The 57380-nt window shown below is 59.9% G+C and carries 52 protein-coding genes and 2 pseudogenes (1 of these 54 running past the window's edge); 20 read left to right on the top strand and 34 right to left on the bottom strand.

Features of this window, described 5'->3' with window-relative positions; translation table 11 throughout:
- The 11 genes from AABE10_RS33905 to AABE10_RS33855 form a co-directional block, all read right to left on the bottom strand.
- On the bottom strand, positions 1 to 82 hold the beginning of the coding sequence (locus tag AABE10_RS33905; protein WP_342937464.1) for an AAA family ATPase. It extends 1454 nt beyond the left edge of the window; 82 of the gene's 1536 nt are visible here — the first part of the coding sequence; it begins with the start codon at positions 80 to 82; its stop codon lies off the left edge, out of view.
- Positions 79 to 726, bottom strand: a complete 648-nt coding sequence (locus AABE10_RS33900) for an ABC-three component system middle component 1 (RefSeq protein ID WP_342937463.1) — start codon at positions 724 to 726, stop codon at positions 79 to 81. Before AABE10_RS33900 ends, AABE10_RS33905 begins: the two co-directional genes overlap by 4 nt.
- Positions 713 to 3136, bottom strand: a complete 2424-nt coding sequence (locus AABE10_RS33895; protein ID WP_342937462.1) for an ABC-three component system protein — start codon at positions 3134 to 3136, stop codon at positions 713 to 715. The genes AABE10_RS33900 and AABE10_RS33895 overlap by 14 nt, the downstream gene beginning before the upstream one ends.
- 949 nt (positions 3137 to 4085) lie before the next feature.
- Complete coding sequence (locus AABE10_RS33890) at positions 4086 to 4286, bottom strand: hypothetical protein (protein WP_342937461.1); 201 nt, start codon at positions 4284 to 4286, stop codon at positions 4086 to 4088.
- Between the two features lie 322 nt (positions 4287 to 4608).
- A complete protein-coding gene (locus AABE10_RS33885) occupies positions 4609 to 8070 on the bottom strand; it encodes an ATP-binding protein (protein WP_342937460.1) in 3462 nt (1153 codons plus the stop codon).
- A 3-nt stretch (positions 8071 to 8073) separates the two neighbouring features.
- The gene (locus AABE10_RS33880) at positions 8074 to 9330 is read right to left on the bottom strand and encodes a DNA repair exonuclease (RefSeq protein WP_342937459.1); all 1257 of its coding nucleotides are present in this window, start codon (positions 9328 to 9330) and stop codon (positions 8074 to 8076) included.
- A gap of 531 nt (positions 9331 to 9861) precedes the next feature.
- Complete coding sequence (locus AABE10_RS33875; protein WP_090872349.1) at positions 9862 to 10122, bottom strand: hypothetical protein; 261 nt, start codon at positions 10120 to 10122, stop codon at positions 9862 to 9864.
- A gap of 15 nt (positions 10123 to 10137) precedes the next feature.
- Positions 10138 to 10455, bottom strand: a complete 318-nt coding sequence (locus tag AABE10_RS33870; protein ID WP_090872347.1) for a hypothetical protein — start codon at positions 10453 to 10455, stop codon at positions 10138 to 10140.
- Positions 10456 to 11783: 1328 nt separating this feature from the next.
- Positions 11784 to 13718 carry a helix-hairpin-helix domain-containing protein gene (locus tag AABE10_RS33865; RefSeq protein ID WP_342937458.1) on the bottom strand — a complete coding sequence of 645 codons (1935 nt, stop codon included), beginning with the start codon at positions 13716 to 13718 and terminating at the stop codon, positions 11784 to 11786.
- A complete protein-coding gene (locus tag AABE10_RS33860; RefSeq protein WP_342937457.1) occupies positions 13718 to 14488 on the bottom strand; it encodes a PP2C family serine/threonine-protein phosphatase in 771 nt (256 codons plus the stop codon). The genes AABE10_RS33865 and AABE10_RS33860 overlap by 1 nt, the downstream gene beginning before the upstream one ends.
- On the bottom strand, positions 14485 to 15165 hold the full coding sequence (locus tag AABE10_RS33855; RefSeq protein ID WP_090872341.1) for a vWA domain-containing protein: 681 nt from the start codon (positions 15163 to 15165) through the stop codon (positions 14485 to 14487). The genes AABE10_RS33860 and AABE10_RS33855 overlap by 4 nt, the downstream gene beginning before the upstream one ends.
- A 473-nt stretch (positions 15166 to 15638) precedes the next feature.
- Between AABE10_RS33855 and AABE10_RS33850 the strand changes: the two genes are divergently transcribed.
- From AABE10_RS33850 to AABE10_RS33840, 3 genes are all read left to right on the top strand, one after another.
- Positions 15639 to 16202, top strand: a complete 564-nt coding sequence (locus tag AABE10_RS33850) for a hypothetical protein (protein WP_342937456.1) — start codon at positions 15639 to 15641, stop codon at positions 16200 to 16202.
- A gap of 391 nt (positions 16203 to 16593) precedes the next feature.
- Entirely contained in the window at positions 16594 to 17208 is a 615-nt protein-coding gene (locus AABE10_RS33845; protein WP_342937455.1) for a hypothetical protein, read from the top strand.
- 345 nt (positions 17209 to 17553) lie between these two features.
- Positions 17554 to 18627, top strand: coding sequence for an IS110 family transposase (locus tag AABE10_RS33840; protein ID WP_342937470.1), 1074 nt, complete (start codon positions 17554 to 17556; stop codon positions 18625 to 18627).
- Positions 18628 to 18995: 368 nt separating this feature from the next.
- Here AABE10_RS33840 and AABE10_RS33835 read toward each other — a convergent pair whose 3' ends face one another.
- Positions 18996 to 19190, bottom strand: coding sequence for a hypothetical protein (locus AABE10_RS33835; protein WP_342937454.1), 195 nt, complete (start codon positions 19188 to 19190; stop codon positions 18996 to 18998).
- A 45-nt stretch (positions 19191 to 19235) separates the two neighbouring features.
- Entirely contained in the window at positions 19236 to 19448 is a 213-nt protein-coding gene (locus tag AABE10_RS33830; protein ID WP_342937453.1) for a hypothetical protein, read from the bottom strand.
- 54 nt (positions 19449 to 19502) lie between these two features.
- Between AABE10_RS33830 and AABE10_RS33825 the strand changes: the two genes are divergently transcribed.
- Genes AABE10_RS33825 through AABE10_RS33810 form a run of 4 tightly spaced genes read left to right on the top strand, consistent with a single transcriptional unit; the run spans position 19503 to position 25118 of the window.
- Positions 19503 to 20996, top strand: a complete 1494-nt coding sequence (locus AABE10_RS33825) for a site-specific integrase (RefSeq protein ID WP_342937452.1) — start codon at positions 19503 to 19505, stop codon at positions 20994 to 20996.
- Complete coding sequence (locus AABE10_RS33820) at positions 20993 to 22873, top strand: integrase (RefSeq protein ID WP_342937451.1); 1881 nt, start codon at positions 20993 to 20995, stop codon at positions 22871 to 22873. Before AABE10_RS33825 ends, AABE10_RS33820 begins: the two co-directional genes overlap by 4 nt.
- Positions 22870 to 24759, top strand: coding sequence for an integrase (locus AABE10_RS33815; protein ID WP_342937450.1), 1890 nt, complete (start codon positions 22870 to 22872; stop codon positions 24757 to 24759). Before AABE10_RS33820 ends, AABE10_RS33815 begins: the two co-directional genes overlap by 4 nt.
- A complete protein-coding gene (locus tag AABE10_RS33810; protein WP_342937449.1) occupies positions 24756 to 25118 on the top strand; it encodes a hypothetical protein in 363 nt (120 codons plus the stop codon). Before AABE10_RS33815 ends, AABE10_RS33810 begins: the two co-directional genes overlap by 4 nt.
- Here AABE10_RS33810 and AABE10_RS33805 read toward each other — a convergent pair.
- Genes AABE10_RS33805 through AABE10_RS33795 form a run of 3 tightly spaced genes read right to left on the bottom strand, consistent with a single transcriptional unit; the run spans position 25115 to position 26529 of the window.
- Complete coding sequence (locus AABE10_RS33805) at positions 25115 to 25969, bottom strand: hypothetical protein (RefSeq protein ID WP_342937448.1); 855 nt, start codon at positions 25967 to 25969, stop codon at positions 25115 to 25117. The two genes, AABE10_RS33810 and AABE10_RS33805, sit on opposite strands and share 4 nt — an antisense overlap.
- Positions 25950 to 26096: a hypothetical protein gene (locus tag AABE10_RS33800; RefSeq protein ID WP_342937447.1), complete on the bottom strand. Its 147-nt coding sequence runs from the start codon at positions 26094 to 26096 to the stop codon at positions 25950 to 25952. The genes AABE10_RS33805 and AABE10_RS33800 overlap by 20 nt, the downstream gene beginning before the upstream one ends.
- 55 nt (positions 26097 to 26151) lie before the next feature.
- Complete coding sequence (locus AABE10_RS33795) at positions 26152 to 26529, bottom strand: hypothetical protein (protein ID WP_428983427.1); 378 nt, start codon at positions 26527 to 26529, stop codon at positions 26152 to 26154.
- A 332-nt stretch (positions 26530 to 26861) separates the two neighbouring features.
- Between AABE10_RS33795 and AABE10_RS33790 the strand changes: the two genes are divergently transcribed.
- The 4 genes from AABE10_RS33790 to AABE10_RS33775 all read left to right on the top strand — a co-directional run bounded on the left by AABE10_RS33790 (position 26862) and on the right by AABE10_RS33775 (position 28483).
- Positions 26862 to 27131 carry a DUF1488 family protein gene (locus AABE10_RS33790; RefSeq protein ID WP_342937469.1) on the top strand — a complete coding sequence of 90 codons (270 nt, stop codon included), beginning with the start codon at positions 26862 to 26864 and terminating at the stop codon, positions 27129 to 27131.
- Positions 27132 to 27548: 417 nt separating this feature from the next.
- The gene (locus AABE10_RS33785; protein WP_342937446.1) at positions 27549 to 27884 is read left to right on the top strand and encodes a toxin-antitoxin system TumE family protein; all 336 of its coding nucleotides are present in this window, start codon (positions 27549 to 27551) and stop codon (positions 27882 to 27884) included.
- Positions 27881 to 28225 carry a hypothetical protein gene (locus AABE10_RS33780; protein WP_342937445.1) on the top strand — a complete coding sequence of 115 codons (345 nt, stop codon included), beginning with the start codon at positions 27881 to 27883 and terminating at the stop codon, positions 28223 to 28225. The genes AABE10_RS33785 and AABE10_RS33780 overlap by 4 nt, the downstream gene beginning before the upstream one ends.
- 21 nt (positions 28226 to 28246) lie before the next feature.
- A complete protein-coding gene (locus AABE10_RS33775) occupies positions 28247 to 28483 on the top strand; it encodes a helix-turn-helix domain-containing protein (RefSeq protein ID WP_342937444.1) in 237 nt (78 codons plus the stop codon).
- A gap of 550 nt (positions 28484 to 29033) precedes the next feature.
- Here AABE10_RS33775 and AABE10_RS33770 read toward each other — a convergent pair.
- On the bottom strand, positions 29034 to 29312 hold the full coding sequence (locus AABE10_RS33770; RefSeq protein WP_342937443.1) for an HU family DNA-binding protein: 279 nt from the start codon (positions 29310 to 29312) through the stop codon (positions 29034 to 29036).
- Between the two features lie 787 nt (positions 29313 to 30099).
- Between AABE10_RS33770 and AABE10_RS33760 the strand changes: the two genes are divergently transcribed.
- Entirely contained in the window at positions 30100 to 30531 is a 432-nt protein-coding gene (locus AABE10_RS33760; protein WP_342937442.1) for a hypothetical protein, read from the top strand.
- 354 nt (positions 30532 to 30885) lie between these two features.
- Here the strand turns inward: AABE10_RS33760 and AABE10_RS33755 are convergent, their stop codons facing one another.
- The 5 genes and pseudogenes from AABE10_RS33755 to AABE10_RS33735 all read right to left on the bottom strand — a co-directional run.
- The gene (locus AABE10_RS33755) at positions 30886 to 31764 is read right to left on the bottom strand and encodes a hypothetical protein (RefSeq protein WP_342937441.1); all 879 of its coding nucleotides are present in this window, start codon (positions 31762 to 31764) and stop codon (positions 30886 to 30888) included.
- 165 nt (positions 31765 to 31929) lie between these two features.
- Entirely contained in the window at positions 31930 to 32562 is a 633-nt protein-coding gene (locus AABE10_RS33750; protein WP_342937440.1) for a response regulator transcription factor, read from the bottom strand.
- Positions 32559 to 34184 carry a hybrid sensor histidine kinase/response regulator gene (locus tag AABE10_RS33745; protein ID WP_342937439.1) on the bottom strand — a complete coding sequence of 542 codons (1626 nt, stop codon included), beginning with the start codon at positions 34182 to 34184 and terminating at the stop codon, positions 32559 to 32561. Before AABE10_RS33745 ends, AABE10_RS33750 begins: the two co-directional genes overlap by 4 nt.
- On the bottom strand, positions 34181 to 36337 hold the full coding sequence (locus AABE10_RS33740; RefSeq protein WP_342937438.1) for an ATP-binding protein: 2157 nt from the start codon (positions 36335 to 36337) through the stop codon (positions 34181 to 34183). The genes AABE10_RS33745 and AABE10_RS33740 overlap by 4 nt, the downstream gene beginning before the upstream one ends.
- 182 nt (positions 36338 to 36519) lie before the next feature.
- A pseudogene (locus tag AABE10_RS33735) lies at positions 36520 to 36716 on the bottom strand (hypothetical protein); the annotation flags it as partial.
- A gap of 313 nt (positions 36717 to 37029) precedes the next feature.
- On the opposite strand from AABE10_RS33735, the gene AABE10_RS33730 reads away from it, so the two are divergent.
- From AABE10_RS33730 to AABE10_RS33715, 4 genes are all read left to right on the top strand, one after another.
- The gene (locus tag AABE10_RS33730; protein ID WP_342937437.1) at positions 37030 to 37275 is read left to right on the top strand and encodes a hypothetical protein; all 246 of its coding nucleotides are present in this window, start codon (positions 37030 to 37032) and stop codon (positions 37273 to 37275) included.
- 26 nt (positions 37276 to 37301) lie between these two features.
- Entirely contained in the window at positions 37302 to 37511 is a 210-nt protein-coding gene (locus AABE10_RS33725; RefSeq protein WP_342937436.1) for a hypothetical protein, read from the top strand.
- 10 nt (positions 37512 to 37521) lie between these two features.
- The gene (locus tag AABE10_RS33720) at positions 37522 to 37800 is read left to right on the top strand and encodes a hypothetical protein (RefSeq protein ID WP_342937435.1); all 279 of its coding nucleotides are present in this window, start codon (positions 37522 to 37524) and stop codon (positions 37798 to 37800) included.
- Between the two features lie 119 nt (positions 37801 to 37919).
- Complete coding sequence (locus AABE10_RS33715) at positions 37920 to 38204, top strand: hypothetical protein (protein ID WP_342937434.1); 285 nt, start codon at positions 37920 to 37922, stop codon at positions 38202 to 38204.
- Between the two features lie 1080 nt (positions 38205 to 39284).
- Here the strand turns inward: AABE10_RS33715 and AABE10_RS33710 are convergent.
- Positions 39285 to 40610, bottom strand: a complete 1326-nt coding sequence (locus AABE10_RS33710; RefSeq protein ID WP_342937433.1) for an aspartate aminotransferase family protein — start codon at positions 40608 to 40610, stop codon at positions 39285 to 39287.
- A gap of 114 nt (positions 40611 to 40724) precedes the next feature.
- On the opposite strand from AABE10_RS33710, the gene AABE10_RS33705 reads away from it, so the two are divergent.
- Positions 40725 to 42137, top strand: a complete 1413-nt coding sequence (locus tag AABE10_RS33705) for a PLP-dependent aminotransferase family protein (protein ID WP_342937432.1) — start codon at positions 40725 to 40727, stop codon at positions 42135 to 42137.
- 51 nt (positions 42138 to 42188) lie between these two features.
- On the opposite strand, the gene AABE10_RS33700 is transcribed toward AABE10_RS33705, so the two are convergent.
- The 11 genes from AABE10_RS33700 to AABE10_RS33650 all read right to left on the bottom strand — a co-directional run bounded on the left by AABE10_RS33700 (position 42189) and on the right by AABE10_RS33650 (position 53233).
- Positions 42189 to 42890, bottom strand: a complete 702-nt coding sequence (locus AABE10_RS33700; RefSeq protein ID WP_342937431.1) for a GntR family transcriptional regulator — start codon at positions 42888 to 42890, stop codon at positions 42189 to 42191.
- A 72-nt stretch (positions 42891 to 42962) separates the two neighbouring features.
- Entirely contained in the window at positions 42963 to 43994 is a 1032-nt protein-coding gene (locus tag AABE10_RS33695; RefSeq protein ID WP_087733494.1) for a proline racemase family protein, read from the bottom strand.
- An 11-nt stretch (positions 43995 to 44005) separates the two neighbouring features.
- The gene (locus AABE10_RS33690; RefSeq protein WP_342937430.1) at positions 44006 to 45487 is read right to left on the bottom strand and encodes an aldehyde dehydrogenase family protein; all 1482 of its coding nucleotides are present in this window, start codon (positions 45485 to 45487) and stop codon (positions 44006 to 44008) included.
- A gap of 2 nt (positions 45488 to 45489) precedes the next feature.
- The gene (locus AABE10_RS33685; RefSeq protein WP_342937429.1) at positions 45490 to 46563 is read right to left on the bottom strand and encodes a proline racemase family protein; all 1074 of its coding nucleotides are present in this window, start codon (positions 46561 to 46563) and stop codon (positions 45490 to 45492) included.
- A 40-nt stretch (positions 46564 to 46603) separates the two neighbouring features.
- Positions 46604 to 47893, bottom strand: a complete 1290-nt coding sequence (locus AABE10_RS33680; RefSeq protein ID WP_342937428.1) for an NAD(P)/FAD-dependent oxidoreductase — start codon at positions 47891 to 47893, stop codon at positions 46604 to 46606.
- The gene (locus tag AABE10_RS33675; protein ID WP_342937427.1) at positions 47890 to 48906 is read right to left on the bottom strand and encodes a 4-hydroxyproline epimerase; all 1017 of its coding nucleotides are present in this window, start codon (positions 48904 to 48906) and stop codon (positions 47890 to 47892) included. Before AABE10_RS33675 ends, AABE10_RS33680 begins: the two co-directional genes overlap by 4 nt.
- A 55-nt stretch (positions 48907 to 48961) precedes the next feature.
- Positions 48962 to 49840: a 4-hydroxy-tetrahydrodipicolinate synthase gene (gene dapA / locus AABE10_RS33670; RefSeq protein ID WP_342937426.1), complete on the bottom strand. Its 879-nt coding sequence runs from the start codon at positions 49838 to 49840 to the stop codon at positions 48962 to 48964.
- A gap of 32 nt (positions 49841 to 49872) precedes the next feature.
- Positions 49873 to 50538 carry an amino acid ABC transporter permease gene (locus AABE10_RS33665; protein ID WP_342937425.1) on the bottom strand — a complete coding sequence of 222 codons (666 nt, stop codon included), beginning with the start codon at positions 50536 to 50538 and terminating at the stop codon, positions 49873 to 49875.
- Positions 50539 to 50548: 10 nt separating this feature from the next.
- The gene (locus AABE10_RS33660) at positions 50549 to 51217 is read right to left on the bottom strand and encodes an amino acid ABC transporter permease (protein WP_342937424.1); all 669 of its coding nucleotides are present in this window, start codon (positions 51215 to 51217) and stop codon (positions 50549 to 50551) included.
- Positions 51218 to 51225: 8 nt separating this feature from the next.
- Entirely contained in the window at positions 51226 to 52059 is an 834-nt protein-coding gene (locus AABE10_RS33655) for an amino acid ABC transporter ATP-binding protein (RefSeq protein ID WP_342937423.1), read from the bottom strand.
- Between the two features lie 343 nt (positions 52060 to 52402).
- Complete coding sequence (locus AABE10_RS33650) at positions 52403 to 53233, bottom strand: substrate-binding periplasmic protein (protein ID WP_342937422.1); 831 nt, start codon at positions 53231 to 53233, stop codon at positions 52403 to 52405.
- A 325-nt stretch (positions 53234 to 53558) separates the two neighbouring features.
- Here AABE10_RS33650 and AABE10_RS33645 point away from each other — a divergent pair, with 325 nt between their 5' ends.
- From AABE10_RS33645 to AABE10_RS33635, 3 genes and pseudogenes are all read left to right on the top strand, one after another.
- A complete protein-coding gene (locus tag AABE10_RS33645) occupies positions 53559 to 54851 on the top strand; it encodes a D-amino acid dehydrogenase (RefSeq protein WP_342937421.1) in 1293 nt (430 codons plus the stop codon).
- A 98-nt stretch (positions 54852 to 54949) separates the two neighbouring features.
- Positions 54950 to 56020, top strand: a complete 1071-nt coding sequence (gene alr / locus AABE10_RS33640) for an alanine racemase (RefSeq protein WP_342937420.1) — start codon at positions 54950 to 54952, stop codon at positions 56018 to 56020.
- Between the two features lie 183 nt (positions 56021 to 56203).
- A pseudogene (locus tag AABE10_RS33635) lies at positions 56204 to 57059 on the top strand (LysR substrate-binding domain-containing protein); the annotation flags it as partial.
- Between the last annotated feature and the right edge of the window lie 321 nt (positions 57060 to 57380).

The raw sequence follows: 57380 nt of genomic DNA, 5'->3' as shown, positions 1-57380 counted from the left end.
GTCCTGTGTGCAGATCCACAGCCAGTTTCTTGAACCCACGAAATTCTGAGAGCTCAATGCGGCTCAAATAGACTGGCATCATCCCCCCGTCTTCATAACTCCGATCAGACGTTCGACCATCGCGTCCGGGTCGTGGCTGTAATTGTCTGCAATGTCAACCCACGCCCGCGCCGCCGCGGCACTCAGGCCCTTTTCTTGGAGAACACGCTCAACGAGTTCCGCGTTGTCGTCAAGCGCTGCGTCCCGGCGTGCGCTGGCCAGGGCCCAAGGCTCTGACAGAAACGTCCGACCTCGAAAATCTTCGAACGACTTGTCAAGATCGTCGACATTCGGTAGCCAGACGAGTTTGCGGCAGACAGCTTCGTCCCGCTCTATGCGATCTATCTGCTTGCGCCAGTCCACTCCGGATGGAGGCTGAACTGCGACGAACAGTATGTGCGCATCGATAACCTCTTCGCTGCTCAAATATGAGCGAGCAATGATCATCTGGTTATGAACCGCACGTAGTTCGGAAAGCATAGTCTCATTGGGCCACAGATGTATCTCCGTCACGAGCACCGGAAACCGTCCAAGAGTTAGACCGAAAATGTGATCTGGAAGTCGAACATCGACATCTCCGTCACGTCCGCGAAAATGTCGCGACGTCAGCTTCGTGGCAACCCTCGCTTTCCAGTCAATCTCAGCAGCAACGTTGGTGAGGCGTTTGCGCATTTCATCGAGATGCATCTTGTTCCCTCAAGTTGATGTCTTGGCGCTCTCGCCAGTTGTCAAACTCACGCTTGACTGCCTCCTGCCACGCCCCAACGCCTGTATGCATCAGTTCACGCCATCGCCTTGCCGCCGTGATTACAACTGGCAGCTCGCGCGTGGGCCGATCCAATGTATTCGGGCGATCGCCGCCGTCTTTCACCGACCCTTTATTCAGGAACATGTCCTCTCTAGCTCCGGCAAGGATCAACGCATCAACATTCCACTTTTCTGCGTCCTCGACGTCGCTAACGGGAATTCCATTGATGAGTGTGCATCCAGAGCCAAGACACACAGCTTCGTTATCCACACCGAAACTCAAATTCCCAGGAGCACATTCGGCAGGCGCGAGACTTTCGCCTGAATGTGTCGCTAGCATCAGTACCAACGCAGCAATGAGGTCTGGAATACACGCTCTGTCTCCGTCCCAAGGATCCAGTCCCGCTGGCTCTACTTTGAACAGCAAGCGCAGAAAGCTGGCCTGAAGTTGCCTATCAGCCGTCAGGGCGGCCTTCCAGTTCCCCCAAGTCACGCCGATAGCGCCTGCAATTGATGGGTGAACGGCTCCGAGACCAGTACATACACCATCTTTGACCACCCCCTGCACGCCGGCATCCAACGCCTTCATTAGCGTAGCGTCAACCATAGCGGACAGCGATCCGGCCTCTGGCAGATCGAGCGCCGGATGCGGATTCAAAGTCTCCGTAATTCTCGAAATTGCGTCGAATCTACCCTGCCAGCCTTCAAAGAAACTCTCCAGAACGGCAACTTGTATTTGGCCCTGGCTCGCGCGAACAAGTCTCCGCAAGACAGTAAGGTATTTTTCGAGACTCTTGGGCGGGAGAGCGAAGACGAGTGTTACAGGCGTCGGCAACTTATCGATCTTCCTCGCCAAGTCGAGAAGATCGGTCGGCCCCTGCTGTATCGGCTTATGAAGAGCGGCGTCCCAGGATACTAATAGCTCTTTCTGCCACGCCTTCGCTTGAACCTGCCGGGCCGTCTTGGTTTGAATGTCAGTGCATGCGTCCGTGTATAACTTATCGAAGAATTCAAACGTCTCGACGGCCAACTGCGGCGGCTCGGCTAACGTTCCGTCATCTCTGATCAGTTCGGCATGGTGCTTACGGTAGTCATCGAAAAAAATTCCAAGCGGGCTGTAGCGCACCGCGGTGTTCGGTCCATGGCGAAGCACTACGTCGTCAACAGTAGCCGAAAACACGGCGGTGTCGGCTACAACTCCGCTCACGGTGAACTTAGCGTCGCTCTTTTGGACATCGCTGACGTTTCCGGCGCTGAGCGTGAAAATTCCGGGCAAAGTCCTCGCCGCCTCGAGAATTGCGTAGGCCATTACCTGATTAAGGCGTGATGCCTTGCCCTTCCCAAAGACAGTCTGAGCATTGAAAGTCACTTGACGATCGGTACGCAATCTTTTCGCGTAATATTCGATCACGCCCCAATCCTGCATTACCGGAAGCAGACTTGTCTTGAATTCTGGTTCCAAATCGCCGCCCGGTTGTTTAACTCGCGAATCGGCTTCAATGGCGGCCCTAGCAAGCCGGTCCTTCCCAAAATTCTTCAGAAAATCGGTAGTAAAAGCGAAGTGTTCAAAATCTTCAACGAGGCAAGCCATCATGTCTGTCAGGCCACCGTCACCGCTTCCGCTGATGAAATAACTCTTGTTAGTGAGTTCAACAGATACAGCACTCGGGCCAAGGTCCCGCCAGTAGTCTATCGATCGAGCACTGCCACAGATCTTCTCTTCGCCAAAACCCATTGCCACTATCACGACGTTATAGCTTTGGGAAATCTCGCCGGCGTCAGATTTAAGATGAAGTCTCCATTCGCCGTCCTCGCTACCAATCCTAGTGACGGCGTGACTGACCTTGACATTAACCTTCTCTGGTCGATGCGCCGTGAACTCTGTCACCAGCTGATCGCGAATTTTTCCCGCCTCGTCAGCCTTCCAAGCGAGAAAAGGCAATACTGCGTGGCTATTCAAAGACCCACACAATGGCCACTCGTATATGTGAGGATGAAGGAAGCGCGTCGATTTGCTCTGCAGATGAAACAAACCTGTCGTACTTTCGATCAGGTCGACTCGACAGCCGAGCAGTCCACATCCGAATGCGGCGGTTATACCAGCAGCACCTCCGCCCACAACAGCGACTCGCGGCGAATCGCTAAAGCGATCTTGGCTATACAATGCGTGCACAAGTCTAAGTGCACGCACTTGCTGGGAGAAAAAGGTGATCCGGCGGTCTAATGGACCCAGAAAGAACAAATCACGTGCGCTCGGCGATTCGCTCAAGGTCAGCCACTTGTTGTAATCGGCTGGCGAAATTGACATGAATTCAGCTATTAACTGGGCTGCCAAACTTTTCGCCGCCATCCCCGAACTGCACTGTACGGCTGAGTTGTGGCAACTACGTACCCGATTTCTTAAGGAAAACAGTGGTGCACAATTATCGCAGATAATGACCTTACGTTACGCACTTTTCTTGGTGGTCCCACAGAGACTTTATCGCGCGGGTGTCGCGCCTATCGTTCGTGACGATGCCCGTCTTTGCTCCTCGTTCAACTCGCGGCGAGCGGACAACTGAATTACTCGCTACGCATATCCCATCGCTAGCCGGGTGAACACAGATGGTCATCTCATTTATCCGAAACCGACCGACCTATGGATTAGGCTATCCCGCGTTGATCGGCCCCCCGTTAGCTTTGGCCGACAACTTGCCAGCGAGGAGACCGCGCGAATGGCCGTTCAAGCTTGCAACCGACCATAGCCCTTGCATTGGCTCGAACGGCGGCAGTGGGTCAGGTCGGGAGGACTCGTTCACCAATAAGGAAATCCGACGCTCGCCGACACCGGGTCGCGAATGTCGGCGAAGCAGTCCTAGAACGGCCACACGCTCCCGATCAGCCAACGTCGGCTTTAGGTCGACGACCTGCCCGTCGTCCCGCCGCTTTTGGTCGCGGAAATTTCCTATCGTGATCTGAACAGTGTGCGCGTTTGACGCGCGACGCAAGCCGTGAAGAGCCAAGGCACTCGCGCTCGCATAAAGCAGCGTTTTTGCGGGATTCTGAGTGGACAAGCGCCAGCTTGCCCACTCTCACGGCCCCGCCCACGGGCCGGCCGCGAATGCCTTGGCGACAAGGTGCTCGCGTTTGCATCAGGCAGCGTTGTTTGAGTGAGACCCAACGCAGCCACGCCCACCGACTACCGCGAACACCTTGACGAGGTAAGTCTGCGAACAATTATCGAATTCAGGACCGATCGCTCAATGCGTAAAACCCTGCCGAAGCAGGGTTCTGATACTTCACGCCGAGGCCGTGGATTATTATGCGGCCTTCTTGTGCGTCACATGGTGACTCACTTTATGAATGTGCTTCGTCGACTTGTGTGCGGGCGCCGGCGTCGTGGCGGTCGTGGCCGGAGCCGTAGCCGTGGCTGCTGGTGCGGTCGCCGCGGGTGCGGATGCCTGGGCGAACGCGACAGTAGCAAACAGGGATGTAATCAAGGCGGCAGCAAGCTTCTTCATTTGAAGTCTCCAGTGGTAAGGCGACGATTCATTGCGTCGTCCACTGCCATAACGCGTGGGGATTGGTTTCGTTGACGTCAGGTAAGAGGTTTTGTGAGCTTGTTCCGACACCACTGCACCTTCGACGTCATTGAATCTCCTTGCCTCTGACCGACCGCCGATACGACCACGCCAGCGGCGATCATGGCCGCGGATCGTCATGCTCATCGGTGCTGTACTTCAACGCGGGTTCCACCATGGGAAGTGGCGATGTCCACCCTGGACACGCAAAAGCGGCACTACTTGCCGGAATATTCGTTGCGTTGCTGGATGGCGAGAACCGCTAACCGAGATATCGCACGTTCGCCGAAGCGCCAAACACCTCGTTGATGATCTCGACCAGGTGATCGTGGTGACTGAGAAAGATCACCTGCATGCGCGTGGCCAGTCCCGCCAGCACGCGAAGCCCTGCCTTCGCACGCCTGTCGTCGAAATTGATGAACAGGTCATCGGCAACGAAAGGCAGCGCGGAACCACGCTCGCAATGCAGTTCGAGCGCGGCAAGACGTAACGCCAGATAGAGCTGGTCACGCGTCCCCTCACTCATGCCACTGATCTCCACGCGTTTGCCGCCCGCACGCACGGCGGCCAGTGCCAGCGGCTGGCTGTCGTAGTCGACCGAAAGACGTTCGAACGCACCGAGCGTCAGCTCCGAAAAGATTGCGCTCGCGCGTGCCAGCATGGGCCCCTGACGACGCTCCCGATACCGGTCGACGGCCCAGCGCAGCAACGTGGACGCCGTCTCGACCTTGATGAAGCGTTCGGCCGCTTCGGCCATGGTGGCGAGCGCCTCCTGGCGTTTTGCTTCTGCAATCGCGGCATTCGCGCCGCCCGAGATCGCCGCCAGTTGCTGACGCGCCTCGGCCACCCTGGTCGCCATCTCGGCACGTGCGTTGACCGAGTCCGTCAGCGCGACGCCCACGCTCAGCAGATCGGCCTGGACCGTCTCCAGATCGGTCGCGTCGACTTCCTCGGCGAGTTCTTCGATGCTCAGTCCGTCGCCATCGTTGACGAGACTCCTGTGCGCCTGCCCGATGGCCTCCGCCAGTTCGCGCTTGCGGTCCGAACGCGCGATCAGCGGACGCAGCAGGTCAGGCTTGTCGACGGCCGCAAGCGCATAGAGCGGACGCAGTTGCGCTGTCGCCTCATCCACCTCCGCACGGGCGAGGCGAACGCGCTCCGACACGTCCCCCAGTTCGTTCGTCAGGCGCTGGGATTCGGCCTGCACGGCCCGCGCCGACGACAGACGTCGCGAGAGTTCGATCGAAATGGTCTTCGCATCCGCTTCCGGCATTGACACGCCGAACTTGACCGCGAGCCTGCTGGCATCTGCGGAAAAGTCCGCCAGGGCGGCGCGCATCGGATCGATCTGCGCGTTGCGGATAGCTGCGATTTCATCGAGCTGTTCGCGAACCGTCCTGGCGATTCCGAGCGCAGCCTCGGTCGCGGCATCCGAATCCGCGACGGCAGACAGACCCGCTTTCGTCATGGCGGCGGCCCATTGATCCTTCCAGTGACCGTGGGCATCGTCGTGCACGTCCGCCTCTCGACGCAAGCTCGCAACTTCGGCCTGAGCCGCTTCGATCTGCCCGGCGAGCACGCGCCGCGTCGTCACCGCCTGCCCGCGTTCGCTCACGTAGCGCTCGGCCATCGTGCACAAGTCTTCGAGCTCGGCCGGCAACGGGCCGCTCAGCCCCGCCTGGACGAGACAACCGGCGAGCCGTGCCCGACACGATTGGACCTCCGCGCGCTCGCGTTCGAGTTCATCCGTGCTCTTTTCGAGCGCTGTGGCGGCCTGCAGCGCGCTTTCGCGGCGCGTGATCCATGAGGCGATATCGTCGAGCGCCATGCCGTCCAGCTCCTGTTCGGATACGACCGACGCCCAGACTGCGTTGAAGCGCGCGAGGGCCTCTTCTGCCTCGGCAACGCGCTGGCCATGGCGCAGGGCTGTTTGCTTCGTTTCGAGAACCCGCTGTTTCAGGTTCGACAGTTCCGTCGCTTCCGTGACCGAGCCGACCTGCCGGTCGGACAGATCGTCCACCACCGTCATTGCGGCTTCGAATTGCGGCGCGCCGTCCGCCACCGACACCGCGCCATCCCTGATCGCAGCCCATGCCGCGTCGCGGACCCCGCGCGCCTGCACAACGACCTCACCCGTCACGATCTGATGCGCCTGCTCGAACGAATCGTGTTCGGCAACGGCCAGACGTTCGCCCTCGCGTGCTTCATCGAGTCGGTCGCGTGCGCGCATGAGACGCGAGATGAGATCGTCGCGCTCGGCACGCAACGACGCGACACGTTCCGTCGATGGCAAGGTCATCGACTTCAGCTCCGGCAACGGACGGCTCCATTTGCCGAGCGCCGCAAGACTCGCATCCAGCGTGCGCTGTGCGTCGGTGGCGGCATCCGTCAACCGGCGCTGCGCGAGGTCGTTTTCCCTGTATCGTTGCCCGGAACGCAGTGCGGCCTGGACAACGTCGGGAACTTCCCCAGCGGGCAGGCTCTCCAGCTTGCGGCCAAGGTCGGCGATCTCTGCAAGCTTCTTTTCTAACGCCTGCTGTGCGCTGACGACCGACTGCTCAAGCTTGCCGCGGTCGCGCATCAGGCTCTCGACCGTATGCAACGCGAGCGCCGAGGGCACGCTATTACGCGCCGCCAGTTCGTCCCGGGGCCATTCGAGTTGCGCGCAGGCATCGGCGACCTGACGCACGAGCAACGACACCTGCTGCTCGAGGCGCGCGATGTCCGCTTCGTGATCACCGCATCGGTGACGCGTACTTTCCAGCGCCTCAATTTCGCTCTGGAACCCTAGCGCGGCCTGATCGATGTCCTTGTTGTCGAGCGTGCCTTGCAGTTCGCCCGCGCGCCGCAGATGCACTTCGAGCGCGCTGTCGGCTGCCGCCAGTTTTCTCAACGCGCCTTGCAGCGTGGCGTCGGCATCGTGCGGCAGATCGATCACCTCGCCCAGCGTGTGCAGCTCGGCGGTCTTCTCCCGCCACACGGCAAGATGGTGCGTGACGCGGCGAATGCGCTCCAGGCGGCTGCGTTTCAGTTCCAGCTCGCCATGCCGGCGCTCTGCGGATTGCTTGCCTTCCAGCGCGTCGTCGACCGTCTCCTGCGCAGCCCGCCAGGCGGACGTCCGGACCATTGCAGCTCTCAGTTCGGCGCTCGCGTCATCGAGTTGCTTCTGCCCGACGTAATAGGCGCGCTCGCCTGACTTGCGTTTGCTCCACAGGCGGTCGGCCTCTTGCGCGAGCCGTTCCCGCACGGGACCCAGACTCGAGATGCCTGCCGCCGACTGGAATAGCACCTGCCCCACGTCGCTGGACGCATCGAGAATGCTCTGCCCGCCTTTGATCAGCGACGTGTGATCGAGGCAGAACATCTGTTCGAAGAACGCCTTGTCGGCCTCTCCGAGAAACGGAAAGAGCGCGTCCCCCGCGAGCGGCTCGCCCGTCGGCGCGGACAGGGACGCCTTTCTCGCCTTCGACCGATGAAACGCCAGCGACTGATCCGAATGCTCGATCACCGCGCCCAGCCGCAGTTCGCTCTGAGGATGAATGAAATCCAGCGGCGAGCTGTGCGGCATGCCGAACAGCAGTTCGGTAATCGCCGTCTTGATCGTGGACTTGCCGGCTTCGTTGGGTCCGACGAGAAAGTGAAAATCGTGCGACGAGCGGGGAAACGCCACCGCTTCATCGGAGAACTTGCCGTAGCGGATCAGTTCGAGCTTGCCAATGCGCATGGTTCAGTTCGCCTTCGCCACCTGTTCAACCAGCCCGGCGCGCACTGCACGCACCAGTCCCGTCAGTTCGCCGTTGCGCACATCGAAGAGCGCCGGCACCATCTCCTGCAGTTCGTGAGGCGAATGCGTCGCCAGCCCGATCAGCCGCTCTTTCAGCATCGCGAGAAACTCCGGATCGGACTCGGCTTCGACGAGCAGGTTATGCAGATCTACGATGGCATCCGCGCGATCGAGCACGGCATTGCTATCGCCGAGCGGGCTCGTCTCGATGCGTACTTTCTCCAGCCACAGACGGTCGTGGCTGAGACCCGCGATCTGCGCAAGCACTTCGGCGCGCAATTGCGGCTCGAGTCCGAACAGGTCGCCATGCGCCGCAGTCATTCCCGTGACCGTCACGCGGACGGCATGCGGCACCGTCGCCGACGCCGATTCCGCGAGCATCTCCAGATGGATACCAACCGCGCGCGCGACATCGTTGAGCGTCGCGCAAGCCGAGGCATCGACCTCCACCGCTTCCCAACGCAGCACATCGACGAAGAGGCGCTCGATTTCGATCTCGCCCGAATCGTCCACCGTCACCATCACGGCGCCGCGACGCCCGGTCTCGCGGATATTGCGGCCTTGCAGATTGCCCGGGAATACGACCGTCGACCGGTCCTGCCACATCGCAAACTCGTGCACGTGCCCGAGCGCCCAGTAGTGATAGCCCTTGCCATGCAGTTCCGCCAGTGAGCACGGCGCATAGCTCGCGTGGGCCGCATTGCCTTCGAGCGCCGTGTGCAGCACGCCGATATTGAAGTAGCCGGAAACAGGCGGCGGGTAGCCCGTGACGAGGTTTGCGGTAGTCTCCCGTTCCTTGAAGCTGTGCCCGTGCAACGCGACCTTCAGCGCGTCGATCTTGAACGTCTCCGCCTTGCGTGTCGAGAACGTGCGGACGTTCTCGGGCAGTTGCAGTTGCTTCGTCATCTCGCTTTCGGCGTCGTGATTGCCGAACAGGACGAACACGGGAATCTCCGCGCGTCGCAGCCGGCCCATCTCCCTGCAGAAAAAGATGCCCGTGTTGTGGTCGCGCCAGGTGCCGTCGTACAGGTCGCCCGCGATCACCATGAAGTCGACAGATTCGTCGATGGCGATCGTCACCAGCGACGAGAACGCCTCGCGCGTCGAATTGCGCAGCATCGCCGCGGGCGCGTCCGCATAGGCACTCAGGCCGTGAAGCGGACTGTCGAGATGAATATCCGCTGCATGGATAAACCGCATGTTCACTCCCCGATTGAACGATTAGCCGCCGACGTGCACAGCCGTGGCCCGCCGATGCCGGACGTCGATTCTAAGCGAAACGCTAGCTGGTCTATAAAACCGGACGGACCGCGAGCAAGAGATCGATCGGGTAAGGATTTCGGACGCACGGGGCGCGCGAACAACTGGAGTCCCTGAACTCGGCGCCTGTGTTAGCGGTCGGGAGACTTACCGTCTTTTTCCAGCCGCTGCGCCGAATCCAGGTGATGCCCCCCTCATTCGCAGACCGGTTCAAGAGAGAGAAGCTCGCCAACCGAATCCGGGTACTTGCGCGTGTGTTCAGAACTTCATACTGAAAATCGTTCAAACGTCCGCATCGATCGACGGGATTCTGGCGTCCGCGGACCCGAAATTCCCGTCCGGCCGCACGTGCGTGAGCAGAGGCTCGACGCCTCCATCCAGCAGTCGCGCGTGCAGTCGACAAGCACCATCATTGCGTTCGCTGATGCGCCGAAGATCCCGTCAGGAACGGTATGCCGACGGAAGAGCGTTCTATACGTCCCGCCCGCAGTAGCGGCAAACATTGGCGTCCTGCTTGATGAATTCCGCGCAATGTCGGCACTTCTTCATCCCATCGGCGAGTTGCTGCCGCTCGATACCTGCCTGATTCGACTTCATCAACAAGGAATGTGGAAGCGCCACGATGAAAATTGCGGCGCCATAAATCCACCATGCGCCAAACGAACGCCCTTTGCCTTTTGCAATTGCTGCCGGAATCAAACCAATCAGCGCTGCCACCACCAGAAATCCCATGCTCCGCTCCCCGTCTTAACGTTCGTAGGTTTTCCCGTCAGTCGAAATCTCGTAAAGCCACTGGCTATATGGAAGTCGCATCAGAATGGTCGACTTTTCGAAGACCGTGCCCATCACCACAGCACGACAGAGAAGGCTAACGCCACCCTGAATGCGCTCGCACATTGCGTCAGCGCTGTCTACAAATCTGGTGGAACTCAACCTGCCGATCACAACGGTCCGCCCTTCGGGTAACGCGCCGATCGGTGGAACAATAAACAGAGTGATCTGACTGCACGCCACGGCGGCAGCAGCCACAACTATCGCCAGAACTATCAGCCATGTTTTTGTCATCGAATTCGCCAGGGGATTTAATCAAAGTTATCGGCGCCGAGCCTCGAAATCTTGAGACTTGCGGCTCAGACGTTGCGCGTCTGGTGAGCCTCACCCGTCAGTGATGCTCTCTGTCACGAACTGATGGAAGGGTTGGAGCAGTCGGTACATCAGGTTCGGGGCTTTGCGCTACGTCACTAGCGACTTCGGGAGCTACCGCAGGCGCTGCAAGCGTTACGTTCGCCTGCGCCTGAGGACCGCCGGATAACTTTGTGCTCCCTGTCTGTGCAGTATCTGTTGACGGTTTTTCGTCACCGGCGCTCGATGCCGCCGCACCGGACAGATTTGCGTCATTGAGAGTCGGCTCAGGCGCACTGGCGGCAGTGACCGGCTCGACCGCCTGCACTTCAGGAGCGCCCGTCGCCCGAACGTCGGCCGCAGGATGCGACTCCTTCTTGCCTCCAAAAATGGCCATCGCCGCGAGGAATACCACAACTGCTCCGATCCCCGCACCTGCCTTCTTCGTATCAGTGCTTCTGCATTCAGGGCACCGCACTGACAGTGATCGCCCCTTCGGATACCACGTGTGACCGCACGAACCGCATTTGTTGAGCGGCCGCTTTGTAGCGCGCGTTGTCATTTTCCCCGATGCCTCTCAGTCTTGTATTTTGTTGGTGCCGCTTAACATCATTGGCCGCAGCTCATTCCCATATCCTGGTAGCCGTAGTTGCACTCATAGCGATTTCCATCTCCCGCGAGGTGAGCATTTGCCGGAATGAAAACAGGCGCGCAGCGGTCCACCGTAAAGTGGTACCCGAAATTGCATACCCATCCCGACGCGGTGTTTGCTGGATGAGCATTAACGGGAACGACAACCTGCGAACACTCGTCATTTGCGCGCACATATCCCATGTCACAAGCCCAACCGCCATATCCACCAATGCGATGCGCATGCAGCGGCATTGCTGGCATGACGCAGCCAGTCGGGTCGCGCTGGTATCCAGGAGGGCAAGCCGATGTCACCGCCCGTGTGCCTGTAGTCGGTGAATATGAGCCAGGGCAGCCTAGCCTGTCGACGCCTGGTGGACATGAACCTGGCTGTGGCGAGCCTGTCGGGTTGCCGCTTCCCGCTGTCGTATTCGTCGGTACGTTGGACGTTGTCGGCGCTGTAGCGCGAATCGGGTTATATGTAACCTCGGGAACGGCCGCTACAGGTTTTCCGTGAAATGCGGACAGAAAGAAGGCCAGCGAATCAGGCTGGCCAGCTGGTGCCTGCGCGAACGCACACTGCATTTGCATCAGAAGGCAGAAAGCCGTCGCCAAAGCGCGAAGGCAAAGGGTTCGCGCTCTCATATCCTTTTCAACGCTGCCAGATCTGCCTCGGCCTGTGCCAAAGCCAGAGATGCTGTATCGAGACGAAGCTTGACAGTACCTCGCACGCCAACAGCTGCGGCGTGCAACTGCTGCAACTGAATCAGGCCGTCCCGCAGCGCCCTCTCCAATTGCATTCGCTCGTTGGCAAGGCGCGCGTTAAGCGCGTTGACGTCCTGCTGGGGCACGCCGCGGCTCGCGTCAAACACGAAGCGTTTCTCGACGCTCTGCCTCCAACTGACGAGTCTGCCCGCCAGTGCGTCGCCAAATCCCTGAACACGCATAACCGAGTGATAGCTGACGTCGCGCGCTGTCTCGATATTGAATGATGCCAACGCGGTTACTCGCGCGGGCCCTATTCCATCAATATCGGCATCGGAAATCAGGAATCTGTCGAGAAACACTTCCAGCTGTCGCTCACGTACTCTGGCATGAAGATCCTGCATGCCCCGCTGGTATTCGGCAGGTAATCCATCAATGCGTGCTTTAGCCGCAAGCAGTCGGCCATAGAGTTCCGTAATACGCGGGTCCTGGGTCAGCTTGTTGTACTCTTCGAGTTCCGAGTCGAATACCTTCTTCGCCGCTATGGCAGCACCGCCGAGGGTGACAAGCCTCCCGCCAACGGGATGCTTGACCACCGCGATAATCGCACCACCGACAATCAGGCTTATGAACCACAACGTGGGCTGATTAAGAGTTATGAGAAATGCTCCGACAGACACGGCCGATACCTTTAGCCTGTACAGGAGACGAGCATTCTTGCCAACTTGCTGGAGCTGACCGGTCACAACATGCTGTGGGGCGGTATAGGCGGGAAGCTGTGGCAACCCGGCTAGCGACTGGATCCGTGCCCATATCGTGCCGAGGTCACCGGTCGCGGTCGAACCATTGCCCGTACCACCCGCGCTCTGTGAAAGGAACGCCGGTCGTCCCGCGCGTTCGCGTTCACACCAGGGACACTGCGCGAGATGCGACGGATATTTGTGATTCGATGCCTGTGCGCAGGTGCGCAACGAGACACGTAAGCCGTCCACGAGCTTTATCCATTCGCTTGTGCCTGGCCGTCCCGACGACACACCTTCTTCGGTGAAAGCGCGCTGGAATGCCCGCCCGATTTCTGGAGCGAAAAAAGAAAGGTTGATGGCGTCGGGAGGCGTGTCCACCTGCCGTTGCTTGCGATCTGGACCGTATGCAAACCGGTAAACAGCAATCGCCTCTTCGAGAGGGAGATCATTCCCGCCAAGCGGGACACCCGAATACGGATGTCTCCCCAGCAACAGGAGCTGGAATATCAGCACTGCCAGACCGAAATTGTCGTGATTCCTGGTGCGCTCCTTGCCTCTGAGCGAACTGACATTCTGCAATTCTGGCGGCGTGAACAGCTTCACGCCGACGTCGCAGGAATATCGCCGGCTGCCCTCAACGATCTGAAACGAGTCACAGTCGATCAGCTTCACGGTGCCGTTACGACCCACGAGAAAATTGTTCTCGTTGACATCGCCGACCACGTGGCCGTGCGCATGTACCGCGTCAATAGCCGCAGCAACATTGCGAGCCACATGAACGAGGAACGCATAGTCGACAGCAGGAAAAATCTGTTTGCGACTGGCCGGACTGGAGAGATTGTGGATCGGTTCGAATCCCTCGATTTTGGCCATTACAAAGCCGGCGACGACCCCACCGGCCTGCGTCAGGACCTTGGTAGGCCAGGCAGAAATCTGATGCAGGTACGTGCTACCGATGCGGGCCATCGCACGCAGCTTGTCCTGCTTGTCTTCAGGCAAAGCGGCGTGATACACCTTCGCGACGCTGTGCCGGCCAAGGCTGCTGGACTCGAAGACACTACCCTCGCCTCCTCGCCCCAGCTCCTTGCCAAGAACAACCGCGCGGCCCGCCTCGTCATGCAGTTGCATCACACTTCCGCCTCTCGCACTGCCGAAACCAGAACCAGAGTTTTGTCGTCGTCGGTTCGTGAGTTCACCGGTTCGCTGTTCAAAAACGTTGCAAGCGAGCCTGACAACTCGTCGCACGCTTCCACGGAAGCGGTCCGAAGCACAGCAAACATGGAGTCAAAGAACGGCGCATGTACGGTCTTGCTCGCAAACACCAACGCAAGGCGCTGCAAGCCATCCGTCATCAACGCCAGCTCCTCCGGCCTATCGTCAATCCGATACTGAAGATGAGCCTGCGCATCCTGGTCAGTGATGAAGAACGTTGTGTTCGCGTATTCTCCGCCGTCAGGCCAGAAAACACACTCCAGCATCCCGGAGCGTCGCGCGACGATCGCACCATCACCAATCTGGAAGTAAAGCGCCTTTTCAGGACCGACAATGGCTCCGACCACGGTACACGCAAAGTCCCTCATCGAACTACCGCCTTCTGTCGCCCGATCGTGAATCGCGATGCGAACAGCATCGACGAGCGCTTGCGGTTCAATCGAGAGGATGCCATCCGGGGAATGTGCCAAGAGGTCGGTCAGAGCACGCGCCGCTGTTTCACACGTGAGCTCCGCGCCAACTTGAGCGAAGCGGGCACTGCCCGCTCCATCGGATGCGATAGCAATGAGGTATCTGGCATCGTTTTGACCCGATGCCTCCACGACCACGCTGCTGTCCTGACATGGAAGTTCGAGCTTCGAATGCGACGTACCGACAACCGAGGCGCCGATGTAGCGCCAGCTCACACAACCGCCCAGCCCGTAGGTGCTTTGAGCGCGACCTCAGTACCAGGCGTTGATTGCGAAACCGACCCTAGCGAACCCGACAACCACTGGAAAAGCTCCCTGAATTTCAGGCCGCTAAGGCTGAGCGGTTCTCGTGTCGAAATCTGACGCAGGACGCCCATGTCCGCCTGGTTGACGCCGACCGCAAAGAAAGCAAACTTCTTCGCCGCCTCTCCTTCCCTCACACGCGCCGCCGCAGCTTTCCATTCGTCTGTCGGCGCGCCGTCCGTAATCAGGAATATCCACGGGCGATAATAGGAAATGCCGTTGGCCCGATATTCGGCCTTTCGCGATTCAAGTGCGTCGATGGCAAGGTTTATGGCCGCGCCCATCGGCGTATCACCGCCGGCCGCAAGGATGGGTGGAATGAAGCTGTGAGCAGTGTGAAACGCCGTGTCTATTGTGACCGGCCCGAATGAAATAACGGTGGTTTCGACCCGCTTGGCCGCAAGTCCATCGGAAAGCAGATCCTGCCGGAATTCGGCAAGACCCGCATTCAGTTCATCAATCGGCTGGCCAGCCATCGAACCGGAACGGTCAAGCAATAACACGCAAGGACAACGCGGTTCTGGATTATCTGCAAAACTGTCTGCACCGAACGCCAGCTGTCTGGCGAACGGATTTTCGTTCTCGGTCATGGTCTTCTCGCTACGCTACGGTGTACACTCGTCCCGCTTGGCGCATTTTATTTTTGCATTTTGATAATAGCAGCGTAAAAACCATGCAGGCAAGTAAAACTCCAGCGTACGTTGCTCTTGTTCTTGCCGTGGTGGCGGGTACTGCTTTGTCATCGAAGAGTCATCCGTCAAAACCGCCAGTCGTCGCTGTTGAGGATAAGCCAGCCGCTTCCTTATTGCCCGCTTCATCGCCAGTTCCCCTTCGCCCTGAAAAAGTGACTTGGCAGCCAACGACGCTGAGCTGGCAAAACGTTCGGCTAAAACTGGAAGCACCTTCTAGCGAGGGTCTAACGCCAACGTGCCATACACCCGTCGGAGCGGAAGACGAAGTCGGCATATGCTATCTGGCTATTCCGACGCCGCAACCCGTCGTCTGGAGAGTCGGAACAGTCACACAGCGAGACCGGTTCGTGCCAGCCCGCTGGTTTGCTGACATGCAAACCGAAATCAAGACCACAATGCCGGCGCAGCAGATTGCCGACAGGGTGAACGCCGACCTGCTATCGACCTCCTCCATCTCGCTATCCAATGTCACCCTGATGAACCCGGCAAAATTGAAGGACGGAATCGCGATCGCCGGACAGGCAACTTACCGGCCGAATCAGGCATCGACCGACGTGGTCACGATGACATGCATTGCCGCTTTCATTCTTGCGGCCAACCGGCCTACCCAAGTGCTGTATTGCGCATCTAGCCCAGACGATGCGGAAGGCGACGCATTGCGCCTGATTGCATCGCTGCGCAAGCTCAATCCCTCTTCAGAGCTACCGAGAAACTCCTTGCAGGCGATGGAGCGCACCACCTACCAGAAATACCTCAAGACCCATGGCGGGCCGGCAGCCAATCCAAACGTTGTGCAAACCGAAATAGAACACTACGCGGCGACCATTGCAGATTGCCAAAGCTACGGCGCGATTTCGCAGGAGCGTTACGCATGTCATGAACAGCATGCCAAGGCACGCATGGATCAGCTTGGCACGTTAGCGTCGTCGGGCTAGCGCGTTTCCTGTTCGGAGTTCAGGGCGCGTCGCCTCGACCGGTAGTGTCTATACGGGCGAATTCGTTGCCGCAGCGTTCACCCATGCTGGACGCTCTCCAGGGATATAGCGTGCGATCAGTGTGACCTATGGTTGCACGGGCATCAGAACGCAGATTCGAGTGCCAGACACGAAACGGACACCTGCTTTCCGACGCTCGAGCGCGAATCCAGCGCTGAAATCGCAGGATTCTGGCCTGAGCGTGAAGAGGGTTGGCGCGACTTGCATGGAGGTTGACGACTAATCACAATGCCGGTTAAAAAGGTGTTGGGCGCGCAGTTCGCATCTGAAAAGCTAAAGATTTGCTAAAAGCGGCCGGTAAGCAAACGGGTCAACTAACGGGGACTACAAATTGAAAACCGTATCTGTCGCGATTCTGACGGCGGCTTTCCTGCTTGGCTGTCAACAAAAGTCCAATAGCGACCCCTCGGCATCTGTCACTCCAAAATCAAATGCAGCGTCCGCGCCGGCGGTAGCGGCTAGCATCGCTGCGCCGGAAGCGAAGCCTGAGCCGTTGGTGAAAGCCGCACCAGAACCCGACCCGTCACCGTGGACCTACTCGGAAGATGACGACGAGATGCGCGGTACGACTACGCGATTCGCGGTCAACACTTCGCTCAACGCGATCAATCTCGAATTCCCTTATCAGGGTGGATCCTCAGTCCGAATCTATCTCCGCAAGAAGGGAAAGGGACGCCAGGAAGCATTCTTTGTTCTGGATAAAGGACAGGTCACGTGCGGTTTTGAGGGATGCTATATCGCTGTCAAATTCGACAATGGTCCCGTCACCAGGATCAGCGCTAGCGAATCGACAGGAGGCAAAAACGACGCGATATTCATCGACAATGCTGTGCAGTTCCAGCAGAAGCTCCTGCATGCCAGCAAACTGATTGTCGAAATCCCGATCTATGAGGCTGGTCGTCAGCAGTTCAAGTTCGACGTTTCCCAGTTGAAATGGCCCAAATAACCAGAACGTAGAGAGGCATGTGGATCACTGCAGTGATTCGCATCTTTGCGGTCACGTCCGCAGTCGAATCGCTTGCTGCATACTCAGGCCAGTCGTTCACGTTAATCGGTATCAGCAGATATGTCGTGGCCGTTAAGTTGGAGGAATGACCTAAAAAACAGCGAGCAGCTTTGCTTTCTGCTGATCGAATCCGGCTTGGCTCACCTCTTTCGAGCAGCTTAAGGAGCTCGGGGTATTCGTCCTTTCCGTGCATTTTCTGAATTGGTAAGGACTTTCCCGATCTCGTGGCATAGCGATATGCCAGGATGGTTGGTGCTGGGCAACCCATCTGAGAAGGGGAAAGTCATGGACAAGATTACTCGTATCGGCGTGGATCTGGCGAAGAACCTCATCCAGTTACACGGCGTCGACAGCACGGAGCGCGTGGTGCTCAGGAAAGCAATCTCGCGGCAGAAGTTTCTCGAATGGTTTGCAAACCTCGAGCCGTGCCTGGTCGCAATGGAAGTGTGCAGCGCAGCCCACTACTGGGCGCGCAAGCTGCGCGCGCTCGGCCATGAAGTCCGCCTGATCGCGCCGCAGTTCGCCGCACCGTACCGCAAAGGCGGTCAGCACGTGAAGAACGACATGCTCGATGCCGAGGCCATTTGCGAGGCCGCGGGTCGGCCGCACATGCGCTTTGTGCCAGTCAAAACGGCAGACCAGCAAAACGTCCTCCTCGTGCACACGATGCGCACCGGTTTCGTCGAGGAGCGCACGGCGCTGGTCAACCGGCTGCGCAGTGAACTGGTCGAGTTCGGTGTGTTCCTGCCGCAAGGCATCGACGCATTCCGTGCCCGCTTCGTCGAGGCACTGGAGGACGGGGCCACTGAACTAAGCGGTGCCGCGCGCACTGCGCTGCTGCGAGGTTGGGACCATATTCGAGCCCTTGATCACCAGATCACGTGGTGCGACGTGCAAATCGCCGCGCATGTGAAGCACGACAGTAACGCGCAGCGCGTGATGGCGGTCATCGGCATCGGGCCGCTCACCGCGTCGGCCGCGGTGTCGAGCGTCGGCGACGCTCACCTCTTCAAGAACGGTCGGCAATTCGCCGCCTGGCTCGGCACGGTGCCCAAACAGGCGAGCAGTGGTGGCAAGACCCGGCTGGGCCGCATCACCAGACAGGGCAACACGTATCTGCGCACGCTGCTGTTTCAGGGCTCGCGCTCCGCCGTGACGAGTGCTCATCGACGAACCGACCGGCTGTCGCGCTGGATCGTTCAGCTCCAAGCACGGGTGGGCTGGTATCGAACGCTGGTAGCCGTCGCGAACAAGCACGCACGAATCCTGTGGGCGATTCTCGCCAGGGGCGAACGCTTCGATCCGTCGTATGTACCGACCCGCCCACGCGCCGCTGGCCGCGACACCGCAACCGCATGACCGGACCGACGACTGACGAAACGTAAAGGCCGTAGACCCAAACAGGGAAACTCCGCACCCTATAAGCGGCCTTGTTGGGCACTATCGTTGCCGTGCCCGGGCCCGGATAGTAACCGCGCAGCGGGACTCCATCCAGAATACGGCGAATACATGCGATGTAGCGCCTGGCGGTTTGTCGAGTTCGCCCGCTGCCGGTCTGACCTGTCGCTATCTAGGACGCAACAGGTATGGTGTGCGGTCTGTCTCGCCGCTCAGTACCGATTGGGTCCCTCATGACAACGGGAGTTGAATGGATGAATGAATGAACCCCAAGCTTGCAAAGAAAGGAAAGTCCTTATAGGCGGTTTGCACGGCAAAGCGCTTTCAAATCAACCAATCGAAAATCCGTCAAAGTGAAAAAACGTGCGGGACCGCTCAGCCTTGCTGCAAGCGGCTTCTTGCGCCTTTACCGCCACAAAATGCACGAAAAGGACAAATACCCCATATTCAAACGCGTCACTGGACATGCGCTGGCCAACGTCCGTAATTGTCTCCGCACTGCGGAGACAATTACGGATATCCATCTGGCCTCGCCGAGTGGCTCCATGTAACCGTTCACAGCCTTGTGCTCACCGGTGCTGCTCCTTCCGCGTCGCCATGTACGCGTCGAACAGTCCTGCATGCAGGCGGCTCAGTTCCTGGCGCAGGCTAACCAGTTCGTGCTGGTCGCCTTCGTGCTCCCGACGCAGGATTTCGCCCAGCAGGGCCGTCGCACGCGACGCCGCCTGGTCACGCTGCACCCGCGCCTCACCCAGCCGGCCCGCCAGCGCAGGCTTCGCCAATATCAGCCACGCTGTATGCGCAAGCCAAGAGCGATTTCGTGATACTCGCAAGCTGTGTCAAAGCGGACATTAACACGAACACAGCAGAGGATCCGAGCGATGACGGCAAGACGTACCACTATCCGGCAACTGCAACTGACCGAGGTCGTTGACCGAGACACTCCCGGCGCGACGCCGGTCAGCATCACTACGCCCGAGGGCGGCGCGATCTACCACACGGTCCCGCTCGCAGACCCCGACACCGGCAAGCGGCGCGACACCCGTCCGCAGTGGATCGCAAGCACCTTTCCTCTTTTCCCTGTTGTCCGGCTCGCTGACGGCGCGCCGTGGGCTGAGGCGAACGTCTGGCTCATCGATATGATGGAGTCGAAGTCGTCGCCCAACATGCTGACGTTCGCCAGCATCGCAGACGACCTGGCGGCGTTCCGCCGTTATCTGGACGACGAGGGCGTCGACTGGCTGACGTTCCCCACGAACAGGCGGCAACGTCCGACCTACCGCTATAGCGCCTCGATCAGGCTGGCCGTGCAGGCAGGCGAACTGTCTCCGGGCGTCGCCAGGCGTCGTATGGGCGCTGTGGTGCGCTTTTATCGCTGGCTCATGACCGAAGCAGGCTTCAGGCCCGCGAACGCGCCGTGGGCCGAATCTGACCGTTTCATCGAGTTCAGGGACCAGAAGGGCTTCAGCAGCGTGATCGAGGTCAAGACCACCGACCTGTCGATCAGCGGCCTGCGCGCAGAAGACCCGTGGGACGATCGCATTCAGGACGGCGCTCGTCTGCGCCCGCTCCCCTCTTCCGAGCAGTCGGTGCTGCTTGAATCGTTAGCCGCTCTCGGCAACACCGAGATGACGCTCGTTCATCTGTTCGCGCTGTTAACGGGCGCTCGCATCCAGACGGTACTGACCGTGCGCGCGAAACACGTGGCGCGCAAGCCGGGCGAGTTTCACGGCGACGATATCCGGCTCGCCTGCGGGCCGGGTACAGGCATCGACACGAAGGGCGGTGTCAAGGGCGTGTTGCACCTGCCGCGCGCTTTCTACGAGCGGCTGTACATCTACGTGCACAGCAATCGTGCGCGCAAGCGTCGCCAGCTGGCAGACGGCGGCGATCACTTCGGCCAGCCGCTCTTCCTGAGCCATCGCGGTGCGCCGCTCTACGAGGATCGCGCGTCGCGCGGACCGGTCATCACTGGCCCGCACGTGCGCCGCCACATCAAGACCGGGCAGGCCGTGCGCCAGTTCATCAGGGACGAACTTTTGCCCATGATGCGCGTGCAGCTCGGCGACCCCAGTTACGAGTTCAGCTTCCACGACCTGCGCGCGACCTTCGGGCTGAACATGGTCGACGCGATGACAGCGAACAAGACGAAGTACACGCGGGCGCTCGACCAGTTGCGGCAGCTGATGTGGCACGCGCGGCTATCCACGACCGAGGGCTACCTCAGCTACCGCGAGAACCGCAAGCTGTTCGACGCTGTGCAGGACGGCTGGGGCGCGCACCTGACGACGCTGGTTACGCGCGTCCTCGACACTGCGGTGGCACCATGAACCGCCTGTACGAGGAAGTGCGCATGCCGCTCGCGGAGGGCACAACGCTGCTGCATCCCGAGCGCGCGTTGCTCAAGTGGGAAGGCTTTGACAGCAGTTCCGATATCGGGCGAATCTGCTACTTGACGCGTGACACATCGAGCCGGCAGCGCACGCGACGCACGTTCGACCATACCAGTTTCAGCAGCGAACGCGCCAAGGTCGTACGCCTGCTGGTGACGCAGCTTTCCGAACGCATGACCCTTGGCGCGATGCGTCCGAAGACGGTCTACGCTGCTCTGCGCGTCGTGCTTGACTTCGTGAACTGGGCCGACAGGCAGGGCTTGCATCAGGTGCTCTGTGACGAGAAGGCTACTGCGGATGCGGTTCATTGCTACTTCCGTGAGCAGCGCGAACAGGTCTCGCTGGGCAATCTGAACCGCAATTCCGCCGCCCGCTATCAGCATAATCTGTTGTCGATGCTACGTGAGCTCTTCAGAAACGAGGAATTCTGCGCCGATGCGAGGCAGCTGCGCGGCCGACAGGAAGCTTCTGTGCCGACTGCGGTGCCTGACGCCGGGGCACAAGCCGCCCTGCTCACGTGGGCTGACACGCTCTTCAGTGGCATCAGCACGCTGGTGCTCGACTTCAAGCCGTACCCGGTGCGCATGACCACGGCGCGAGGTGAGAATCTTTGCCTTGTTCCGCACCTACATGGCCGTAGTGAAGGCAACGACTCGCGCGGCCTGCTTGGCTGGAATCTGGAGACGGGAGAACCGCGCACTCGCGAAGAACTCACGACGCGCATGGCTGAGGCAGGGACTAACAATCCGCGTGAGCGTTCGTGGACCATCGCCAGGTTAGCGGCTAAACATCTTACGGCCGCGAACGCGGACGCGCAGTCACCAATCCGTCGCTCGCACGCCTCGATAGCGGCCTCCTGCTTCGCGGCGCTGTTTCTCGCCGAAACAGGCATCAACCTCGCGCAACTGCTGACCATGAAGTGGAGCCCGGAGCTTGTCGCGAGCCTGCAGGATGCGTCAGTTGCACGGCAGAAGTTTCGCGAGGTCAAGTACCGTGCAGACGGGAGGGAAGTTACGTTCACCGTGTCGCTGGGCTTCATGCCGAAGCTCCGCGCGTATCTGGCGTTGCGCGAGTATCTGGTGCAGGACGCAGATTGCGACACGTTGTTCATCGTAGCCGGGCATCATGCACAACGACGACGCCCAATGGGTCTCCCAACTCAATTTCTGGTTCAGCTTTACAGTCGACTCGATACGCTTGGGATCATGCTGCCGCGCATTACCGCACGTCAGTGGCGTGCAGCGAAACAGGATTGGGCGGTCAGCAACCACGGCCCTGTCGTCGCAGCCAGGCTGATGGGCCATTCCCTGGACACCGCGCTGCGCGCCTACTCGAACGGCACGGATGCCGCGCACAAGGCCGAGATTGGCGCGTTCCTCGCTTCGGTCGAGAAGACCGTGCTGAAGCCCGGCAACGACCCGGCGGGCAGCATCAGAAGCGCGGTGGGCGTCTGCATCGAGTTCCACAGGCCTGCGCCGATCGCGGCTTCGGTCACCGTACGGCCTGACTGCCGCTCGACCGAAGGGTGCCTCTTTTGCGACCAGTACCGCGTGCACGCCGACGCCACCGACATCCGCAAGCTGCTGAGCTGCCGTCACTGCGTCAGGCTCTTGAGCGGGCGTGCCGACTCAATCGAGCAGTACGACAGATCATTCGGCGCCGTGCTGCGGCGCATTGACTTCCTGCTGGATGAACTGCGCAAGCGCAACGCCGCGCTGGTCGATCAGATCGAGCAGGACGTTGATATCGAAGGGAATCTTGACGCTTTCTGGTCGGCCAGGCTCGATCAGCTTTACGAACTGGGAGTGGCATGAACAACAGGCTGATCGCGCCGATCGCTGGGCGCCCCGACTGGTACCGGATTGAGGACGATACGGTCGTCACGCGCGACAAGGCTGGGAACGCTGCTTCGCTGTTTGGTGACGATGCCTGGGACATCCGTGCATACGCGGCCGGGCCACGCTGCAGCCATATCTATTTTAGGGGCCACTTGCCTGATGGCGTGAGCCGCGCGCTTTCAGAAGCGACTACGCGTCAATGGAAGCAGGTCATGTACTTTCTGATGCACAAAGCGACCGATACGGTACCGGCGTCCGGCACGCTTGAAGCTCGTTCAATGTTCCTGAGAGAGTTCGCATTTTTCGCCGCCGCACGTCAGCTTACGCTCTACGAGTGGCTGTCCAACGTCGCCGTTGTTCTGGAATATGTAGCGCAAGCCGGAATGGAGACAAAGGCCCAACGTCTTCATTCGATTCTGGTGAAGCTTCACCGTCTGGGCGTCGGGGCCACAGGATTGCGTGTGCCGCTGGCCCAACTGCACAAGCCTCTGCTCGAACGCTTCGCGCAACACGCGGGCTACTCGCAATACCCTGTCATCCCGACGCGCATCTACCAGCACTTCCTGTCGACCTGTGAGCATGACCTGCGTATCGCTGAGGGCGTCGCTGATGTTCTGTCGGACTACCTCGCACGCTGGTACTCTGGCGAGAGGCCTGGTGTCTCTGCGGCACTGATACGGACTGCTATGCACTTCCGGTGCAAGAACCGCCGGTACGTCGTGTCGTCGCTTGTCGCGTCGATTAGCGCGCTATGTCAGCTTGTCATCGTGTCGTTCACCGGCATGCGCGCGGCGGAAGCGGAGGACCTGCCGTACGACTGCCTGAGCGAGACCCGTCTCGATGGTGTGATGCACTACACCATTGAGGGTGTCACGACCAAGCTGTCGGGCGGGCGTGCCAGGCGAGCATGCTGGGTGACCAGTTCGCTCGCTGCTCGCGCCGTCAGACTCGCACAACGGCTGTCGGGCGAGGCGCACCAGGCACACGGCGCGCAAGGCTACGCCGAATCGACGGACGGTTCGCACCTGCTGTTCTGCCGGATGGGTCTGAATCCGAGTTACGGGTACGTGGCAAACCGGGCGGCGAGTAACGTACATGACGATATCGAAGCCTTCCGTGAGCGCGTCTTCCCGACGATCACGGTCGAGGACATCGCTGAGCTGAAGCGTGTCGACATGCACCGCGCCTGGGAAGACGAGCCGAAGTACGCGACCGGGCAACAGTGGCCGTTCACGCGCCATCAGCTTCGCCGCACGCTCGCGCTGTACGCGCACCGCAGCGGTCTCGTAACGCTGCCGACGCTCAAGCGTCAGCTGCAGCACATCACGCAGGAGATGAGCATGTACTACGCTCGTGGCTCGGCATTTGCGAAGGGCTTCATCGACACCGACAAGACGCACTTCGCGAAGGAATGGGCCGAGGCACAGGGCCTGTCCGAGTACCTTACGTACGCCGAGCAGGTGCTGTTCTCTGACGAGCGGCTGTTCGGCGGGCATGCAGCGTGGACGCAGAGCCATGCCGTGCATGCCTCGCCTGTGTCGGTCTACTCGCGCGAGTGGACGTTGAGGATGTTCAGGAAGGGCGAGCTGGCGTACCGTGACACGGTGCTGGGCGGCTGCGCCAGCGTCGAGCAGTGCAAGTCGACGCCGCTCGACTGGATGCATCTGGATTGCCTTGAGTCGAACTGTCGTAATCTCATCGTCACGCCATCGAAGCTTGAGCGCGTGATCAAGGCGCAGCGGGTTACGGTCGAGAAGCTGCGCGCTGTCGATGAGGCTAGCGTCGAATACCGTATCGAGGCACAGACGCTGCAACGACTGCTTGACGCGCAGGAGAATCTGATCAAACCGGAGACAGCATGAGCGACGCCATCACCGATTACTACGCCGCCCTTGAGCGGCTGAAGAAGCGCAAGGGCGCGCGTATCAACAACGACACCGTCGCGATCGAGGCGGGCCGCAAGAAGGGCAGCATCAAGAAGTCGCGCCCGCAATTCACCGAACTGATCGAAGCGATCGACGCGGCCAACGCGGTAGCCGGGCGCCCGAAGCTCGAACTTACCGACCGTCTGAACCGCGCGAAAGGCGACGCGAAAGAATTGCAGGCACAGCTTGATGAGTCGCTGGCTCGTGAACTCGCATTGCTGCGTCAGGTGTTCAGCCTGCGTAAAGAACTGGCCGCGCTGCGTGGCGGTAGCGTCCTGCCCTTGCAGCCGCGCTAGATCGAGATGGACACGCCGACGGTCGTTTTGTCCACTTTTTCTGCCAATCTGATGGACACCTCGCAGACAGCTGATCCCAGTATTTTCAAGGCTCCAGCTGATGTCCATCGTTGTTCTCTTGCGCGTAACGCTGGGAACCAGGCATAGTCTCCCGTCTCGCCGAGGCCGGGAAACTCGGCATCGAACCGCCGGCGGAGCGCGTCCAGCGAGGCGTCGCCCAGTACGGGCAGCAATACCGCGAACCGTGCGGGCGCCAGCCACGCCAGTTCCGCGAGCAGGGGCCATGCTGCATCCAGCCCGTCCGTCCAGTAGCGCGCCTCGGTCATCCACGCAAGCGGCGCCGGGATGCGCCACCACGATTCGATGCGCTCGACGGCAGTACACGCGGCCGCTGCGTCCCCCGCCAGCAGCCACAGCGGCGCAGCATGGCTCCCGGCATGATCGCCCGCGTCGGCGCCGCGAAACGGCAGTGACGCGGCCCGCCGGGCGAGCGCCCGCCAGCTCGGGGCAAGCCAGGACTGAACCGTCTTCGCAGGCAGCACCCGCCTTGCCGCGCGCACCACCTCGCCCTCCAGATGACGGCGGGCCACGGCCAGTGAAGCGTGATCGGCAAAGGGTGCCGTCGATGCGTGTTCGAGTTCGCCAACCAGCACGGTCAGCGCAGGCAACGCACCATCGTCCGGGTATTCGCTTGCGAGCCGTTCGAGGGCCGTTCGCGCGGCCGCCGCCTCACGCCGCTGCAGCGGCTCCAGCACGTCGTTGCGCAACATCACGTCGCGGCTGTCAGCGAAGATATCGAGCTGCTGCATGGTCGGCTGTATCGTCATCGCGTCAGAAAAGCTGGCTTTCAAGAGCGGCCAGATTAGCCCACTTCACCACGCTGCGGAAGGTGCGGCCGTCCTCGTCGACCGACTCGATGATCACGCGCTGGCCGCTGGCTTCGGCGATCACCCGCACGGTGCGCTCGCCGTAGCGCATCAGCGCGCCGATCGGCGGGCAGGCCGGGGCCTTGCGTCTCCTGCGCGGGCGGGGGCTACCTGTCATCGCTCTTCCCCCGCTTGCGGCGCACCGCGGTCTTGCTGGCGGGCGCGGACGCGGCGCGCGCCGCACCTGCGGGACGTGCGGGGCGAGTCGCGACCGGACGTGCCGCAGTGGTCCCGGCAGGGGCGCCCTTGGCACGGCCCGGCCGGGCCGGCCCAGCCCTCCGCACGTCCGCCTCGCGCCGGGCGGCCAGCTGCTGCTGCAGCGTCACGTTCGTCGCCTGCACCGCATCCAGGCGCCCCTGCAGCACACCCGCCTGATGACGGGCGTCACCCAGCTGCGCCTGCAGCGCCTCGACGGCGCGGCGATGGTCCATGTCGCGCCGGTCGGCGCGCCGGTTCGCCTCATCAAGTTCCTTCTGCAGTGTCAATACAGTTACTGCATGTGTCGCTCCATCTGATTTGGGGTCGAATGACCGCCAGCCGTGCTCCCGGAAGCGCTCACCCTTCCCGAAAACACTCACCTTCCACCGCGGCGGGAATCGCGAGCTTCTCAAGCGGCGCCGGGTGAAGGTATCTGCACGCCGACGATGATCGCCGCATCAGGAGACCGACGAGAAACATCGAATCGATTGGTGAGACCGGTGACGGCCCCGGGCTAAAATCCGGTCAGTTAAACTAGCTGACCGATACCCAGACTGCATCAGCTATGCAAGAATCCGGATGGCCCGTTCTAACGCGGACGCGTTTTCCTTTTACCGTTATGGAAACCCTGGACCTTGAACCGCAGGTGCTTGCAAACCGTCGTGGCGTCGCCTTTGGTCTCGTGCATCAGAACGTCACGGTCGACTGCGTGATCACGCTTGCGGCACTCGAAACGTATTTCTGGCTCGAACCCCGGGCCAGCGACGCCCGCATCCTGAAAACCTTCCGGGATGGGTACGGCCGCATCCGCGCGGTTGCGAGGCGCAAACTGCTCGCCCATCCGGCTGTGCGTCTCGAACTGACGGCGGAGGATTTTGCGCGTCCGTGACGACGTCCATCGACGCCCCGGCCCATTCGCACGATCACGGTTTTCAGAGACGCGGAAACGCCTCATGTCGCAGTGGCATCGTTTCAATCTCCTCAAGATTCGACGATGAAGCGCGTGCTGGGATGCTTTGCTATCTCATTGGCGGCGAACCCGTTTCCAATGGCACGAACGGGTGAGTGGTTCGACACCAGTCACATGGTCGCACTGGCCTGCGCCTGGACGCAGGCTGATGGCGCACGGTGTGACTGACAGGAGCGCGTTGTGATCGCCCGCATAGCGGCCGGCGCCGCGCCCAATGTGCTCGGCGCATCCGGCCTGACGAGGGAAGAGTGCTGATGCCATAGATGGTGTCCCGACTACCGGCCCCGTCGTGTGCGAGATCCACCGTATTTGCGCGGCCCGTGCGCGTCGTCCTTTATGGCGCTTGACGCCATAACGTCTGTATGGCATCTTGCGCCATATGAAGAAGAAAGCCACACTCCTGTTCGAGACCGAACTATCTACCCGGATGGAGCCATTCTCGAAATGCGCATCTGGCGATTACCGGAGAGCGACGGCGAACGACCGCACGGTCTCAAGTACAGCCTGTTTTATGGTCGCGCTGGCCAGCGAATCATCGGCTACGACAACGAGCGAGGCAAAGGCGACCACCGGCACTACCGGGATCGGGAAGAGCCGTACAGATTTTCGACGCCTGAGCAGATGGTGGCTGATTTTCTGGATGATGTAGAACATGAGCGAGGTGAATCATGAGCAAAATGAACGTGCATGTTGGTGGCGCGCGGGATATTGGTCGTCGCTTCGCGGCGGCGTTCAACCGTGCGCAGGCAGGCGAGAATTTCGAAGAGCGGCACGTGACGTTTCTGTCGCTCGAGGAGATGCTGGCTGCACTGTCGCCGAAGCGCCTTGAGATGCTTCGTCATCTTCATCGCGAAGGTGCAGAGAACGTGAAGGCGTTGGCAACTGCGCTGGATCGGGACTACAAGCGTGTCTACGAGGACGTGGTGATGCTTGAGAACGCTGGCCTTATTGTGCGCGAAGAAGGCCGTCTGACCGCGCCGTGGGACGCGGTGACCGCCGAGGTTTCCTTGTGACCAGATCGCACACGGCCGCTGATGCGCCTGATGCTGATCGTTGGCTATGAGGCGTGGTACTCGAAGAAGGACTGCTCTTGCCGGCCGCACGTCGCGCGCGATCTGCTCGCACGCAGTTCATTATCAAGCACGGAGATCGCGATCTCCTGCGGCTTTGCCGACCAGAGCCATTTCACGCGCGTGTTCCCGGATGTGACCGGCATCGCGCCGCGCGCATGGCGGTACGCGCGACAGCCGCAGGTCCTCGATCCCGGATGAGACTCAACGCGCAGATAGCATACGGGTCGTCACTGAATACCCACTTGAGCATGTATAAACAGCGCGGACGAAGTCGGATCGCATGGGAAAGTGCCCCGCGAACAAGGCGTCAACCAAAACACACGCATGGCAACTTCGCTGCGCCGAGGTGCCCCCACAAGTTGTTGGGCGTGCGATCAATGAGCGCGTGGTTTAAACCTCAGTCCATCTGTTGTCCGACTACCATCACATGCGTGTCCACCGACTGCGATCCTGACCAGCTTCCGGACCTGGCGGTCCGGTGGCCCCTGCGATTCATGTCGCCCAGCAGGCATCGACGGATTCAGTTCGTGCGATGAGAACCTAACAGCCACCACTCCGGAAATGCCCAATTCGTCAATGACCTGTCGTAGCTGGCGTCCGGGGATCCAGCGCCAGGGGCAGGGGGCAAACACGATCGTAACAGGCGGGCGACTCGTCGATCAGGTTGCAATCTCAACCAGTTACGCAAGGCGGGTATCACATGGCCGCGAAGTTCCAATGACGCTTGTGGGCGCTGGACGCAGCGCGTTCACGCCGCATTCACGAGGTCCTTGAACGCCTTGCCAGCCGCGAACTTCACGGTTTTCGTCGCGGGAATCGTGATGATTTCGCCAGTCGACGGATTGCGCCCGCTACGTTCGGCGCGGGCGCCCGTCGAAAACGAACCGAAGCCGACCAGCTGGACGGTCTCGCCGCGCGTCACGGCCGCCGTCACGGTTTCGATGATGGCATCAATGATCTCGCCCGTGCTGGCCTTGCTTTCACCCGTGGTGGCGGCGACCGCATCGATGAGTTCCTGCCTGTTCATGTGTGAGATCCCTCTGATAAAAGCGCCCGCCCGATGCGGGACAGGACGCTCAACCCTAACGCATGTCTACGGCGCCCGGCAACCGCGAGGCTGTCGAAAAGGCATCGCAGCATATGACGCTCGTGACCAGGCACCACGCTACCTGCTGACTGACTTTTGGTGAAGCCGGGCCGGTGCGTGCGAACCTCAGACGGTTAGTTGCATTCGACGGCACGCGTTGTTGAATACAGGCGATGGCAGCGATATGCTTCGCAGCAGAACCGGAATCACTATCACTGACACACACAATGCGACTGAAACGCATCACTGCAAGACGCTCCTCCGTACATGGCAACGGGCTCTTTGCGCTGCAGCCGATCGCCGCCGGTCCCGCCATCCGTGGAGAAGCGAGGTGCGGCGTGGGGACCGCACAGTCAGTCCGCGTCGCCCTCTGGCATGCTATTGCATTCGGCCATCGCTTCGTCTTCAGCATCGGCTGATCTGGCAGAAGGGCGACGTATTCGAGCCTGAGCAGTTCGAATTCCCAGCAAGCCTCTGGAAATAAGCGCTGACGATTCGGATCGTCTCTCTGACAGCCAGGCCGTCAGGCTCAGTTGGATATTTCTTTTTCAGCCGCCATAGCGGGTTCCGCCGTTTGCAGGGCTGCTGCGCCGGTCATTGGAAGCGCCTTTTGGAACCATGTCGCCGAACGTCGGCACCCAGTTGGCCGTCCCGGCGCTTAATTCGTGAATTTGCGAACGGAGTAGATTTCGACATCTTCTACTACTGGAAAGACTTCGTATCGGACGTGAACGAAGGACGTTTAGGCATACTTGGGGCCGATACTGACAAGCTAGCTGAACTTCAGGCGCGGCTGCCGCACAGGGTGTGGACCTTCACAACACCCAAGGGCATGAAAGGGAAGCTTAAAGTTATCGGTTCCATGTGGATTACCGACGAGAGGCCTGCGAACTTTGTCCCCAAGTGGCGGCACAATCTTTTCTATGACGCTGCTTCACCCAAGTCGGTTGTCTTCACGAACTCGGGAAGTCCAGAAAAAGTTGCGGAAGTCAGTTCCTATCTGAACAACCGGTTCAATCAGGCCTTCAGATCTACCTTTCACGGCGAAAAAGGCCTTCACGCGATGGAAGCCGACGTTGTCCGGGGTTTTGAAAAACTCGTGCAAGCCTATGAGGCTGTCCAATTTCTGGAGGCAATAAAAGAGGTATTGCGTTCATAAATCTCACTCCATTTAGGCTATCTGAACTACTAAACACCCGATTTATGTCAAAACACCGAGGTGTGTCGTATAAGTTGCACGACCGCAGAAAAGCCGTATCGCCGCATCAGTTGATCATGGCGGATCGCAGCACGCACCGAGCACGTGCGCGCAGGCGCCGTCAACGGCGTCCGTATCTAGCGCTTGCGCGTCGGAAAATCTTCGACGGTATTGGCATCATCAGAGGATGTCCGTGGGAAATCGGACTGGGCCGGCCTCCCGCCGCGGTGACGCAGACCTTCTGGCTGAGTGGCACCACCGTCCGTGTCCTCCCTGCCACCGCTACCACGCGCTGCGAGTCATTGCGCGTGTCGTCTAAAGGTGCATCCAATATGTATCGGGAATCGCTCGATCCTCTTCCGACATGAATGGATTGTCCAGCCATATCACCTTCCTGCCACGCAGATTTCCGCGCTTCAACCCATTCTGGATGTACGGATGCGTATTGAACAACTGCAGATACGAGCCGTCGCGCCAGGCGGCCGTGAAGCCACGCGCGATCGTCGTCGCCAGATCTCGATGATTCGGCGACACATAGAACAGAAAATCGGAACGATACGCGAGCAGCAGACTTTGCTCGACGGCGAGATCGGGCTCCGTCGCCCTGCGCGATTCCAGTTCGGGATACGCCTCGATCACGCCGCGCGGGAAATAGTCCACGCGCCGGCCCTCCAGCATCTTGAAGATCGTCTCGTACGTCGAAGGTGTCTGCACGCGAAGACCCGCGTTGCGCATGATCCTGGCATCGATCCAGCCGAGACCCTGCACGCCCGTCATCGACCGAAGGTCCTCCAGCGTTTCGATCCGGTCGAAATCGACCTGGCGGTCCTGTCTGATCAAAAACACGCGATAGCCGATCAGACCGCGATGAATTGGAATATGCACGACGTTCAGGCCGCGCTCGGCCTGCGCCTCCATGCTCGTCCAGTGCAGGTTGATCGTCGTACCGCTGGCGAGTTCGGCGAGCGCTCGGCCGCGCTCCATCACGACCTCGAGCTGACGCGTCGTATACGACGCGTTGGCCGCTTTCATCGCGACATCCAGCGTAGCGAGCGCGAACGCCGCATGCACGTCGCGTCCCGGTCTGATCTGCGGATAGACAATGTCGAAATGCTGGTCCGGTGCGGCCCGCGCGGCAAACACCACACCCGCGGCGGCACTCGCCGCCGTGATAATAAAGCGCCTGCGATGCATAACCACTGATGACTGAAACTGGGTCGTACAGGTGGCTCGCTTATTGCCAGCGAGCCTGGTGAAATCCTGTCACGGGCGGTGCCGCAAAAAAATGCGGACAAACCCCCTGACAGAATGCTCACCGATACTCGCCTCGTCCCTGCATTTCGCGGGGCGAGGATCCCGCTACTCGACGATCAACCCGTGCCGGATCGCGTACCGGATCACTTCGGCATTGTTGGAAAGCCCGAGTTTCTGCATCAGTCGCATCTTGTGTGTACTGATCGTTTTCGCGCTGAGCGCGCACGCGTCGGCGATTTCGTTGATGCTCCTGCCCGCCGCGAGCATCTGCAGCACCTGAAATTCGCGGTCCGACAGCACTTCGTGCGGCGGCACGTCGCCGCGCTGTGTTTCGAAGACCATTGCATCGACGAGTTTCGGATCGATGAAGCGGCCTCCGTCCGCGAGCTTGCGGATCGCCGCGAGCAGCACGTCCGGGTCGCTGTCCTTGGTCAGATAGCCCGTCGCGCCCGCGCGCAATGCGCGCGACGCCACCTGCGCCTCGTCGTGAATGCTCAGCACGAGTACGGGTAGCGAAGGCTGCTCTGCCCGTACTCGACGGATCAGATCGACGCCGCTGATGCCGGGCATCGTCATGTCGAGCAGCAGCAGATCGACGACGCAACTGCGCAGCCTGTCGACCACTTCTGCCCCTTGCGCCGCTTCCGCCACGACGACGATATCGCTTGTGGTTGCGATGATCTGCCTAAGTCCGCCACGGACGATCGCATGATCGTCTGCAATGAGTATCCTGATCATGTTCGAGGTCCGCCATCGAGCGGGATGTGAATCGAAACCGTGGTGCCCGCGCCCGGCGCGCTGCCGATCGAAAGCGATCCGCCGATCAGCCGCGCGCGCTCGTTCATGCCGAGCAGACCATATGAATAATTGCGCCGCACCACTTGCTGATCGAAGCCGCGGCCGTCGTCACGCACCTGCAATTCGAACTTCTCCGCCGTCGAGATCAGCGTCACGTCCACGCGCGTTGCGTCGGCATGCCGCGCGACATTCGTCAGGGACGCCTGCACGATGCGGAACACGGCCGTCGCGTGCGCATCCGGGAGCGCAGGCTCGCCACCGACGATGCGCAACTCGCAAGGAATCGGATTGCGGCGGTTGAACTCGTCGACCAGCCATTCGAGCGCCGACACGATGCCGAAATTCAGTGCGGCCGGCCGCAAATGACTCGCGACGTTGCGTACCATCCAGATCGTACCTTCGACCAGTTCGCGCATGTCATCGGCTTTTTTCGTTGCTTCGGGATCGTGCGTGAGGCGCATCTTAAGCAGCGACACGTCCATTTTGAGCGCAGTCAGCAACTGGCCAAGCTCGTCGTGAATCTCCATCGCGATGCGCTTTCTCTCCTCTTCGCGGATCGCCTCCATGTACGCGGACAGCTCGCGCTGCTGCTCGCGTGATTCGACGAGTTCCTGTTCCATCTGCTTGCGCCCCGTGATGTCGTTCAGGCCGACATAGATCGCGGGAGAATCGTCGTAGGTGGCGACGCGCGCCGTCGCCATCGCCCAGAACTGCGTGCCGTCGGGGCGCCGGAACTGCACCTCCGCATTACGCAGGCTGCCCTCCATCCGCAGATACTGGATCAGATGGTCGCGCTCGCCTGGATCGGTGTAAAAATCTGCGATATTGGCCGACATGCCTTCGTCCATGCCGAAGAGTTCGCGCAGCGGCTCGTTCGTGTAGAGGATGTGTCCATCCGGCATCGACGTGATGCACAACGGCACCGGACTGGTTTCGACGATTACGCGAAAGCGCGCCTCGCTTGCCTGCAAGCGCGCGTCCGCGCGCCGCCGCTCGTCGATCTGCGCGTGCAGGTCCGCGTTGGCGCGCGCCAGTTCTTCGGTGCGCGACGCGACGCGCCGTTCGAGGTCATCGCGCGCCTGCGATAGCGCAGCCTCCGTTTCCTTGCGCACGGCCACTTCGGCGAGCAGTTGCCGGTTCTGTACGAGAAGCTGCTTGTGCATGGCGCGCAGCTCGAGATGCACACCGACGCGCGCCAGTGTCTCGTCGACGCGCAACGGCTTGGTCACGTAGTCGACCCCGCCCGCCGAAAAGCCCGCGACGCGATCCTCGTCGCCCGTCAGCGAGGTCATGAAGATCACGGCGATATCGCGCGTGCGTTCGTCGCGCTTCAGACGGCGACACGTCTCAAAGCCGTCGATGCCCGGCATCTTCACGTCGAGCAAAATCAGGTCGGGCTGCGCGAAAGCCGCGCGCTCCAACGCTTCGATACCGTCGAGCGCCACCAGCACGCGAATCCCCCGCGCTTCGAGACTGTCGACGACCACGCCGAGATTCGCGGGCGTATCGTCGACGATCAGGACGGTGTCCGTGTGTACAGCTGGAGCGGCGAGATGGCTCATGTTGCGGTATCCCCTTCCAGGTGCCGCTCAACGAGCTGCAGGATCGCCTTCGACTGGTACGCGCGCGCCAGTTGATGCAGCCGCGCGGCGAACCCCGCATGCACCGGATCGCTCGCCGCAATGCGCTCCGCCCACTGAACGATGCCGCGCATATTGCCGTCGCGCGCGAGCTGATGGAGTTCGTTCATTGCATCGATGGACATCGCGGCGGGAGACGTCAGCGGGCTATCGGGCACGACTTCCGTCCATACGGCAGCTTGAGTCCATGTGATGCCGAGCAAATCCGCCATGCGTGCGAGCAGCAGATCGAAATTCACCGGCTTGGCGATGAACGCATTCGCACCCGCGTCGAGACTCTTCGCGCCATCCACGCCGAGCGGCGTCGCCGATACCGCGATGATCGGAACGTGCGCGAGTTCGGGCATCGCGCGCAGACGCTGCGTCACTTCGAGACCGTCGATGCCGGGCATCACGATGTCCGTGAGGATCAGATCGGGACGCTCCGCCTGCGCGATCGAGATGCCGTCGCGGCCGTTGTCGGCCTCGACGGTATCGAAGCCGATGCGCTCCAGCAGTTCGACGACGACAGCGCGATTGACCTGCACGTCGTCGATCACGAGCACCTTCAGACGCGGGCCTTCGTAGCCCGTGACGACAGACGCAGGAACGGGCGCGCGCGACGCGGGCCGTTCGACTAGCGACGCCGGCAGTTCGAACCAGAACACGCTGCCCCGGCCGACTTCGCTTTCGACGTGCACCTCGCCGCCCATCGCGCGAACGAACTGCCGGGTGATCGCAAGGCCGAGACCCGTGCCGCCCGCACGCCGTTCTGCGCCGCTCGCCTGCTCGAACGGCATGAATATCTTCTCGTGATGTTCCGCTCGAATGCCGATGCCCGTATCGTGGACTTCGAAGCGGACTCCACCGCTTGCGCTTCGTCCGATATGCAGGCGCACGCTGCCTTCGTCGGTGAACTTCACGGCGTTCGACAGCAGATTGAGCAATACCTGGCGCAAGCGGCGTTCGTCGGCGCGCACACCGGATGGTGCATCGGCCGCAACCGCGCATTCGAACGCAAGCCGTCTCTGCTCGGCCTTCACCGCAATGATTTCGCGTATCGTATCGACGAGACCTGCGAGCGGCACATCGCAGATCTCGAAGCGCAGCTTGCCCGCTTCGACTTTCGCGAAATCGAGCGTCTCGTCGATCAACGTCAGCAGATGTTCTCCGCTTTGCTGGATAACAGCGACACCATCGCGCTGACGCACGCTCAACGTGCTGTCGCGCCCGAGAATCTGCGCATAGCCAAGAATGCCGTTGAGTGGTGTGCGTAATTCGTGGCTGAGATTCGCGAGGAATTCGCCTTTCGCGCGATTGGCCGCTTCCGCCGAGCGCCGCGCTTCGCGCTCGATGGCCGCCTCGCGCTCGTCGAGATACGCGCGATGCAGGCGCATGCCCATCGCGTTGAACGCCGACACCACGCGGTCGAGTTCGTCCGCCTCGCGCGGCGGCGTGCGCCGCAGGACGAACGGCTGCGGCGGCTCGTGGAAATCGTAATCGCTGACAGTGCGCGCGATCGCCGCGAGATGCCGCGTGACCAGCCGCCACAGGATATAGAACGTGAAGAGCGCGGCCAGAAATGTATTCGCGCCCTGGCTCACGAGGATCACAAGCGCGGTGCGCGCAAGCTCGTGATAGAGATTGGCGAGCGTCGCCTCGACATACAGGGTGCCGATGCGCTCCACCTTGTCCTGCACGCGGTACAGGATCGGAAACTCCCGCGCGACCTTCATCTCCGTCATGCGCTCGCCCACGGCCACGATCATCGGTGTGCCGGCCGACGGCGACTCGCGCACTTCGGCCGCGCGAATATCGGCGAGGCGAAGCATGCCTTCCAGTTCCAGCTTCAGTTGCGGCTGATCGAGCCGCCATAGCGCTTCGCCAAGACTGTCGCGATAGCTGCGGTCGATATCGACGAGACGGTTCTGAATCTGCGCGATGCCGCGCTCGTAGTCGCGATAGAGCTGCACCGCCGTCAAGATCAGCGTGATCGCGCAGCTAAAGACGAGCACCGTCGCCAGCAGCCGCAGCACCACGCTGCGCCGCACGTAACGGAGCCCGCTCCACCATGCGTCGAACCTGTCGAGAGCCATATCTTCCCGCGAGTGCTGCCGTTGTGTGTGTCCTATTCTGCACTCGATGCCAAAGCCCGGTCTACCGCGCCTCACCCCGGTTTCAAACGTCCGATGAAACAACGCGCGCGCCCGCCCGCAGCCGCCTGCGCATTTGTCTTTGTGCGTTGTCTTTGCCGGTTTTGCCTGCGTTGTCCGCTCGCGAGCTGGTCCGCATGATGGCGCATCGCTTCACCTACCCGCCGCAAAGCGCCCAGCGCGCTGTCGGTCAACGGCCAGCAATGCAACAGATAGGCGAGCGGCGTCACGCTGCGCGTCTCGCACCAGGCGTCGAACAGCCGCGACAGAGCGAATCGACCTGCTCGACAACGTTCTCCCGCTCGGACAGATAGGCCATCATGATGCATCGGGCTCAACATCGCGTTTCGATGACTCATCATCTGCGATCGGTAATCGCGTTGCAGTCAGCGCACGCGCAAAGACGGCCGTGCGACATCCTGATTCGCGCGTCAGGAAATCCTTAACGCCCATTCACGCAAAAAGCCCCGGCACCCGTAAAAGACCCTTATATGCCGGGGTGCTTCACGCCGCTCCATTCAGGAAATCCTGACAGCTCAAATCAGTGCTTCCTGAGATGACATTCCGCCGCCGCCGATTGGGCGCACGCATCGATCGCCCGTAGCATCGGTTCATCGTGCATCGCGGGGACAGTCATGGCGGGCAACAGATCGCTGCGCTCTCAGGTCGAAAAACTGGTTGGCTCGACACGTAGCCGGGCAGCGCGCGTGCGACTGCTGGAACGCTCGCGCTCCGGTGGAACGTGTCGCGTGTGCATTCAGATCGACCGGCCGACTGGCTCGTTCTCCCTCTTCTTCTTTCGCCATGCCGACCGCACATGGCATGTGTTTCCGCCGGACCGGCGCCGACCGGAGATGGGGATAGGCCGCAAGGCAGCCTGATCGTTCTGCAAGCCAGGGAGATGTACATGCACCACGACGCTTCGAATGCATTGCCGCAATATGTGATCGAACTGCGCGCGTGGCTCAGCGACTGGTACGACCATGCGTTCAATGTGGGCTACATCCATCTGCCCTTCACACTCGACGAAGCGATTGCGGACCGCCTCGAGGGGTACTTCAAGGCGGGCCTGACGCCAGCAGAAGGCGCGATGGCGTTTTTCGGCTTCGTGCATTGAGAGGCGAGCGATGAGGTTTGAAGAGTTCGATGCCCGCTTGTCGCGCCTGCTGGTCACGATGCCTGCCGGGACGACCGCTGATCTGACGGACGGCATGATCGCCTGGTGGAATGGCGCGCGGACAATCTATGCGTGGATTGGCAAGGGCGACGATGGGAGGCACAGCGGATTGCACGCACGTGAACTCGATCTCGCCGACGACTGGGGACAATTCCATGACTGGCTCACCGCATGGATCAACGAGCCGCGCTTCAGTGCGCGTCCGGATGTAGATGGTCACGGACGCTGACGGACACGAAGACACCAGCGGTGGCATCGGTCCAATGACGGCCATCGTCGCCGCGGTCGGCGATGCCCGGCAATTCCGCGCCGTAGATGCCATTGATCGAGAAACTTGTGGGGCCATCAATGAAACACCAGATCGTCGGGCGTTATCGCGGATTCGTTATTGAAGCGCGCATGGAGCCGCGGACGGTCCGCTCGTCCGATGGAGTCGCGCTAAGATACCGCGTCTCGTGGTCGTTGCGTACAGTGACGTCAAAACAAAAGGTCATCGGTGACTATGCCGATCCTGTCATATACGACTCGGACAGCATCGCTCTCATTTGCGTTGACCGCTCAGCTCGTGCGTTTATCGATGCCATGCTGGCGGATGCTTTCGATCTCACCTCGGGCAGGATGCTTAAATTGTGAATGCCATAAGAGGAAAGTCTTTTCATGCTCTTTTTGGCCGTTCAAGGCTTAGGACACTGTTTCTAATCAGCACCTGCCACCGGCGGCTCGCTGCTGATGTGTACATCGACTGGACAGCGTCATGAGTTGGTGCGGAAGGTTCGTCACGACTTCAGGAAGGCGCTCAACGCTTGGGGAGAAACACGTTCCATAGCGGCTCCTCCCCACCCACCCGCGCAAGCGCGTCGTTCTGCCTCCTTGCTTCCCGCAGCGACCCGACAATCCGCATCGGTGCCACTGCGGCTCGCCGAACGGCCGCGGCACAATGCTCGCTGCCGAGCGGTTTCAAGCCGCCTGAAGTCCTTGTACTGGAACGCCCCACTTCGACATCGATAATCGATGCATGGAGCGAAGCGAGTCGCTGCCACTATGGCGAACAGGTCGGGACGCTGACGAAGACCGTCTGCGACGGTTACTGGGGCTGTCTTGCGTTCGTGTGAAAAGCCGGCGATTGTGTATTTGTGTCGCGGGAAACACCACCGCCCTCAACCATGACCCGGTCGGTGAGCGCCCCACCGACCTCGAACTGACCATCGCCCATGCTATGGATGGCCCGCAATGGCGCCCGCCTCGGACCTTTACAGCGGCAAGCAGGTTGGCCAATCGGCAAATCGGGCACTGACTCTTCTGCGATAAAAACCGCGAAATCGCCGAACCCGTTCGTTCGTCGCGCAAGGATTGAGCGGTGAGCACACTGGCTGCACGATGCGTGAATATCGGTAACGGGCGCCGTGCACGCGGGTGCGCCCTCTCACAGGACTGAGAGGATAAGATGACCATACCGAAGAGCAATCCTTACGTCTCGTCGTGGAAAAACAGCTTGGTTTTAACCTCGGCGCTTTCAGATCAATAGCGCGCTGGCAGGCGGCTTCCAGCCGCGCACGGCTGTGGTCCTTGCCCATGCGCAGCACGCCCAGGCAGGCGCGGTAAGTCGTTGATGAAGTGACTTATCTGCTTGACAGTGAGATTTGCTTTCTCGTTTGCTACGTTCATTTCCAAACTCCAGATGCGTGTCTGGCCAATGCGGCCCGTCGGTTCAAATCAGGCAACGTTACGCAGGGCGTCACGCACCGTTGAGAAAATCTGGCCAATCTTCTGCTCGTCGACAATCAGCGGTGGCGAGAAGGCAAGGATGTCACCCGTGTAACGGACAAGCACGCCGGCCTCGAAGCACTTCAGGAACACCTCGTATGCACGTGCCCCTGGCGCACCCGCGCGCGACTCAAGCTCGACACCGGCGACCAGACCCAGATTGCGGATGTCCCTTACATATGGAGACCCATGCAGTTCGTGCACAGCATCTTCGAACGCACCGGACAAATCTTTCGCACGCTCGAACAACCGGTCGCGCTTGTAGATGTCCAGTGTTGCGATTGCAGCCGCGGCCGCTGCCGGGTGCGCCGTGTACGTGTAGCCGTGGAAAAACTCAATGGCATTCTCGGCTCCGGAGTTGACAACGGTATCGTGCACCTTCCGACTGGCCGCCACAGCACCCATCGGTATCGCCGCGTTATTGATTGCCTTGGCCATCGTGATGATGTCCGGCACCACGCCGAAGTATTCACTCGCAGTGGGCGCACCGAGGCGACCAAAACCGGTAATCACTTCATCGAAAATCAGCAGGATGCCGTGCTTCGTGCAAAGCTTGCGCAGCCGTTCGAGATATCCCTTCGGCGGAACAATGACACCCGTCGAACCGGCCAGCGGCTCAACAATAACGGCCGCGATGGTCGATGCGTCGTGCAAAGCTACCAGCCGCTCAAGTTCATCGGCCAGATGTGCGCCCCATGTCGGTTGGCCGCGCGTGAACGCCGCTTCCGCGATGTTCAATGTATGCGGAAGGTGGTCGACGTGTGGCATCAGGTTGCCAGAGAAAGTCTTGCGGTTCGCAAGAATGCCGCCCACCGAAATGCCACCAAAGCCGACACCATGATAACCACGCTCGCGACCGATGAAGCGGGTACGTTGACCCTCGCCACGAGCGCGGTGAAAGGCGAGTGCCATCTTCAACGCGGTGTCGACTGACTCTGAACCCGAGTTCGTAAAGAAGATGCGGTCGAGGCCGGCCGGCATGAACTCGGCGACCTTCGTCGCTGCTTCAAACGCGAGTGGGTGGCCCATCTGGAACGTAGGCGCGTAATCCATCGTCGCGAGCTGTTCGGCCACGGCCTCTGTGATTTCGGAGCGACCATGGCCGGCGTTCACACACCACAGCCCCGCCGTCGCATCGAGCACGGGACGGTCGTCGACCGTCGTGTAGTACATGCCCTTAGCTGATTTGAAGAGTCGGGGTGCTGCCTTGAATTGGCGGTTCGCCGTGAACGGCATCCAGAAGTTCGAAAGGTCAGGGCTTTGCGTTGTGCTCATGATTTGACTCCGTGAATATGGAGCCAACTCTATCGACTTCGCACGCTACAATCACTGAACAGCCAAAGTCAAACCGCCAGACCGTGCTGATTTTTTCTTCCCAACTGTATTGAAATGTTCAAGCTGAAGCTGTCCCGGTCGCGCAAGGACGAAGGCACGCTCGTGGACCAGATTGTCTCGTTAATCGAAGAAGAATTGAGACATGGGACGTATCCTGCCGGGACAGCGCTGCCGTCAGTACGCGCGTTTGCGAAGTCGCATAACCTGAGCACCTACACGGTCTCCGAAGCGTATCAACGGCTTGTCTCACTCGGGCTGGTTGTGGCGCGCGCAGGCGCGGGTTATCGCGTCGCAACGCCCGCCGCCAAGGCTCCTGCAGCGCCCGCCTGGAGCGCGCCGCGCCTGAATGCCGCGTGGCTCCTCTCTGATGTATTTGCAGACCAGTCTGTGCCCATCAAGGCGGGATGCGGCTGGATTCCGAACGACTGGATAAACGAAAGCGGCGTCCAGCACGCGCTGCGCGTCGTAAGCCGCGTTCCTGGGCCGCGCATTGGAGGGTATGGTCATCCTTACGGGCTTGCTACCCTGCGTGAGCACATCGCCAGCTCGTTGCGCAGGTATTCCCTTTCGGTTGGACCCACTGATGTCCTTTTGACGCAAGGTGTCACGCAGGCGCTAGACCTCATAGTCCGTACGCTGCTGCAGCCGGGCGACACGGTCATCGTAGAAGACCCGTGCTACTGCAACCTGCTGCAGATTCTGAAAGTGGCATTCGTGAATGTCGTGAGCGTGCCCCGCACGCCGGACGGAATCGATAGCGCCGAACTGGAAGAGATAGTCCGGCTGCATCGGCCGAAGGGTATATTCGTCAACACGGTGTTGCAAAATCCGTCAGGAACATCGCTCAGTGCATCATCCGCGTTCCGCCTGCTGCAAATTGCCGACCGTGAAGGCCTGTGGGTCGTTGAAGACGACATTTCCAGAGAGCTTGCACCGCAGGGCGCGCCCTGTCTCGCGGCCATGGAAGGATTGCGACGAGTCATCTACGTGTCGGGCTTTTCCAAGACAATTACTCCCGCAATGCGAGTCGGCTACATCGCCGCGAGCCGCGACCTGGTTTCGCGGTTTGCGTTGACCAAGATGGCGGTGGGCCTGACATCGTCAGAAGTCACGGAAAGGGCCGTCGCGAACGTGCTTATAGAAGGTCACTACGAGCGTCATACCGCTCACATCCGAGAGCGGTTATTCAATGCTCACGTGCGCGTGACCGAGGCGATGGCCGATGCAGGACTTAAGGTCTTCCACACGCCAACCGCCGGACTGTTCTTGTGGGCGAAGTTGCCTATCCGGCCTCAGGACAGCATCGAAGTGGCCCACGAAGCGTTGGCAAAAGGCATATGGCTTGCGCCAGGTTCGTATTTCCGGCCCGGGGAGCCTGCATCGGAATGGTTCAGGTTCAACGCAGCGACGTCTGACGTTCCTGAACTGTGGGCCTTCATGAAGGGATTGTCGGGACTAAACAGATAGCGAACAGCGAGAAAAAGGCAGCCCTGGAGAGACCAAAGCTGCCTGCGTCGGTTACAGAATCGCCACCGACTCCGTCATGTTCTGCCGCATGTAATCGAGGAATCGCTTCTGGAATAGCATGGTGTGTTCGTGCGCTGCTTTTTCGGCGGCATCGGCATCTTTCCTCGCTATTGCGTCTATCAGTTCCTCATGGTCACGTCCAAGCTTTGCTGCGGTAGGCGACGTGACCGTGAAGTCAAAATGCAGATGCAGCAGACGCTGGCCCTCGCCCAACAGGCGCTCGTAATACCCCACGAAGTACGGGTTGTTGGCCGCATGCGCGATGGTCATGTGCAGCGCCTTGTTGGTCTCGGACATCGCCTGAAAGTCGCCACTCTCAACCGCCTGCATGTAGACGTCATCCGCCTTGCGAATTCGGGCGAGGTCGGCATCGGTCCGGTGCTGAGCCGCGAGGCGCGTGACGGCACGCTGGATGAGGTCCAGCGCCGAAATGTATTTCGGAAATTCCTCAATCTCGAACGGCGTCACAAGCGTCGTCCGGTTGGGAAGTATCGTCACCAGCCCTTCGCTAATCAGCCGCGCAAGCGCATCCCGCACCGGCGAGCGCGAAAGCCCGAACTGCTCCGCGAGCGAAACCTCGTCCAGCGGGGCACCTGGTTTCAGTTGGAGCGTCAGAATCTGCTTTCGCAGTTCTTCATAGATGTATCGGCCGCCATGCCGACGGGGCTCGGTCTCCGCCGTACCTTTGCTCATCGTTTCACCACCATAATCGTGGGCCCGGAAAGACGGGCGCGCATTCAAGTTTATCATCGCGCGCACTCCACCTCAGACCTCCGGGAAACCCGAGCCCCACGTATCGCTGAGCGTGAAGCCATCGGCCAGCGGGTCGTCGGGGTCGACCCCAATCTGCTGGATACCGTAGAGCCAAGCCCGCCCCTGAATACGCGGAAGAACTGCCGGCCTGCCACCCACATTGGTCTTTCCGAGAAGTTCGACATTGAATTCGCCACCGATGGTCGAGCGCGATTTGAGCCGACTGCCGACGTCCGCCAGGCCCCGGGCGGCCAGCGTCGCGAGGTTGGCTGAGCTTCCGGTCCCGCACGGCGACCTGTCAACCCGGCCGGGAGGCAGTGTCGTGCATGTTTGATACAGCTCGTCACTGACGCGGTTACGGAACATCACATAGGCGACTTCGTTAATTTGCGGGTAGAGAGGATGCTGTAGCTGGATTTGCCGATTGATGACATCCTTCAGCGAAACGCCAAGCTCCGCAAGCTCGCGCGCGTTTTCAGGAGCAATCCTCAGCCCCACCTGTTCGACATCAATGAGCGCGTAATAGACCCCGCCGAAAGCGATGTCCGCCATGATTTTTCCGAACTGTGACGTCTCGAAGCTGAAGTCCAGCTGTTCGACAAACGCGGGCACCATGTCGAGCGAAACGCCCGTGCAACGCCCGTCCTTGCATGTCGCGCGCGCAGTGACCAGTCCTGCCGGCGTATCGAGCACGACAGTCGTTTCTGGCTCCTGCATCTCGACCATGCCCAGCTCCAGCAACGCAGTCACAACGCAGATTGCGTTACTGCCCGACATCGGGTGTGCCTTGTCCGCCTGCAGCACGATGAAGCCAGCGTGTGCTTCGGGCCGTGTCGGCGGCAGCAAGAGATTGACCGACATCTGGAGGCATCCACGAGGCTCCAGCACGACGAGCTTTCGAAGACTGTCATCGACTTCGTTGATGTAGTTCATCTTGTCGAGCATCGTCTCACCGGGAATGCCGACAACCCCTCCCGTGATGACCTTACCGATTTCGCCTTCGCAGTGAACGTCGACCAGCTGCAGCGTTTTTTTCCAGCGCATGATTGTCCCGATTACCTAATGTACCAGCCCCAAGGCTTGTCACTGTTGAAACGCGTAATTTGCTTGGTCTCGAGATAGTTGTTCAAGCCCCACTCGCCGAGTTCGCGACCAATGCCGCTCTGCTTGTAGCCGCCCCACGGCGCTTCCGTGAACGTCGGCTGGCTGCAGTTAATCCAGACTATTCCCGCGCGCAACGCGCGGGCCACACGCTCGCAACGCGCATCATCACGAGACATCACTGCGGCAGCCAGGCCAAACCTGGAGTCGTTCGCGGAACGTACCGCTTCGGCCTCTTCATCAAAAGGCCGGATGCAGACCACGGGACCAAATATCTCTTCGTTCCATACCCAGCTTTCGGCCGCAACATCGGCAAATACCACCGGCTCCATAAAGTAGCCCTTGTCGAGATGCGCCGGCCGACCTCCGCCCGTTACCAGACGAGCGCCTTCACCCCTGCCACGCTGTACCGCCTCAAGCACCTTTTCGTACTGTCCCTGGCTGACAATAGGACCGAGCAGCACGCCATCCTCGAGGCCGTTTCCGATAGTGATTTTGCGCGTTTCCTGTTCGAGTCGTTCGAGCAGGCGCTCGTAAATGCCACGCTGCACGAGCACTCGCGATGTAGCCGAGCAGACCTCGCCTTGATTCCAGAAGATGCCAAACATAATCCATTCGACCGCAGCATCTATATCGCTATCGTCGAAGACGATAAATGGTGACTTCCCGCCCAGCTCAAGGCTGATGTTCTTGATGTCGCGGGCGGCCGCCTGCATGATGCGGCTGCCCGTCGGTACGCTACCGGTAAACGCCAGCTTGTCGATGCCGGGATGCTCGCTTAGCGGAGCGCCCGCATCCTTACCCAGGCCGGTAACGATATTGAGCACACCGGGTGGCAGGTCGGCGGCAGCGGCGATGTCTCCGAGCTCGAGCGCTGTCAAAGGGGTCAGCTCTGACGGCTTCAGGACCATCGAACAGCCAGCTGCAAGCGCGGGCGCGACTTTCCATGCGGCCATCAGCATCGGGAAATTCCAGGGAATGATGGCACCAGCCACACCGACGGGCTCCTTGCGCGCAACAGAGCTGAAGCGGTCATCGGGCAGCGCGACAGGCTTCTCCGCAACAGAGTCCAGCATTTCGGCAAGCCCGGCATAGAATTCAAAGCAGCCCGCTGCGTCGCCCAGGTCCCATAGAGCTTCCGGCAGCGGCTTCCCGTTGTCGCGCACCTCGATTTCTGCGAGTTCCTGGAGGCGATCGCGAATACCTTTTCCAATTCTGCGAAGAATAGCGCCACGCTCAGCGCCGCTCATATGCGGCCACGGACCATTGTCGAAGGCTTTGCGGGCAGCCTCGACTGCCGCGTCGACGTCTTCCGAAGTTGCAGCTGCGACGTTCGCAATCACCTTTTCCGTGCTCGGGTCGATGGTTTCGAAGGTTCCGTTTTGCACGGGCGCGACCCAGCGGCCGTTGATGAAAAGCTTGTCGTACGATTTCATGGTCAGATGCATTCCTGTGTTCGCGATTTGATGAGTTTGTCGTCAACGGCTTCGAGCCAGGTATCCGCGACGGTGAAGCCCGTCTGGAATCTGTCCGTCGGGTCGGCGCCAATCTGGGAAATGGCGGTTATCCATGCCTGGCCAACTACGACGGGCACCACGGCTGCGTAATCGCCGACCGTCGTCGTCGACGCAACCCGGCTTTCGAATTTCGAACCAGTAATCGATTCGTGAATAAAGCTCTCGCCCACGTCAATGAGGCCGCGCGCATGCAACACTGCGAGACGCGACGAGGTTCCCGTACCACATGGAGAACGGTCACAGCGTCCGGGCGAAACAATCACGGTATTGCGCGCGAAGAGCCGTCCATTTTCCCGTTTTAACGGCCCCATGAACTGCGTGTTCGTGACACCTTTGATGAGTGGATTCAGCGGATGTGAGAAGGGAAGCTGGTCGACTGCAGCGGCCTTGATTTTCTGTCCAAGTTCACAAAGGTCTCGCGCCTCGTCCGGTGTAATCTCAAAGCCAAGAGATTGCGCATCGACAAGTGCGTAAGTCATGCCGCCATAGGCGACATCGATTTTGATGGTCCCGACACCAGCGACCTCGACATTGGCATCAAGATGAGCAACGAAGGCCGGTTGATTCGTGAATTCAATTCGCGTTACCTTGCCGTTCGAACATTCGCAACGCGCGTGAATAAGCGCGGCAGGCGCCTCCAGCACCAACTCGGTTACGGGCTCTTCCATCTTCAGAATGCCCGTTTCGAGCAGTACTGTCGCGACGCACATCGTATTCGAGCCGGACATCGCCACGTATTCGGTTGACTCGCCAATCACGTAACCCATCTGCGCGCGAGGGTCCGTCGCCGGCAAAATGAAGTTGACGTTGTGATTGACAGCCCCGCGAGGTTCGAAGAGACAGATCTTTCGCAGTTCGTCGCCGTGTTCTTCGAGATACATCATCTTGTCGAACATCGTTGCGCCGGGCACGTCAACCAGTCCCCCCGTCACCACATTGCCGATTTCGCCCTCGGCATGGCAACTCACCATCGTGAAAGTCCTGTTCCAACGCATTGGTTTCTCCGCGACAAATGCTTCAGATGAGCCGTTTGTTCTAGAACCGGTAGGCACTGAATGGCGCAAGGTCTTGCCTGGTCGGACGGCCTTCAACCAGGTCGGCAATCAGCCTGCCCGTTGTGGCACCAAGCGTGAGGCCAAGCTGCCCATGACCGAACGCCATAAAAACATTGCCCAGCCTGCGAGAGCGGTCGATGATGGGTTTGGTGTCGGGAAGGAATGGGCGATACCCCACACCGTACTCGACCCGCGACGTTCGCATTTCCGGCAGCACGCGTTTCGCTTTTTCAAGGATGATGTCCGCACGCTTGAAATTTGGTTCTGCACCATTGGCAGCGAACTCGATGGTGCCGCCAATCTGGAGACCCCGGGTCATCTGGGTGAAGCAAAAGCCCCCGTCCGCATAGATGGTCGAGTGGCGGATTTCGACACCCGGGTCCGAAACTACGGCCTGGTAGCCCGCGATCCCTGCCAGCGGTACATCGATGCCAAGCGAGTTGAAGAACCTGCGTGTGCCGGTACCTGCCGCGGCGACGACGTGGTTCGCTGCAACACGTTCGCCATTCGCGAGCGTGACCCCCGTCGCGCGACCATTCGATTCGTCGATTTTTGTGGCTTCAGTCTGGATGCGGCGGCCGCCCTGGGCAACGAAACTCTCCGTGAGTGCCGCGATGAAACCCATCGTATCGCTCACAGCGCGCCAGTCAGGGAAAATCAGCCCATGAGCGAACTTGCCGGCGAGTGCCGGTTCAAGGTCACTGATTTCCTTCGCGTTGAGTCGCTGTGACTTGAAACCAAGCGACTGTCGCAGGTCCAGATGCGGCTGCTCGTGGTCCAGTCCACGAGGGTCGTCGAACACCTCCAGAATGGGGCGCTCGCCCATGAGCGTCTTGTCGTCGCAGGCTTCAAGCAGCGGAGCGAAGTCCGAATAGACGTCATGCGTGAGCGTCGCCATGGACTGGGCAATGTCCACGATCTTCGAGTGTCTCGCGCACATGAGAAACCGGAGGAACCATGGGATGATGCCTGGCAGCGCGCTTGGACGAAGCGCGAGCGGCCCCTTCTGGTCCATCAGCCAGCCAGGCACCTTCATGAGAATGCCTGGCTTGGAGAGCGGAATGATTTCGCTCACGGCCATCTGGCCACAACTCCATTTCGCAGTGCTGTTGCCCGGCGCCTCCGGGTCGATCAGCGTGACGGCGTATCCGGCTCGCTGCAGATAGAGCGCGCAGCATACGCCCACGATTCCACCGCCTATCACCACGGCCGCTTCCTGAGCGGAAGGTAGCCCGTCGCGTGAAGACACTTCGCGAGGAACTGCGTTCAATTGACATACTCCTGCAAACTGAAGCCATGGGCGTACGGCTGTGCGTCGTCGACGTAATGTTCGGCGCGCCCCGTCAGCCATGCGCGACCTTCGACGCTGGGTAGAACAGCATCGAGACCGTTCTTGAGTTTTGTCGTTGATTCGACTCGGCCGGTGAAACAGCTACCAATCAGGCTCTGATGCCGGAAGGACTGTCCCTCCCGCAGAAGTCCGCGCGCATGTCGCTGTGCGACACGCGCAGATGTGCCAGTCCCACAGGGCGAGCGGTCGATGAGGCTGTCGCCGGCGATAACGACCGCGCGTGCGTCAGCACTATCTGATATGGGTGCCCCCGTCCACATGGTGTGTTTGACCATTCGAATGCTCGGGTTGTCTGGATGGACCACCTCGATGGTTTCATTTACCGCGGCCTGCATCAGGCGTCCCCACTCCAGAAGTTCGTCTGGAGAAAAGTGCTCACAACCGGGAAAGTTCGGCTGCACTTCGACAATCGGGTAGAAATTGCCGCCGTAAGCAATATCGACGTTGAGTCTGCCGAAATGCGGATGGTCGATTTCAACGTCCCGATAAAGAAGGAAGCTCGGCACGTTTGTAAAGCGGACCGTCCTGACCCGACCGCCTTCCATTTCATATGTGGCTGCCAGCTTCCCCGCAGGCACGTCAACGACGACCGTGTCGGGCAATTTCGGCTGAATGAGCCCGGCTTCGAGTGCAAACGAGATGGAACCAATCGAAGCATGCCCGCACATTGGCAGGCAGCCTGAGGTTTCAATGAATAGCAGGCTCATGTCCGCGTCTTCGGAAAGCGGCGGATAAAACAGTGTGCCGGACATATGGGAATGGCCTCGCGGTTCGAGCATCAACGCCCGCCGAATCCAGTCGTGACTTTCGATGAACGCCTTGCGGCGCGCTTCCATGGTCGCACCCTGAAGAGGCGGCGCCCCGTCAACCACCATACGAACAGGCATACCTTCCGTATGCCCTTCGATGCTCACGAAACTGTGTCTGCTCATTCCAGAATGTCTCGAAAGAAAGGAATGCCGGCGGACTGCTCCGCCGGTATATTCATCAAGCCTGCGCGGCTTCGAACACGGCCCGGAATTCGGCCTTTTCTTCGTCGGTCAGCGGTTGCAACGGCATGCGCGCCGCGCCGACCTTGAAGCCGGCGAGCTCGCAACCGTACTTCACCTTCTGCACGAACTTGCCCGCTTCCATGGTCGCCATGACCGGGAAGAGCGAACGCATCACATCCTGAGCGCCGCGAATGTCGCCCGCCGTGAACTTGTTGTAGAAGTCCACCACCGGCTTCACGAAGCAGTTTGCGGGGCCACAAATCCAGCTGCTCGCGCCCCAGAGGAAGAAGTCGAGCGCCTGGTCATCAGAGCCGCACGACAACTGATAGTTGTTTTTATACTTCTCGCCGATTTCAATGGCGCGCAGCAGATTGCCACTGCTTTCCTTGATACCGACGACGCGCGGGTTGTTCTTGAAGGCGTCCAACACGCTGAAGCCAACTTCCACGTTGGTCCTCACCGGATAGTTGTACAGGACGATGTCGACGTCCGGCACTGCCTTCAAAATAGCTTCGTAATGGCCGATGAGTTCCTGTTGCGACGGCAGAGCGTAGTACGGCGGAGCGATGAGCACGTTCTTGTAGCCCGCATCGCGAACGAGTTGAACCTGTTCGATGACTTCGCGGGTGCACGAACCGTTCGCGCCGCCGATAAGCGTGCCGCGGTCACCCACGACTTCGAGAACCGTCTTCAGAATGGCGCGTCGCTCGTCGTGCGTCAGCGCGTAGTATTCACCCGTCGAGCCCAGGGGCACGAACCCGCTGACCCCTGCCTTGAGCTGGAACTCGAGGATGTTGGCAAGGGTGTCATGGTCGACGGCGCCCGACGCGTCGAACGGCGTAACGAGCGCGGGCAGGATTCCTTTCATCTGCATGTGTTTCTCCACTTAACGATGGACTGGGTGGGTTAGTAGGCAAAACGCCTGAGCAATCGCGTTTCAACCACGCCGACCAGACGCGTCAGCGGGAAAGCGACAAGGAAATAAATCATTGCAACGGTCGTCAGAAACTCGACGGGGCGCGCGGTACTGGTCGAAATGTTCTGCCCGACAAACATCAGGTCAGCAACACCGACGGACGAGATGAGCGCGCTTTCCTTGAACAGACTGACGATGTTCGACAGCAGCGGCGGAATGGCGCGCAGCAACGCCTGCGGGAAAATCACGTACAGAATCTTTACCTGAGGGGAAAGGCTCAGCGCGATACATGCGTCGTGCTGCTCGGCCGAAATGGATTTCAACGCACCGCGAAAGGTCTCGCTGGTAATGGCCGCCATGTACAGCGTCAGCGAAATCACGACGGACACATACGGCGGAATCGGAACCCTGAAGACCACGGGGAAGCAGAAGTACACCCAGAACAGCTGGATAAGCAAAGGCGTCCCACGGAAGAATTCGACGTAGAGAGTTGTCGCCGCCTTCATCCAGCGCGAAGGAGACATCCGCAGGAGACTGAGAACAAACCCTGCGAGGCTGCCAATGACGGCACAGCTGCTCGTGAACGCGACGGTAAGCCCCAGCCCTTTCAGCAAAACGAGCCAGTAAGGCAGGACGGTGGAAAAGTCGAGATGCATGGTCTTCTCCTCAACGCTGCACGGCGAGGTCCTGACGACGCTCGATGACATGGACGAGTCTTGCAATCGGCAGGGACAGCGCGAAGTAGATGAGTGCGACTACCGTGTAGGTCTCGAGCGGCCGATACGCTTCCGTCGCGAGGCTCTTTCCGACATACATGAGGTCCGCGACCGCGACGATGGCGACGAGCGCGCTTTGCTGGAGACTCCCGATGCCATTGGTCATGAGAACTGGCATCGCACTACGAAGCGCTTGCGGCAATACCACGTAAGCCGTGCGTTGCCAAGGCTTCAGCCCAAGCGCGACTGATGCGTCAAGGTGTTCCTTCGGCACCGCCTGGACACCCGCACGATAGGCCTCGGCGTTGAATGCCGTCAGGTTAAGACCGAGTGCCAGCACGCCCATCATGATGGGGTCGATAAACACATCGACCATCATTGGAATGCAGTAGAAGAACCAGACGATTTGAAGCAATGCGGGCGTGCAGCGGAAGAACTCAATGAACAGTTGCGCCGGCCAACGAAGAATGACCCAACGGCTCATCGCCAGAAGACACAGAAGAAATCCCAGCACGAGGCCCATGATGTTCGATGCAATCGCAAGCTCGATAGTGACCTTGAGACCGGCGAGCAACGCGCCCACACTGCCTTGAAGGAAGTCGAAGTCGAAGTGATACATGGCGGACCTCAATCGAGATGCAGAACTTTTTCGAGGAATTCGCGAGTGCGCGCTTCTTTCGGGTACCTGAACATGTCGGCTGGTGCACCCTGTTCGACGATTTTTCCGCCCGCACAAAATACGACGCGAGTAGCGATGTCGCGCGCAAAGTGCATGTCGTGCGTCACGATAATCATCGCCATCTTCTGCTCGGCGAGTTGAAGCATTACGTTCTGTACTTCGACGACCATCTCAGGGTCGAGGGCCGAGGTCACTTCGTCGAACAGCATCAGCTTGGGCTCGAGCATCAGCGCGCGGGCAATTGCGACACGTTGTTTCTGGCCGCCGGAGAGCTGGCTGGGATATGCGTGGAGTTTGCTTTCCAGGCCCAGTCGGGCCAGATACATGCGGGCGCGTTCCGTTGCCTGCGCCCTGGAAAGGCCGCTGACCTTGACAGGCGCGAGGATGAGGTTGCTCAAAACAGAGAGATGCGGAAACAGCGTGTAGTGCTGAAACACCATCCCAATCTGCTTCTGCAGTTTCGTGTCAATGCGCTTTGACCGGCCAGAATCTGCACCGTAGATATACGGCTTACCCTGGAACCCAATCTGTCCGCCCTGGATGCCCTCCAGCCCCATCATCACGCGCAGAAGCGAGCTCTTCCCACTGCCACTGGGGCCGATGATGACGAGCCGGTCGTCGGCGCGCATATCGAGATTCATGTGGTCCATCACGACCAGGTTTTCGCCGTAGGACTTGAATACGTCCTTGAATTGCACAAATTCGCCGGTCGTGGACGGCGAGAGGTCCACAACGGCCGACGGAATGTGGTTTTGGGAAACCATGGTTTGAGGTGACAACATGAAATCTCTCCAGCGGGACGCGCCGACTGGCGCGTGATTTGTGAATCGAATCCGACGTTTCCTGATGTGCTGACGCGGTACGCGCAAGTCGGCTAGCTCATCTTTAGCCTGTCTGCCCTGAATCACGTACACAGCTCTGCGCTCTTAATTGTGTGCAAACATGTATGCAATACTAGGAGACCGAATTCAGGACTGTCAACGACTGTTCGTCCAAATCCAGGGAAATCACCGAGCGAAGAAGTGAGGCGACGGCAAAAAGGAGAAAAGCGCTGGGCGCAAGCGGAGATACAAAGGCGGCAGGGAGCCGGGCGGCACCCTGCCGGGCAAGCGTGGAACTTCAGAACTACTTATTCGATGCCAGCATGGACTGAACAGACGCCTTGATGAGCCGATTGACCGCACCCGAGCTAACCTGTTGGCTCAGATATTTGTTAAGGACGGCAATATCGGCCGGCGATGTGTCCTTCCGGACGCCGAATGCGACTTCCTGTTGTGCCAGCGGCGGTGACGGTTGAACGGTAGCGGCCCAGTCCGGATGAGCTTCAGTCAGAAGCATGTTGGTGATATTGGCGTCTGCGAGAAGGTCCGCACGTTTCGACATCAACGCGAGACGCGTTTCGTCGTTGCCCGGCAGCCGCATGATTTGAGCCTGCTTGAATACTGCGGAGATAGCCTTGTCCTGCGCCGTCCCCGACATTACCGCCACATTCACGCCTGGCTTGTCGATTTCCGCAATCGTGTGGGCACCCTTAGGAATCTTTGGGTTGTTCTTGTTGTAGACGAATGAGACGTTGTAATCCGTCGCGGGCGCGGAGAAGGAAATGGCCTTCTCCCGCTCCGGCGTATCGTTCAGTGCCATTGACAGGTCCCATTTGTCGGACTGCAGACCCGCGACGATGTTATCCCACGTCGTATCGACGAACTCGACCTTCACCTTGAGTACGTTCTGCCCGAAGTTTCGACACAGCTCCGAGAAGAAGCCGCTGTATTCCCCAGTCTTGGGGTCGCGCATGACATACGGGGGCGCCACTGCCGCTCCACATCGCAGGACACCCGCTTTTTTCACGCTGGCCCAGCCGGTGTCATCGGCGCGCGAAGGCGCGCTCGCGATAGCGCAGCTGGCTGCAACCAGACACAGAAGAGCTCGAGAAGTGAAACGAGACAGCCAAATCATAGTGACCTCACAAATAAGGGTAATCCGATAGGCAGACGCGGCCACCACACATCTTTGTGTATTTTTATGTGTGCAGCGCTGTATGCATGGTAAGAAGTCAATATTTGGACTGTCAACTAGGCGATTGCCCTAATTCGGCGGGTTGCAACGGCGCTTTTCCTTATCAAGACAGCCTCTCGCGTCGACAACAGTTGATACAACCAAAATCTCGGCGTAAAACATTATTAAAAACTACATTATTGGAAATAGCATCACTGTGTTTCCTGCCGCTCTGGTAGTTAGGCAGTTTTTGTCATTTCCTTACCCTCCTGTGGAGTCAGCCGACATGCGAGTCGTTGTCCTCGGAAGTGGAGTCGTTGGCGTTACGAGCGCTTTCTATCTCGCGCAGGCGGGTCATGAGGTCATCGTTCTCGACCGGGAGAAAGGTCCAGCACTGGAGACGAGCTTTGCGAATGCAGGACAGATTTCGCCAGGATATGCCGCCCCATGGGCGGCGCCCGGCGTACCTCTGAAGGCAGTGAAGTGGATGTTCCAGAAGCACGCGCCGCTGGCTATCAGACCGGACGATGAGGACAAGCAGTTTCAGCTTCAGTGGATGTGGCAGATGCTGCAGAACTGCACCGCTGAGCGCTATGCCATTAACAAGAACCGCATGGTCCGACTCGCAGAATACAGTCGCGATTGCCTCAAGACTTTGCGTGCAGAAACGGGCATTCAGTACGAAGGCCGTACGGGTGGCACGCTGCAGGTATTCCGTACGCAGCAGCAGTTCGAAGGCGCGGCGAAGGACATTGCCGTGCTGAAGGAGGCGAATGTCCCGTACGAGTTGCTAACGGCTAGTAAGCTTGCGAAAGCCGAGCCTGCCCTCGCTGCAACGTCGCATAAGCTGACGGGCGGACTGCGGTTGCCTGGTGACGAGACGGGCGACTGTCAGTTGTTCACGACCCGACTCGCGGCGCTTGCTGAAAAGGCAGGTGTGAACTTCCGTTACAACACGACGGTTGATGGGCTGGTAGTCGAAGGAGGCAAGGTGGTTGGCGTGCGCCATGGCGCCAAGCTGATTCATTCTGACGCGTTCGTCGTCGCATTCGGTTCCTACTCGACGAACTTCCTGTCTGGCCTCGTCAAGATTCCGGTCTACCCCCTCAAAGGATATTCCATCACCGCGCCTATCCTCGACGAGGTGCGCGCGCCCGTCTCAACTGTCCTCGACGAAACCTACAAAATCGCCATCACGCGCTTCGACAAGCGCATTCGCGTGGGCGGTATGGCCGAGATTGTTGGTTTCGACAAGCGCTTGCGCGAGGCTCGTCGTGAGACGCTCGAAATGTGCGTGAACGACTTGTTTCCGGGCGGCGGCGATACGACTCATGCGACCTTCTGGACGGGGCTACGCCCAATGACGCCGGACGGGACTCCGATTGTCGGCCACACCGCTGTGCCTAACCTCTATCTGAATACCGGCCATGGGACGTTGGGCTGGACGATGTCGTGCGGCTCGGCGCAGCTTCTGGCTGACCTTATTTCGGGCCGTAGGCCTGCAATCCAGTTCGATGACCTCAACGTCTTCCGATACGAGAAAGAGGCGCCTGTGCCCGAGGATTTTGCACTTAACTAAGCGTTAGCCGTTCGACACGTATGCACCTGTGCGGGTGGCCTTCCGACTCGCCATAGGCCCAAACGCTCTTCGTTCGAAACTCTCTACGAATTCAAGCCATGCCGCGCCCAATTAAAGCTTCCATCCATCCCAACGCTGTCAAACACAACCTCGAGGTCGTCCGAAGAAAGGTTGCGAATTCTCGCGTCTGGGCCGTCGTGAAGGCAAACGCATACGGACACGGAATCGAACGGATTTATAGTGGTCTGGGAGCAGCAAACGGAATCGCACTACTCGACCTCGACGAAGCGGTTCGCGTTCGAGAACTGGGGTGGAAGAAACCTGTTCTTCTGCTCGAAGGCGTGTTCACAAACGATGACGTGAAGACTGCCGAAGAGTTCGGGCTAACGGTCGCCGTGCATTGCGACGAGCAGCGTGCACTGATTGTTGCCGCAAAGCCCCGGCGGCCAATTGACATTTATCTGAAGATGAACTCGGGGATGAACCGGCTCGGATTCACGCCGGAAAACTATCGGGCAGCTTGGGAGCGCGCTCGCGCATCTGAAGGCATCGGCTGCGTTACGCTCATGAGCCACTTCGCGAATGCAGACGAAGGCAGCGTCGACTGGCAGCTCGACCAGTTCGATGAGGCGACACGCGATATTCCTGGGGAGCGCAGTCTCTCGAACTCGGCAGCAGCTCTTTGGCATTCGCCAGCTCATCGCGACTGGGTGCGACCTGGAATCGTTCTGTACGGAGCTTCGCCTTCAGGGCAATCCAGGGACATCAAGGACGTTGGGCTGCGTGCCTCCATGACATTGCGCAGCGAACTCATCGGGGTCCAGACGATGCGCGCTGGCGAGACGGTCGGCTATGCGCGAACCTTTCGAGCCGAGGAAGAGATACGAATCGGCGTGGTTGCGTGTGGATACGCAGACGGCTACCCGCGCCATGCGCCGACCGGTACACCAATCTCCGTCGACGGCATCATCACGCGCACCGTCGGCCGCGTTTCAATGGACATGCTCACCGTGGACCTGACGCCCTGCCCCAACGCGAGCATTGGTTCGAGAGTCGAGCTCTGGGGCGAACAAGTCACGATTGATGACGTCGCGTCCGCGTCTGGTACGATTGGATACGAGTTGATGTGCGCGTTAGCGCGCCGGGTTCCGTTGAGCGTGTCACCATAGACAAGCCATTCGAGCTGTCTGTGGGAGAACTGCGAGGCGAACAGCCACAGCAAGAGCCCTCCGCCGATCAGCACGGTCTGTGCGGCTCTTGCCGGGCTTCATTTCGCGGTCTTCGCCATGCTTATGCCTGTGCATGCAGTGCCAGTACTTCAAAGTTCATAACACGGTCTCAAGATCCGATAGGTGGAAGCTTTCCGTGCACTTATCCAGCGGCACAAGGTGACGCGCGCGGCGCAGTTGCTGCATATCTCGCAGCCGGCGGTGAGCCGCCTGATCGCGGACTTCGAGGACAGCGTGGGCTTCACGCTGTTCGAGCGTCAGCAGGGACGGCTGGTGCCGACCGCAGAAGCACGCGTGCTATATGAGGAAGTAGAGCGCGCGTTTGTCGGTCTCGACCGCATTGGCCATGCGGCCCAGCAGATACGCGCGATGCGGCGCGGCTCGCTGCGGGTGGCGGGATCGCCCGCCATCGCGCTCGAACTGTTGCCCGCCGTCGTCGCGCAGTTCGTGCAGGCGCATCCGGGCATCGACGTGACCTTGCTCACGCATAGCGCGAGCACCGTCGTGGACATGGTGGCGTCGGGCCGATACGATGTCGGGTTCATCGCCGAAGCGATTCCGCATCCGTCCGTGCGGCGCGAACGGCTGACGGATGCGTCGATGCGCTGCATTCTGCCGCTCACGCACAGGCTTGCGAGAAAGCGAGCGCTTAAGCGCCGCCGACCTGGAAGGCGAATCGTTCATCTCCTTCCCGCGCTCGTTCGACGCGCTCACGGCTATCGACCGCGTATTCGTCGAGCACAACGTCCAGCGTCAGATGAGCGTTGAGGCGCAGCTGTCGCAGACCATCGTCGCGCTGGTCGCCAACGGCGCTGGTGTCGCGCTGATCGATCCCGTGACGGCGGCGTACGCGAAAAACCGTGTCGCCGTGCGGCCTTTCCAGCCCGAGATTCGTGACCAGCTATACGCGTCGACGCAGCCGCTGCCGGGCATCGCCGAGCTGTTCTGCGCACGAGCCCGCGAATCCTTGACGCGACTCGTGAGTGCGCACTGCTCATGTCGGCTGTCATCACAAGCAATTAGAAGCCACATCGGGCGCAGGATGTTTGAGTACCCAGTCGATCCGCCCCTCCCTCCATAGTCCTTCGCTCGAGCTTAGGCATGCCGTCGCAATGCGTCCACTCCAACGACAAAGGGAGCGTCGGGCGACCGTTTTAGATCGCCATCCTGATGGTAAGCGTTCGATCTGTACCGTCGCCACGTTCCGCGTAGAAGATGCAATCATTGGCCGCAACGGGCACGAGTGACCGACAGTGTCCACAAACTGGGGAGAATGGACACAGTGTCTCAGACAGTCGAA

Origin of the sequence: Paraburkholderia diazotrophica (genome assembly GCF_038900755.1) — a bacterium.
In the GTDB taxonomy this organism is placed as follows: Bacteria; Pseudomonadota; Gammaproteobacteria; order Burkholderiales; family Burkholderiaceae; genus Paraburkholderia; species Paraburkholderia diazotrophica_A.
Note: the sequence above shows the minus strand (reverse complement) of the source record. Positions and strands in the feature narration are given on the sequence as shown.

Excerpts from the sequence above, each read along its gene's own strand:
- AABE10_RS33665 (WP_342937425.1), bottom strand. The coding sequence starts at position 50,538 with ATGCATCTCGACTTTTCCACCGTCCTGCCTTACTGGCTCGTTTTGCTG.
- alr (WP_342937420.1), top strand. The coding sequence starts at position 54,950 with ATGCCGCGCCCAATTAAAGCTTCCATCCATCCCAACGCTGTCAAACAC.
- AABE10_RS33725 (WP_342937436.1), top strand. The coding sequence starts at position 37,302 with ATGCACCACGACGCTTCGAATGCATTGCCGCAATATGTGATCGAACTG.
- AABE10_RS33895 (WP_342937462.1), bottom strand. The coding sequence starts at position 3,136 with ATGGCGGCGAAAAGTTTGGCAGCCCAGTTAATAGCTGAATTCATGTCA.
- dapA (WP_342937426.1), bottom strand. The coding sequence starts at position 49,840 with ATGCAGATGAAAGGAATCCTGCCCGCGCTCGTTACGCCGTTCGACGCG.
- AABE10_RS33815 (WP_342937450.1), top strand. The coding sequence starts at position 22,870 with ATGAACAACAGGCTGATCGCGCCGATCGCTGGGCGCCCCGACTGGTAC.
- AABE10_RS33785 (WP_342937446.1), top strand. The coding sequence starts at position 27,549 with ATGGCGCTTGACGCCATAACGTCTGTATGGCATCTTGCGCCATATGAA.
- AABE10_RS33655 (WP_342937423.1), bottom strand. The coding sequence starts at position 52,059 with ATGTTGTCACCTCAAACCATGGTTTCCCAAAACCACATTCCGTCGGCC.
- AABE10_RS33855 (WP_090872341.1), bottom strand. The coding sequence starts at position 15,165 with ATGACCGAGAACGAAAATCCGTTCGCCAGACAGCTGGCGTTCGGTGCA.
- AABE10_RS33770 (WP_342937443.1), bottom strand. The coding sequence starts at position 29,312 with ATGAACAGGCAGGAACTCATCGATGCGGTCGCCGCCACCACGGGTGAA.
- AABE10_RS33745 (WP_342937439.1), bottom strand. The coding sequence starts at position 34,184 with ATGAGCCATCTCGCCGCTCCAGCTGTACACACGGACACCGTCCTGATC.
- AABE10_RS33875 (WP_090872349.1), bottom strand. The coding sequence starts at position 10,122 with ATGGGATTTCTGGTGGTGGCAGCGCTGATTGGTTTGATTCCGGCAGCA.
- AABE10_RS33800 (WP_342937447.1), bottom strand. The coding sequence starts at position 26,096 with ATGCGCTACGGCGAGCGCACCGTGCGGGTGATCGCCGAAGCCAGCGGC.
- AABE10_RS33690 (WP_342937430.1), bottom strand. The coding sequence starts at position 45,487 with ATGAAATCGTACGACAAGCTTTTCATCAACGGCCGCTGGGTCGCGCCC.
- AABE10_RS33885 (WP_342937460.1), bottom strand. The coding sequence starts at position 8,070 with ATGCGCATTGGCAAGCTCGAACTGATCCGCTACGGCAAGTTCTCCGAT.
- AABE10_RS33700 (WP_342937431.1), bottom strand. The coding sequence starts at position 42,890 with ATGAGCAAAGGTACGGCGGAGACCGAGCCCCGTCGGCATGGCGGCCGA.
- AABE10_RS33880 (WP_342937459.1), bottom strand. The coding sequence starts at position 9,330 with ATGCGGTTTATCCATGCAGCGGATATTCATCTCGACAGTCCGCTTCAC.
- AABE10_RS33755 (WP_342937441.1), bottom strand. The coding sequence starts at position 31,764 with ATGCATCGCAGGCGCTTTATTATCACGGCGGCGAGTGCCGCCGCGGGT.
- AABE10_RS33865 (WP_342937458.1), bottom strand. The coding sequence starts at position 13,718 with ATGCAACTGCATGACGAGGCGGGCCGCGCGGTTGTTCTTGGCAAGGAG.
- AABE10_RS33720 (WP_342937435.1), top strand. The coding sequence starts at position 37,522 with ATGAGGTTTGAAGAGTTCGATGCCCGCTTGTCGCGCCTGCTGGTCACG.
- AABE10_RS33850 (WP_342937456.1), top strand. The coding sequence starts at position 15,639 with ATGCAAACCGAAATCAAGACCACAATGCCGGCGCAGCAGATTGCCGAC.
- AABE10_RS33650 (WP_342937422.1), bottom strand. The coding sequence starts at position 53,233 with ATGATTTGGCTGTCTCGTTTCACTTCTCGAGCTCTTCTGTGTCTGGTT.
- AABE10_RS33835 (WP_342937454.1), bottom strand. The coding sequence starts at position 19,190 with ATGGATATCCGTAATTGTCTCCGCAGTGCGGAGACAATTACGGACGTT.
- AABE10_RS33645 (WP_342937421.1), top strand. The coding sequence starts at position 53,559 with ATGCGAGTCGTTGTCCTCGGAAGTGGAGTCGTTGGCGTTACGAGCGCT.
- AABE10_RS33660 (WP_342937424.1), bottom strand. The coding sequence starts at position 51,217 with ATGTATCACTTCGACTTCGACTTCCTTCAAGGCAGTGTGGGCGCGTTG.
- AABE10_RS33775 (WP_342937444.1), top strand. The coding sequence starts at position 28,247 with ATGCGCCTGATGCTGATCGTTGGCTATGAGGCGTGGTACTCGAAGAAG.
- AABE10_RS33705 (WP_342937432.1), top strand. The coding sequence starts at position 40,725 with ATGTTCAAGCTGAAGCTGTCCCGGTCGCGCAAGGACGAAGGCACGCTC.
- AABE10_RS33715 (WP_342937434.1), top strand. The coding sequence starts at position 37,920 with ATGAAACACCAGATCGTCGGGCGTTATCGCGGATTCGTTATTGAAGCG.
- AABE10_RS33780 (WP_342937445.1), top strand. The coding sequence starts at position 27,881 with ATGAGCAAAATGAACGTGCATGTTGGTGGCGCGCGGGATATTGGTCGT.
- AABE10_RS33675 (WP_342937427.1), bottom strand. The coding sequence starts at position 48,906 with ATGAGCAGACACAGTTTCGTGAGCATCGAAGGGCATACGGAAGGTATG.
- AABE10_RS33695 (WP_087733494.1), bottom strand. The coding sequence starts at position 43,994 with ATGCGCTGGAAAAAAACGCTGCAGCTGGTCGACGTTCACTGCGAAGGC.
- AABE10_RS33820 (WP_342937451.1), top strand. The coding sequence starts at position 20,993 with ATGAACCGCCTGTACGAGGAAGTGCGCATGCCGCTCGCGGAGGGCACA.
- AABE10_RS33685 (WP_342937429.1), bottom strand. The coding sequence starts at position 46,563 with ATGCGTTGGAACAGGACTTTCACGATGGTGAGTTGCCATGCCGAGGGC.
- AABE10_RS33890 (WP_342937461.1), bottom strand. The coding sequence starts at position 4,286 with ATGAAGAAGCTTGCTGCCGCCTTGATTACATCCCTGTTTGCTACTGTC.
- AABE10_RS33750 (WP_342937440.1), bottom strand. The coding sequence starts at position 32,562 with ATGATCAGGATACTCATTGCAGACGATCATGCGATCGTCCGTGGCGGA.
- AABE10_RS33740 (WP_342937438.1), bottom strand. The coding sequence starts at position 36,337 with ATGGCTCTCGACAGGTTCGACGCATGGTGGAGCGGGCTCCGTTACGTG.
- AABE10_RS33900 (WP_342937463.1), bottom strand. The coding sequence starts at position 726 with ATGCATCTCGATGAAATGCGCAAACGCCTCACCAACGTTGCTGCTGAG.
- AABE10_RS33710 (WP_342937433.1), bottom strand. The coding sequence starts at position 40,610 with ATGAGCACAACGCAAAGCCCTGACCTTTCGAACTTCTGGATGCCGTTC.
- AABE10_RS33810 (WP_342937449.1), top strand. The coding sequence starts at position 24,756 with ATGAGCGACGCCATCACCGATTACTACGCCGCCCTTGAGCGGCTGAAG.
- AABE10_RS33840 (WP_342937470.1), top strand. The coding sequence starts at position 17,554 with ATGGACAAGATTACTCGTATCGGCGTGGATCTGGCGAAGAACCTCATC.
- AABE10_RS33790 (WP_342937469.1), top strand. The coding sequence starts at position 26,862 with ATGGAAACCCTGGACCTTGAACCGCAGGTGCTTGCAAACCGTCGTGGC.
- AABE10_RS33730 (WP_342937437.1), top strand. The coding sequence starts at position 37,030 with ATGGCGGGCAACAGATCGCTGCGCTCTCAGGTCGAAAAACTGGTTGGC.
- AABE10_RS33870 (WP_090872347.1), bottom strand. The coding sequence starts at position 10,455 with ATGACAAAAACATGGCTGATAGTTCTGGCGATAGTTGTGGCTGCTGCC.